The 57,671-nt window shown below is 44.9% G+C and carries 47 protein-coding genes, 1 tRNA gene and 1 other RNA gene (2 of these 49 cut by a window edge); 12 read left to right on the forward strand and 37 right to left on the reverse strand.

Going from position 1 to position 57,671, the window contains the following annotated elements; genetic code table 11:
• The 14 genes from AC1RNB_RS15850 to AC1RNB_RS15915 form a co-directional block, all read right to left on the reverse strand.
• Positions 1–1,293, reverse strand: partial view of a bifunctional YncE family protein/alkaline phosphatase family protein gene (locus tag AC1RNB_RS15850; protein ID WP_493084411.1) — the 5' portion only. It extends 1,143 nt beyond the left edge of the window; the window shows 1,293 of its 2,436 coding nt (coding positions 1–1,293); it begins with the start codon at positions 1,291–1,293; the stop codon falls past the left edge of the window.
• A 27-nt stretch (positions 1,294–1,320) separates the two neighbouring features.
• On the reverse strand, positions 1,321–2,448 hold the full coding sequence (locus tag AC1RNB_RS15855) for a TIGR03364 family FAD-dependent oxidoreductase (RefSeq protein WP_493084413.1): 1,128 nt from the start codon (positions 2,446–2,448) through the stop codon (positions 1,321–1,323).
• A 6-nt stretch (positions 2,449–2,454) separates the two neighbouring features.
• Positions 2,455–3,738 carry a DUF5690 family protein gene (locus tag AC1RNB_RS15860; RefSeq protein ID WP_493084415.1) on the reverse strand — a complete coding sequence of 428 codons (1,284 nt, stop codon included), beginning with the start codon at positions 3,736–3,738 and terminating at the stop codon, positions 2,455–2,457.
• Between the two features lie 2 nt (positions 3,739–3,740).
• Positions 3,741–4,427 (reverse strand): HAD-IA family hydrolase, encoded by a 687-nt coding sequence (locus AC1RNB_RS15865; protein ID WP_493084416.1) that lies wholly within the window; start codon positions 4,425–4,427, stop codon positions 3,741–3,743.
• Entirely contained in the window at positions 4,428–5,093 is a 666-nt protein-coding gene (locus AC1RNB_RS15870) for a phosphonate degradation HD-domain oxygenase (protein ID WP_493084418.1), read from the reverse strand.
• Positions 5,032–7,071, reverse strand: coding sequence for a TonB-dependent receptor plug domain-containing protein (locus AC1RNB_RS15875; protein WP_493084420.1), 2,040 nt, complete (start codon positions 7,069–7,071; stop codon positions 5,032–5,034). Before AC1RNB_RS15875 ends, AC1RNB_RS15870 begins: the two co-directional genes overlap by 62 nt.
• Before the next feature lie 10 nt (positions 7,072–7,081).
• Positions 7,082–8,173, reverse strand: a complete 1,092-nt coding sequence (locus tag AC1RNB_RS15880; protein WP_493084422.1) for an alkaline phosphatase family protein — start codon at positions 8,171–8,173, stop codon at positions 7,082–7,084.
• Positions 8,174–8,257: 84 nt separating this feature from the next.
• Positions 8,258–9,820: a SusD/RagB family nutrient-binding outer membrane lipoprotein gene (locus AC1RNB_RS15885; RefSeq protein ID WP_493084423.1), complete on the reverse strand. Its 1,563-nt coding sequence runs from the start codon at positions 9,818–9,820 to the stop codon at positions 8,258–8,260.
• Between the two features lie 20 nt (positions 9,821–9,840).
• Positions 9,841–13,059: a SusC/RagA family TonB-linked outer membrane protein gene (locus tag AC1RNB_RS15890; RefSeq protein WP_493084424.1), complete on the reverse strand. Its 3,219-nt coding sequence runs from the start codon at positions 13,057–13,059 to the stop codon at positions 9,841–9,843.
• Positions 13,060–13,227: 168 nt separating this feature from the next.
• Entirely contained in the window at positions 13,228–13,809 is a 582-nt protein-coding gene (locus AC1RNB_RS15895) for a helix-turn-helix domain-containing protein (protein ID WP_493084425.1), read from the reverse strand.
• 143 nt (positions 13,810–13,952) lie between these two features.
• Positions 13,953–15,023, reverse strand: a complete 1,071-nt coding sequence (locus AC1RNB_RS15900) for an efflux RND transporter periplasmic adaptor subunit (protein WP_493084427.1) — start codon at positions 15,021–15,023, stop codon at positions 13,953–13,955.
• Positions 15,024–15,033: 10 nt separating this feature from the next.
• On the reverse strand, positions 15,034–18,246 hold the full coding sequence (locus AC1RNB_RS15905; protein WP_493084428.1) for an efflux RND transporter permease subunit: 3,213 nt from the start codon (positions 18,244–18,246) through the stop codon (positions 15,034–15,036).
• Positions 18,247–18,252: 6 nt separating this feature from the next.
• Positions 18,253–19,641: a TolC family protein gene (locus AC1RNB_RS15910; RefSeq protein ID WP_493084430.1), complete on the reverse strand. Its 1,389-nt coding sequence runs from the start codon at positions 19,639–19,641 to the stop codon at positions 18,253–18,255.
• Positions 19,642–19,683: 42 nt separating this feature from the next.
• Positions 19,684–20,142, reverse strand: coding sequence for a hypothetical protein (locus AC1RNB_RS15915; protein WP_493084431.1), 459 nt, complete (start codon positions 20,140–20,142; stop codon positions 19,684–19,686).
• An 80-nt stretch (positions 20,143–20,222) separates the two neighbouring features.
• On the opposite strand from AC1RNB_RS15915, the gene AC1RNB_RS15920 reads away from it, so the two are divergent.
• Positions 20,223–20,942 carry a hypothetical protein gene (locus AC1RNB_RS15920; RefSeq protein ID WP_493084432.1) on the forward strand — a complete coding sequence of 240 codons (720 nt, stop codon included), beginning with the start codon at positions 20,223–20,225 and terminating at the stop codon, positions 20,940–20,942.
• Between the two features lie 107 nt (positions 20,943–21,049).
• Here the strand turns inward: AC1RNB_RS15920 and prfB are convergent.
• The 5 genes from prfB to AC1RNB_RS15945 all read right to left on the reverse strand — a co-directional run bounded on the left by prfB (position 21,050) and on the right by AC1RNB_RS15945 (position 26,764).
• Positions 21,050–22,145, reverse strand: a protein-coding gene (gene prfB / locus AC1RNB_RS15925; RefSeq protein WP_493084434.1) for a peptide chain release factor 2 whose coding sequence is annotated in 2 segments (ribosomal slippage) — positions 21,050–22,084 and positions 22,086–22,145 — 1,095 coding nt in all. Because the reading frame shifts where the segments join, the coding sequence is not laid out codon by codon here.
• Positions 22,146–22,304: 159 nt separating this feature from the next.
• Positions 22,305–22,677, reverse strand: an RNA gene (rnpB, locus tag AC1RNB_RS15930) — RNase P RNA component class A.
• A 163-nt stretch (positions 22,678–22,840) separates the two neighbouring features.
• Complete coding sequence (locus AC1RNB_RS15935) at positions 22,841–23,869, reverse strand: Smr/MutS family protein (RefSeq protein ID WP_493084436.1); 1,029 nt, start codon at positions 23,867–23,869, stop codon at positions 22,841–22,843.
• A 183-nt stretch (positions 23,870–24,052) separates the two neighbouring features.
• Positions 24,053–25,753, reverse strand: coding sequence for an amino acid permease (locus AC1RNB_RS15940; RefSeq protein WP_493084437.1), 1,701 nt, complete (start codon positions 25,751–25,753; stop codon positions 24,053–24,055).
• A gap of 45 nt (positions 25,754–25,798) precedes the next feature.
• Positions 25,799–26,764: a polyprenyl synthetase family protein gene (locus AC1RNB_RS15945; RefSeq protein WP_493084439.1), complete on the reverse strand. Its 966-nt coding sequence runs from the start codon at positions 26,762–26,764 to the stop codon at positions 25,799–25,801.
• A gap of 114 nt (positions 26,765–26,878) precedes the next feature.
• Here AC1RNB_RS15945 and AC1RNB_RS15950 point away from each other — a divergent pair, with 114 nt between their 5' ends.
• Positions 26,879–27,355 (forward strand): hypothetical protein, encoded by a 477-nt coding sequence (locus AC1RNB_RS15950; protein WP_493084441.1) that lies wholly within the window; start codon positions 26,879–26,881, stop codon positions 27,353–27,355.
• A gap of 87 nt (positions 27,356–27,442) precedes the next feature.
• Here AC1RNB_RS15950 and ftsY read toward each other — a convergent pair whose 3' ends face one another.
• From ftsY to AC1RNB_RS15980, 6 genes are all read right to left on the reverse strand, one after another.
• Positions 27,443–28,405 (reverse strand): signal recognition particle-docking protein FtsY, encoded by a 963-nt coding sequence (gene ftsY, locus AC1RNB_RS15955; protein WP_493084443.1) that lies wholly within the window; start codon positions 28,403–28,405, stop codon positions 27,443–27,445.
• Positions 28,406–28,582: 177 nt separating this feature from the next.
• Positions 28,583–28,756 (reverse strand): DUF4295 family protein, encoded by a 174-nt coding sequence (locus tag AC1RNB_RS15960; protein WP_493084445.1) that lies wholly within the window; start codon positions 28,754–28,756, stop codon positions 28,583–28,585.
• Between the two features lie 2 nt (positions 28,757–28,758).
• Complete coding sequence (gene rpmG / locus AC1RNB_RS15965; RefSeq protein WP_493084447.1) at positions 28,759–28,941, reverse strand: 50S ribosomal protein L33; 183 nt, start codon at positions 28,939–28,941, stop codon at positions 28,759–28,761.
• Between the two features lie 29 nt (positions 28,942–28,970).
• Positions 28,971–29,207, reverse strand: a complete 237-nt coding sequence (gene rpmB, locus AC1RNB_RS15970; protein ID WP_493084449.1) for a 50S ribosomal protein L28 — start codon at positions 29,205–29,207, stop codon at positions 28,971–28,973.
• A 190-nt stretch (positions 29,208–29,397) separates the two neighbouring features.
• A complete protein-coding gene (locus AC1RNB_RS15975; protein WP_493084451.1) occupies positions 29,398–29,775 on the reverse strand; it encodes a retropepsin-like aspartic protease in 378 nt (125 codons plus the stop codon).
• Between the two features lie 149 nt (positions 29,776–29,924).
• Positions 29,925–31,550, reverse strand: a complete 1,626-nt coding sequence (locus AC1RNB_RS15980; protein WP_493084453.1) for an ABC-F family ATP-binding cassette domain-containing protein — start codon at positions 31,548–31,550, stop codon at positions 29,925–29,927.
• 400 nt (positions 31,551–31,950) lie between these two features.
• On the opposite strand from AC1RNB_RS15980, the gene AC1RNB_RS15985 reads away from it, so the two are divergent.
• Both AC1RNB_RS15985 and AC1RNB_RS15990 read left to right on the forward strand, forming a co-directional pair.
• Positions 31,951–32,568, forward strand: a complete 618-nt coding sequence (locus tag AC1RNB_RS15985) for a DsrE family protein (protein WP_493084455.1) — start codon at positions 31,951–31,953, stop codon at positions 32,566–32,568.
• Positions 32,569–32,654: 86 nt separating this feature from the next.
• A complete protein-coding gene (locus tag AC1RNB_RS15990) occupies positions 32,655–33,497 on the forward strand; it encodes a metallophosphoesterase family protein (protein ID WP_493084457.1) in 843 nt (280 codons plus the stop codon).
• 88 nt (positions 33,498–33,585) lie between these two features.
• Here the strand turns inward: AC1RNB_RS15990 and tsaD are convergent, their stop codons facing one another.
• Positions 33,586–34,605, reverse strand: a complete 1,020-nt coding sequence (tsaD, locus tag AC1RNB_RS15995) for a tRNA (adenosine(37)-N6)-threonylcarbamoyltransferase complex transferase subunit TsaD (RefSeq protein WP_493084459.1) — start codon at positions 34,603–34,605, stop codon at positions 33,586–33,588.
• Positions 34,606–34,790: 185 nt separating this feature from the next.
• On the reverse strand, positions 34,791–36,038 hold the full coding sequence (locus tag AC1RNB_RS16000) for an ABC transporter permease (protein ID WP_493084460.1): 1,248 nt from the start codon (positions 36,036–36,038) through the stop codon (positions 34,791–34,793).
• A 267-nt stretch (positions 36,039–36,305) separates the two neighbouring features.
• Here AC1RNB_RS16000 and AC1RNB_RS16005 point away from each other — a divergent pair, with 267 nt between their 5' ends.
• From AC1RNB_RS16005 to AC1RNB_RS16020, 4 genes are all read left to right on the forward strand, one after another.
• The gene (locus AC1RNB_RS16005) at positions 36,306–36,971 is read left to right on the forward strand and encodes a succinate dehydrogenase cytochrome b subunit (protein ID WP_493084462.1); all 666 of its coding nucleotides are present in this window, start codon (positions 36,306–36,308) and stop codon (positions 36,969–36,971) included.
• Between the two features lie 128 nt (positions 36,972–37,099).
• The gene (locus tag AC1RNB_RS16010) at positions 37,100–39,073 is read left to right on the forward strand and encodes a fumarate reductase/succinate dehydrogenase flavoprotein subunit (RefSeq protein WP_493084464.1); all 1,974 of its coding nucleotides are present in this window, start codon (positions 37,100–37,102) and stop codon (positions 39,071–39,073) included.
• A gap of 84 nt (positions 39,074–39,157) precedes the next feature.
• Positions 39,158–39,505, forward strand: coding sequence for a four helix bundle protein (locus AC1RNB_RS16015; protein ID WP_493084466.1), 348 nt, complete (start codon positions 39,158–39,160; stop codon positions 39,503–39,505).
• 49 nt (positions 39,506–39,554) lie between these two features.
• Positions 39,555–40,316: a succinate dehydrogenase/fumarate reductase iron-sulfur subunit gene (locus AC1RNB_RS16020; RefSeq protein ID WP_493084468.1), complete on the forward strand. Its 762-nt coding sequence runs from the start codon at positions 39,555–39,557 to the stop codon at positions 40,314–40,316.
• 118 nt (positions 40,317–40,434) lie between these two features.
• Here the strand turns inward: AC1RNB_RS16020 and AC1RNB_RS16025 are convergent, their stop codons facing one another.
• Together AC1RNB_RS16025 and AC1RNB_RS16030 are read right to left on the reverse strand one after the other, a co-directional pair.
• Positions 40,435–40,959, reverse strand: a complete 525-nt coding sequence (locus tag AC1RNB_RS16025) for a DUF4199 domain-containing protein (protein ID WP_493084470.1) — start codon at positions 40,957–40,959, stop codon at positions 40,435–40,437.
• Positions 40,960–41,073: 114 nt separating this feature from the next.
• Positions 41,074–41,541, reverse strand: coding sequence for a response regulator transcription factor (locus AC1RNB_RS16030; RefSeq protein ID WP_493084472.1), 468 nt, complete (start codon positions 41,539–41,541; stop codon positions 41,074–41,076).
• A gap of 83 nt (positions 41,542–41,624) precedes the next feature.
• Between AC1RNB_RS16030 and AC1RNB_RS16035 the strand changes: the two genes are divergently transcribed.
• The gene (locus tag AC1RNB_RS16035) at positions 41,625–42,344 is read left to right on the forward strand and encodes a tRNA1(Val) (adenine(37)-N6)-methyltransferase (protein ID WP_493084474.1); all 720 of its coding nucleotides are present in this window, start codon (positions 41,625–41,627) and stop codon (positions 42,342–42,344) included.
• Between the two features lie 128 nt (positions 42,345–42,472).
• On the opposite strand, the gene AC1RNB_RS16040 is transcribed toward AC1RNB_RS16035, so the two are convergent.
• Entirely contained in the window at positions 42,473–43,672 is a 1,200-nt protein-coding gene (locus tag AC1RNB_RS16040) for an NAD(P)-dependent oxidoreductase (protein WP_493084476.1), read from the reverse strand.
• Positions 43,673–43,848: 176 nt separating this feature from the next.
• On the opposite strand from AC1RNB_RS16040, the gene hscB reads away from it, so the two are divergent.
• Together hscB and AC1RNB_RS16050 are read left to right on the forward strand one after the other, a co-directional pair.
• Entirely contained in the window at positions 43,849–44,439 is a 591-nt protein-coding gene (gene hscB / locus AC1RNB_RS16045; protein WP_493084478.1) for a Fe-S protein assembly co-chaperone HscB, read from the forward strand.
• A 225-nt stretch (positions 44,440–44,664) separates the two neighbouring features.
• Positions 44,665–44,748, forward strand: a tRNA-Leu gene (locus AC1RNB_RS16050).
• A gap of 164 nt (positions 44,749–44,912) precedes the next feature.
• On the opposite strand, the gene AC1RNB_RS16055 is transcribed toward AC1RNB_RS16050, so the two are convergent.
• Positions 44,913–45,920 carry a BT4734/BF3469 family protein gene (locus AC1RNB_RS16055; protein WP_493084479.1) on the reverse strand — a complete coding sequence of 336 codons (1,008 nt, stop codon included), beginning with the start codon at positions 45,918–45,920 and terminating at the stop codon, positions 44,913–44,915.
• A 157-nt stretch (positions 45,921–46,077) separates the two neighbouring features.
• Between AC1RNB_RS16055 and AC1RNB_RS16060 the strand changes: the two genes are divergently transcribed.
• On the forward strand, positions 46,078–47,895 hold the full coding sequence (locus AC1RNB_RS16060; protein WP_493084480.1) for a reverse transcriptase/maturase family protein: 1,818 nt from the start codon (positions 46,078–46,080) through the stop codon (positions 47,893–47,895).
• Between the two features lie 430 nt (positions 47,896–48,325).
• On the opposite strand, the gene AC1RNB_RS16065 is transcribed toward AC1RNB_RS16060, so the two are convergent.
• The 6 genes from AC1RNB_RS16065 to AC1RNB_RS16090 all read right to left on the reverse strand — a co-directional run.
• Positions 48,326–49,123, reverse strand: a complete 798-nt coding sequence (locus tag AC1RNB_RS16065) for a glycerophosphodiester phosphodiesterase (RefSeq protein ID WP_493084481.1) — start codon at positions 49,121–49,123, stop codon at positions 48,326–48,328.
• Between the two features lie 12 nt (positions 49,124–49,135).
• Positions 49,136–50,479 carry a glucoamylase family protein gene (locus AC1RNB_RS16070; protein ID WP_493084482.1) on the reverse strand — a complete coding sequence of 448 codons (1,344 nt, stop codon included), beginning with the start codon at positions 50,477–50,479 and terminating at the stop codon, positions 49,136–49,138.
• A 78-nt stretch (positions 50,480–50,557) separates the two neighbouring features.
• The gene (locus AC1RNB_RS16075) at positions 50,558–51,451 is read right to left on the reverse strand and encodes a LamG-like jellyroll fold domain-containing protein (RefSeq protein WP_493084483.1); all 894 of its coding nucleotides are present in this window, start codon (positions 51,449–51,451) and stop codon (positions 50,558–50,560) included.
• Positions 51,452–51,474: 23 nt separating this feature from the next.
• A complete protein-coding gene (locus AC1RNB_RS16080) occupies positions 51,475–53,022 on the reverse strand; it encodes a RagB/SusD family nutrient uptake outer membrane protein (RefSeq protein ID WP_493084484.1) in 1,548 nt (515 codons plus the stop codon).
• 21 nt (positions 53,023–53,043) lie between these two features.
• Positions 53,044–56,325 carry a TonB-dependent receptor gene (locus AC1RNB_RS16085; RefSeq protein ID WP_493084485.1) on the reverse strand — a complete coding sequence of 1,094 codons (3,282 nt, stop codon included), beginning with the start codon at positions 56,323–56,325 and terminating at the stop codon, positions 53,044–53,046.
• 262 nt (positions 56,326–56,587) lie between these two features.
• Positions 56,588–57,671, reverse strand: partial view of a FecR family protein gene (locus tag AC1RNB_RS16090; RefSeq protein WP_493084486.1) — the 3' portion only. The gene runs 107 nt beyond the window's last position; only the last 1,084 of its 1,191 coding nucleotides appear in the window; its start codon lies off the right edge, out of view — the gene reads right to left on this strand; the stop codon is at positions 56,588–56,590.

Consider the following 57,671-nt stretch of genomic DNA (forward strand, 5'->3'; position numbering starts at 1 on the left):
ATCGCCTACCTTACGCGGTATGGGATTACCTGCTTCGGTATGTGATACCAGTTCTTTTGCTTTGCTATAGGGAGAGTTCCGGTATACAGCCTGCGAGTACACACCCAATTGTTTATCGGCAGGTGCCGTAATGATGCTCAGTGTTCCTTTGAAAAGTCCACCGATATACTGTACTTCCTGTGGTTTATTCATATCACCTTTCTGGTAACCCAGTTGTACTTTTTTATTGATGGGATTAGGCCCATAGGGATTGGCCTGCGAGGTAAATCCTTTTCCGTTGGTTACATAAATTTTGGAACCAATCGTTTTAACAGCAGTTGGATACCAGCCCACAGGGATAAATCCTTTTGCCTTACTGCTTCCTTTGATACTCACATCAAATACTGATAAGCAATTATTATCTGCATTGGCTATGTACACGGTTTTTTCGTCCAAACTTAATGCTACCCCATTGGTGGTAGAGCCGGCGGGTGCATCAGGATAAAGAGCGGCATTCAGGGTTTCCACTACTTTCCGCTGTCTGGTATCGATCACTGATACCGAATTATCATTGGCGTTGGCAACATATAACCAGCGACCGTTGGCCGTAAGACAGAAATCATTCGGGTTACTGCCTACGGCTATCTCGGCCAGTAACGCATGTTCTTTTACACCGTATACCAGTAAGCGGGCAGCACCCCAGCAGGAGATATACAATTCTTTCTGATCGGGTGAAAGACGGCAGGTATACGCTTCACCCGGCAATGCCAATTCCTTTTTGATCTGTTTGGTAATAAGATCAATTATATATAAACGGTTGTTATCCTTGGTAACCACGTACAAGAGCTGTTTGTTGTGATCAATGGCCAGTCCGGCAGGCGATATTTTATTGGGCCATGGTTTGCCCAACAGAATACTATCTGCCAATGTCAGTTTCTGGTTCTTAACTGCATATTTCAAGATGCGGTTATCATTTCCACCCGATACATAGAGGTATTGATCGTCTGCGCTAAAAGCAAGTCCCAACCAGGCTTTGGGTACTTCGATATGATCCAGCATCTTTTCAGTTACCACATCAATCAGCTGCAGGCTGTGCTTGCTTTGTCCGTTATTGGTGATTGCCATCCATTTTTTTGAATGGGCAACAGCGATATTCAGCGGCAGGTCGCCCAGCGGCAATGACTTACCCACGGGAGTTAAACTCCAGCCATTGGGCAGGCCGATTCTTTTGGCTTCGAGTGCAGTCAATGTTTGTGCAGACAGATCAGACAAAGCCAGTGCACAAACCATTATGAGTAAACTAATCTTTTTCATATAGCGTGTTTGTATAAAACTCAGTGATCAAATACCCGCAGCAAACTCTTCTGCCAGTCCGAAAGAAAGTGTCATTCCGGCGCCACCCAATCCGTTCAGGATATATACACCCGGTTCAGGGTTCAATATTACTTCTGTTTCGCCATTTTTCATCTTTGGATAAATGCCGTTCCATGATTGCACCAGTTGCCAGTCTTTGGTTACCATGAACCGTTCAAGGTAACCAGTGATCAGTTGGTTGATATATGCCCGGTCGAATGGATCAAACGTATGACCATATTCATGCGAATCGCCTACCGTTAATTCTCCGCTGTTATTCTGCGAAACCATCACGTGGATTCCCCACTGGAGGTATTCGGCCATTTCAGCTTCATACCGTTTTTTCAGGTCCGGTAAAGAAGGAGCCGCTTTAAAACTGTGATAGTGGATCAGCGACAAACCACCACATACCGAAGTGCCGATCCGCCAATCCTTATTGCCGGTTGTATACCGCAGCATCTGCAGTTTACAGCGTGTGATCCCGGCTGCTGTAAACTGTTCAGGGTATAATGTTTCAAAATCAGCGCCACTGCAGATACAGATCAGATCCGCCTGCATTATCCGGTTACCGATATATACCTGCCCTGCTTCTACGCTGTTTACCTGCGTTTGCCAGAGAAAGCTGATATCTAAATATTCTGTCAGGTAAGAAGGAATGGCAGCAATCGCTTCACGCGGGTCAACGATCAGTTCCGTATCACTGTACAATCCGCCCAGCAGAGATGGCGTATTTACACCAGAGAACTGCCGGCCGATCTGCGCTGCTGACAAAAGTTTTGTATTCCTGCCATTGGCAGAGAACTTATCATGCAGCTCCTGTAGCACCTGCCATTCATCTGGCTCGTTAGCTACATGTAAACTACCCGCTTCATGGTACCACAGGCCAATACTATCTGCGATCTCTTTCCAGATCTCCCTGCTTCTTACAGCACGGTTATAGAGTTTCCCATCGGGCTGTCCTATTGGCCATACCATCCCGAAATTGCGGATGGAAGCACCTACTGCTTTTTCACTTCTTTCAATCACCGTAACCTGGTAACCTTTTAAGGAAAGCGCCCTGGCAGTGGCCAGTCCAACAATACCCGCACCAATAACAATAGCTGATGGCTTATTCATATAGGATCAATTAAATAAGAGATTATATTTTTTATGGAAGTATCCCAGCGCAAAAACCGTTGCAGCGATTCCCGCTACTGAAAGAAGAATCACACCATTGCTGTAAACGGTTGTCCAGGATAGACTGGGATTAAAAATAGTTTTGGAAACGATTACTGCCACGCTGGCGAGATAACCGAAAGAATCAGCGAGATACATCAGGAAACCCACATTACCGGTTTGCCGGAAAGTTGCGATCATCCGGTCGAAAAGAATACAGTTAAAGGGAATATACCCGATATACAATCCCAAACCCACGCATGTCATCCACTGAAAGGGCGGCAGCAGATGCAAAACAAATAACAAAGAACTGATACCCGCAATCAGAAACCCTGCTACAATGATCCAGTGGGTGATCATAAATGCCTGCCGGTTATTTTTAATCAGCATCATACAACTGATCAGGGCAAGCACCAATATGGTAATGGGTATTTCAGTAGCGGTAAATACAGAAGGTTGACTGCCAAAACCGAGTTCCTGCCAGATATCTGCCGCATAATTATCGCGGATATCCCGGAAAAGGGTGAGAAAAACATAAATCACGATCAGTAACACAATACCCGTGCTGAACTGCCGGAAAAACTGTCTCCTTTCCTGCCGGTTCATGGGTTCGCGTGGTACCCGTGACTGTATATCTGATGCGGAAGGAGGTGGTATGCGTTCCAGTAAAAAAACAAAGAGAAGTAATGGGAAGAGGAATACCAGTCCGGTAGCAAAAGGCAGCCATTGGTCGGTAACCTGAAAATCGATCACGAGCCATTTAGCCACCGATTTAACAAAACCGGATGAAAAGATAAAACTGACAGCGAGTGCGGCGCCGATAAAATCAGTGGCTTTTCTCCCTTCTACATAAGAAAAGATCACCCCCCAGATCATACCCAATGGGAAGCCGTTCACAAAAAGAAACAGCACATTCCAGGGTGCGGGCACCCAGGCAAACAAAAGCAGGGCCACCCATGAAATGGATACCAGCGTAAGGATCACCCTGCCCCTGCCCATTTTTTTTAATTCTGAAATAAAACGGATTCCATAAAACTTGCTCATCATATAGCCTAATACCTGACTGATGACCAGCGCATCTTTATAGTGGATCCCCAACACAAGCGGTTCCTGTTCAAAACTCCCAACGGTAAAAGGTTTACGGAAAGCGTATACCGTTGCATAAGTAAGAAAAGTTACCACCGCGGCATATATGGCCACACGGGTATCCCTGTATTTTCCAGCATCGGCCCTTAGGGAAAAAAAATGCATGTTTACAGAATGAATGCAGGTAATTCCTGCAATGAATCAATGATCGCATCGGGATGATAGTCCGATAACTGCTCACGGGTATAAGCGCCGGTGGTAACAGCAGCCACAAAACCGCATCCGGCGTTTCTGCCTTCGTTCACGTCCACTTCCGTATCTCCTACTTTTACTACTTCTTTGGCATCTGCAATGCCGAGCTTCTGCATGATGGATTGGATCATATAAGGATGGGGTCTTCCTTCCGGTACTTCATCACTGCAAATGACGGCGTTAATGAGCGGAGACTGATCCCAACCCAGTTTTTGCAGGATGGCATCTGTGATTACCCTGGTAAAACCGGTGTTCAGTGCTACTTTAATACCCTTGTTCTGCAACATCCCGAAAATTTCTTCTGCAAAAGGCAAAGGTTGCAGATCCGTATCTGTATGATAGAATTCAACCATGATGCTGTTAAACCGGTCGTGAATCTTTTCAATCAGTGCAGTTTGTTCCGGGGGTGCAATTGCCGGAGCCTGTTTTACTACCATACGGGTAATCGCTTCTATTTTCCGGTACCCCATCAGTGTATTCACTTCTTCGATACCTACTGTTATATTTTCTTCGGCCAATGCATCCCGGAAAGCCTTGTTTACATTGCCTTTATCAGATACAGTAGTTCCTGCCATATCAAATACCACCAGTGCTGTTTTCATCTATGCGTTTGTTTTACTTTGTTCGGTTAAATGTTCTTGCATCAATACCCTGTAATGATCGAGCGACGGCAGCGGAACCTGTTCTTCTTTGGCCTGCTCATCCCAACGGCGTAAACGGATATACAGATCGGCCAGGGGATCTGTTTCGAAGTTTTTCGCTTCTTCTTCTGTCATCACCCCGCCCTGGAAAACCAGCGTCTCTTTACTCGCAGGAGATAACTGTTCGTAATAATCCGGATAACGACAGGTAAGATATCGTTTGGCATCTACATGCGAGGTCACCAGTTTGGCTATCTTTTCAGAAAATCCTTTTTGCCGCAGATAATCGGCTCCCAGTTTTTCATGATCCACTACCCCATACCCATCCATCAGTTTTACTTCGGTGATATGTTCACACAAATGGCCGATGTCGTGAAAAAAAGCTGCCAGGATCACTTCTGTATCATATCCTTCTTTTTCTGCCAACTGTGCACACTGGCACATATGTTCGATCTGCGAAACGGGTTCGCCAATATAATCTTCGCCGCCAAACTGCTCGTATAACGAAATCACTTCGTTTACCACCAGGTTGATCCGGTAAGCATCTGTATTCATGACTTTATTTTTATAAGCTATACTGTAAAGAGAGCCATACATTTCTGCCAGCTCCATTGATACCGCTTCCATGTGTTCGGTAATCGATGTTTCCGATATTCTGCATACCCCCGCGAATGGAAAGGAATTTTCCGGTATGTCCGGCATGCATATTCACAAGATACCATCCGGGAGTACCTCCCGTGGGAATCCTGTTATCATCCTTATCACCCTGCGCCAACCGGTTCTGCGTAGCTGCAGCCATATTCTCAATGGCAACATACCATTGCTGATGCTGGTATTTTATCTGCGCTCTGCCATTCAATGGCGGAATCCGGCGCATGGGCTCATGGGCAGACAAATTCTGTCCAAACAAATAAGTAGCACTCAAATCAAAACTGAAGCTGGCAGATACCCGATGTTTCCATTCGAACTCTGCCCCCCGCAGGTAAGATTCCTGGCTATTCTGCTTGGTATATACATTGTACCCGTTTACCTGCTGTCCGGGCACTTGTACCCGTGTAATGAGATTGGATAAATGCATATAAAAAACAGCTACCGATGTACTTACCTGCTGGTTCCGGAAGCGATACCCTAACTCTGTATGATAACTCTTCTCCGGTTTCAATCCATAAGCAGGCACTTCATACCGGAAATCAACCAAACCCAGACTTCCCATATCATCAATATTGGGCGCACGGTAACCCGTGCTGAATGAAATAAACAATCCAGACCGTTGATTCAGCTGGTATCCGAGGGCCGCGTTGGTTACGAGTGAAGAAGGTCTGACGTTGACTTTCCCCAGGCTTCCGGGTGCTTTGCTGGTGTCGGTGATCTGAATATCCAGCAGGTTATATCGAACACCTCCTTCTATGTTGAACTTACCGGCCTGCAGGTGATGAAGTGTATACAAGGAAAAATTCTGATTGGAAGCCCCGTCGGGATATAATCCTCTGAGCGATTGCATAGCCGTTCCATTTACGGGGTATTGGTACTTGGCACTGTTTACTTTATCGTAATAATATTCAATACCCGAATTACTGTTCCAGTTTTTACCCCAACTTGAATAAATATCTACCGTAGCACCGGCGGTCTTTACCCGATCCTTTTCCTCGAAACGGTTGGCATTTCCATTGCGGAGGTAATCTCTCCTTTCAAAACTCTGTTGCAGTGAGAGAATGAGACTGACCGATTGCATCCAGGGTTTACCTGTTTGAGACTCCAGCTTCAGGTAACTCAACGAGCGCTCCTGCGGTGCAAAAAAATAATAGGCATAATTCTCCAGTTTCACTCTGTGATACAGGGGCACATTTTCCTGTCGCGTATATTGGTGAGATAAGGATACAGTTGTGTTACCACCCAGTCTGAATTTCATCTTTGCATCAAAAGACTGTTCCGTATAACCGGAAGGTGATTGACGGCCCGTTGTATCTCCACCTATCAGGTCGCCGAATTTCCGATTGGTATAACCACCCGAAAAAACAAAACCGGATGACTGGTAAGATATTTCTCCCCGTCCGGTATATTCCATATCAGATGAAACAGCTTTAGCAATCGCTTTTGCTTTAAAAGCGCGGGCACCAAAATCAAGATCGCGGCTGAATAAATGGATCACTCCACCCAACGCATCAGAACCATATTGTACCGAACCGGCACCTTTGATTATTTCCACTTTATCGATCGTGTACAGATCAATGGTATTCAGATATTGATTGGGGCCATACCGGAAAGTGGCATTATTGAAACGGATCCCATCCAGCATAATCAGTGCCTGGTTACCGGTAAGCCCGCGCACAAATGCAGACCCGCCGCCATGATTGGTTTTCTGCACAAATATGCCGGCAGAACCCATCAGCAATTCCGGCGTGGTACGTGCACCGGATTGCTGTATTTTTTGTGAGTCAATAGTTGTATACGAATAGGGCAACAAATACCCCTCCGTTGATTTACGCGTTGCTGTTACCACCACCGGATCAAGAAAAGCACTGGTATCTTTTTTGGCTCCGCCAATATCCTGTCCGAAAGACCAAACGGGCAGCAGCAAAAAAGAAAATAATCTCTTGTAACACATACGCTTATTATTATTTTGTATAAATCGATGGTATCGGATCTGCTACAGGATGTTCTGCAGTAAACCGGAAGCCCAGCAAAGAAGCCAGCGTAGCGGCTATCTGTTGCTGATACAATTGCCCTGCTGTTGTTACTTCCCCGATGGCCCTGGTATCCGGACCGATAGCGGCGATCCAGATCTGGCCGGCATCTTCCACTTTCTGGCCATGGTGTCGCCATTCATCTTTCACTTTGTCTCCACGTCCATGATCGGTTGTAATCAGCAATGTGGTTTTGTTGGCATAGTTCGGATCTGATTGCAGATAATGCCACAGATCAGCTATCATTTTATCCTGTGCATGTGCCGCTTTCAGGTACTGGTCATACTCGCCACCATGCGCATAATCATCAGTCTCATCAAAAGCAATATACAAAGCCCGCGGCTTATATTCCTTCAGATACTCCCTCGCGGCAAGATAGGTAATTACATCCGGCCTCACCCCAATAGGCCTCGTGGTGAGGTATTGCAGGTCATTGATCAGTCTCAACTTCTCTGAGGGGAACAATAGGGAGTCAGTATCCGCATTCACATAGATACCGCTACGCTGTTTGTTCAGTATATAGGGGAAAGCATCCCAGGTAGCAAAAGCGGCTACTTTTCCTTTAAAACCCGGCTGTTTCCCGATAAATTCGAGTACATGTGTATTCTTATTGGCAATTTTATCGTTTGAGTTAACCGTTATATCCGGGAAACCCGTAAAAATTTCATTGTAGCCCGGATAAGAAAATTTATAGGGATTCGCATTGTTTACTTTATTGTTGTATTGCCTGTTGCCATATAATTGGCCCTTTACTGCAATCTCAGACCAGAAAAAAGGAAATAGTTTCTTCCTCCGCTGTTCCAGCGTATCATTCCAGAAACGGCTGGAAGTACCAGCACTGTCTTTTGTATATTTCTTATTGTTCAGCAGCTGAATATCGGCACCACCAAAAATTTCCTGCCAGCGCATTCCATCCAGGGTAACAACCACAATATTTTCTGTTTTGGTTTTCTGTGCCATAACAGGAACAACCTTCATACAGATTACTGTAGCCAATATACCTGTCAATAAAATCCTTTTCATTTTTTTATTTTATAAGAGTAAATAGGTAAGCGAAGCCCCGAAGGACTCCGCTTTTGAAAACTGCACCTATGCTATTTTATCCAACTATTTAATGATCCACAGATCGGCATTAATATCATCTACGCCACCAGTGAACTGTCTTTGCAGTGCTTCCTGCAGATTGGTTTTATTGGTAGCGATCTCAGATGTAGGATACAGGAACCGTTTAGCCACCCGCTGGCTATTACCGGTACCCGGGCCTGTGAGAAAAGTAGGCACACCGGTTCTTCTCCAGTTATAATAGGCTTCCCATCCACTGTTCTGGAAATAAGCCAGGTATTTCTGTAACAGAATCTGGTTCAGTCCCGCAGCAGTATTACCGGCATATTTTACAGTTGCCTGGTTGTAATAGGCATTCTCATCGTAATTGATTACGTAGGTATTGTAATCATTCAGGGTTCCACCCGGTTTCTGAAAGTAAACAGTATTATTACCATTTACGATCCCATAGAAGGAGATGGAAGTAGTGATCCCCTTTTTATACCAGCTTTCTGCATCACCTGCCATCCAGCCACGGTTAATGGCTTCGGCGATGTTGAAACACATTTCGGTATACCCGATCTGAACGTTTGGCTCTGCCACGTAGGTACTATAGTATCGTTTGCGGTTGATGAAAGAATATTCACCATTACCCGCTTTTGTACTCATATCCGCCAGGTCCTCGCCACTGCTGGCTCCGAGAAAAGCGTTGAACGATGTGGGTGCTGCACCACCGGCCACTCTTTTGGCAGCGGGCTCAGCCGTTACAAATGTGCGTGGATCCTGCAAAGCAACCAGGTTATTCAGGTAAGTGGCACTCGTGTTATAACGGGTAGCATCAAAACCGAAATTATCCGGGTTGGTTGGATACTTATTGAAAGTGCTGTTGTACACATACTGCAGGTTATCTGCCAAACCGGTAAACAATGGATACTTAACAGGATCTGCCAGCGTTGCGGCAAATTTCTGTTTGATGGCAAGATCGGTATCGGCTTCTTTTTTACTTAACGCAATCAGTACCCGAAGTTTAAAAGCATTTACCGCTTTCTGCCATTTTTTAAGATCATTGCTGTAATAGTAATCACCAGCCAGTGTATTATCTCCTTTGGTAATCAGCTGTGCCAGATCAGTATTGGCATCATCCAGCCATTTCAATACCTGAATAAAGATTTCCTTCTGTGTATTATATTTAGGCGCTCCTACTTCCAGGCCTTTCACGGCATCGGTTAAGGGAAGGTCACCCACACGCATGGTGAGATCATAATAGAAAAATGCACGGAAGAACTTACCCAGCGCCGCATACGGATTCTGTGCAGCAGCACCGATCTTGGTTGCTTCCTGTTCCATTTTCTGGATATTCTTCAGCGTATTATAGGGGTTGAACGAAACGTTGGTCCAGTTGTACTCCTGGTTACCATAATAATTGTAATTACAGTTGCTGAACTGGTTCCAGCGGTGGGCCTGAGACCAGGCTCCCTGTGTAAAATCATTCTCTATGCCACTGAGTACCAGTGAAGGAGGTACACTTTCCGGGCGGTTGGTATCTATTTTCAGTTCATCAAATTTTTTGGTACAGCCCGTAGTAAAAGCTGTTGCCGCCAGTAATGAACAGATCAATATCTTTTTCATACAATGTAAGTTTGGGTTGATCAGAAAGTAAAGTTTAGATTAAAGCCATATCGACGCGTAGTAGGTGTTTGCAGGTTTGAAGATGTCTGCCCGCCTGCATACTGGTCAATGTCCACATCTTTGAAACGGTTACCATCTTTCATGAAATAAAGCAGGTTACGTCCCACAACCGATACGGTGGCTGATTTGAAAAAGCCTTTCTTACCAAAAATATCAGCAGGGATATTATAGGTCAGCACTACTTCGCGCAGTTTCAGGTAGGTTTTGCTGATCATATTTCCTTCTGAAGTATTGTAATAGCGACTGATATAATCCTGCAGGAAGGTCTTGGTAGTGTTGGCACCAAATTTCAGATCACCATAATTCGTAACAGCTCCTGTAACCGGATCATATTTAATCGCCACACCGTTTGATACCGTGGCTCCTTCACCTACATAAGATTTTACGCCAAGGTAATCCTGGTAACGGGCTTCACCCATGGCTCCTTCAGTAGTTTCAATATGTCGTCCACCACGGAAAGTCTGTTTACGTACATAATCTTCCATCACACCACCAATACGGCCATCAAACTGGAAAGAGAAGGTGAAATTCTTGTAGTTAAAACGGTTGTTCAAGCCCCATACCAGGTCCGGATCGGCATATCCACGAAACTGTGCTACCGGTGCTACAATCGGTCTTCCACCTGCATCGTTGATGATTTGTCCATCCGGTGTTCTTACAAATGAACTTCCGTACACTTTATCCAGCCTGTCGCCCTTACGATAGAATGTATTCAGCACATCTACCCCTTCAGGTAATTCAGCCAGAGTTCTGCGGTATTTACTCAGGTTCAGCAATACATCCCATGAGAAATCTTTGTTCTTGATTGCCTGCCCGCTGATAGAAATTTCAATACCGGTTGTTTTATTCTTCACCGCATTGGTGATAAAAGAATTATACCCGGTTGTCTGAGACAAAGGTTTATTATAGATCTGCGGTCCGTCGATATTGGTATAATAAGCAATATCCAGTCCAATACGGTTCTTCAGAAACTTCATATCCAGCCCCAGTTCCAGGGTGGTACGGCTATCCGGACTGATAGCAGGATCGATCAGGTTATTAGGATAAGTGGCATAAGGCTGGTTATTATAACCCAAAGCAGTGTTATATGGCGTAGCCAGACCATACGTAGGTCCGTCATAGGAAGAGCTATACTCACTGCCATAACCCAGCGGGTAACTGGCGTTAGGGGTAGCACCGATATAAGATGTTACACTGGATCCGCCACTTTTTACATTGGCATAAGAAGCCCTTGCTTTCAGGAAAGAAACTGCTTTTGGCAGCACCAGGTAATCAGACAGGATCGTGTTACCTGAAACAGATGGATAGAAATAAGACTCATTCAGTGTAGACAGCCTATCTACCCTGCCGGTTGTATTCAGATTGAAGTATTTACTCAGTGCTACATCGAAAGAGTAGTAAGCACTCATTACCCGCATATCACTTCCAAAATTATACGCCTTTACAGGGTTACGACTGTTGGCAAATGAATATACACCGGGCACATTCAGGTAATCGGTGGTAACAAAACTTGATTTATACGCAAAATTCCGAACGTTACCACCCACAAATCCATTTACGCTGATAGCACCAAAGCGGTTATTGTATTTGGCCATCAACTCTGTATTGTTTTCAAAGAGATTACGTTTGTCTTCGCGGTAATCGCCCCTGCCCTCTTCTCTTCCGTAAGGGTGAGCCGAGAAAGGCATTTTTTCGGTACGCAGAATATCATAAGTAGTAACGGCAGTTCTTGCAAGCAGTTCTGTATGATTACCGATTTTCTGTGTAAGAGAAACATACCCGTATACATCTGTTTTGTAATGACCACGCAGCCACTCATACGCCATGAAATAAGGATTGTGGTAGCGCTGGTACTCGGCATACACACTCTGAACACCCTCTTTACCAGGTTGCCAGTAATTGCGCATATCATCAATATTCCAGTCGGCACCACCCCAGATAGTGATATTATAAATCATACTGTTAGGGCCATAGTTCACATCCGGGAAATTGGGTGTGTACTGGCGGTTGTAATTCAACTGTGCATCCAGTTTCAGTTTATCATTAAAACGGTAACCGGTATTGATATTAAAATTGGTAATGTTCAGCTGTGTGTTAGGTACAATTCCTTTCTGGTACGAATGCGACAAGGAAAAACGGATATCATATTTATCGTTACTGGACGACACTGACAGGTTATTGGTAGTCAGTAATCCAGCCTGGATATATCTTTTCAGGTTGTCTTTTCCTCTTGCCGTCCAGGGAGTCCCTTTGCGTACGCCGGTAACAGGATCTACCGGACTATCGTACTGAGCAATCAACTGACCTTCAAATTTAGGTCCCCATATATCATAATCTCCATCATTCAATCCACCTCCTTTACCATCTACAAAAGAATATTTACCATGATCACCGGGGCCATACAGGTCCTGTGTTTTGGGCAGGGCAATAAATCCTTTATCAATCATGGTGCTGCTGTTGAACTCAATCGCATATCCACGTTTGTCTTTGGAACCTTTTTTGGTGGTGATGATGATGGCACCGCGCTGACCGCGGTAACCGTACAAGGCAGAAGCCACGGGTCCTTTTAAAACGGTAATGTTCTCGATATCATCCGGAGACACGTTCCATGTATCTGAGTTAATAGGGATCCCGTCAATTACATACAGGTCGATATTGGAACCGCGGAGTAATACCTGCGGACGGCCCAGCATTTCGGCAGAAGCACCAACAGACAAGCCTGCCACTTTACCCACCAGTGAATTGATGGGATTGGGCTCTCTTGCTTTAATCAGATCAGCACCTTTTACCTCCTGGGTAGCATAACTTACCAGTTTTTTCTCTTTTTTAATGCCCAAAGCGGTGATCACCACTTCGTCTAATTGTTTTACAGATGCTTCCAGGCTGATGGTAAGGTTATCGCCTGATACCGTTACCTGTTTTGTCTGAAAACCAACTGAACTGATCAGCAATTGACTGTTTCTCGCTGCAGCGATGGTGAACTGCCCATCGGCATCCGTACTGGTGTTGGTTTTGGCATTTTTTACGCTGATGCTCACACCTTCAATAGGTTTTTTGCTAAGCGCATCGGTTACTCTCCCTTTTATCTGGAGAGATTGGGCATGCAGCATGCCGGAAAGAAACAATATCACCACAAGCGGCAATACACGTTTCAGGTAATGGATTTGTTTCAACTTCATAAACAAGGTTTTAGTTGTTTGGTGAAGGCAAAACTATCCGGACAGTGTTAAGGGAAAATGTTGTTAATGTTAAGTAAAAGTAAAGTCACACTAAACTTTCCAGAATTAAAACAGGATTATATTAACCAATATTAAACATTTGTGATCAAATTGTTAATGCAGGTCTGGCTATAAAGCACGCTCTTTAAATAGATAAATCACCAGCAGTACCGCTTCGGTATCTCCTGTATTCACGGGGTTGTGGAGTTCTGTGGCATCGAAAAAAAGGGAGTCGCCTTCGTCCATATCAAAAAATTCTTCCCCGATCTGGTACCTGACTTTCCCTTGTAACAGGTATTTGAATTCAAAAGCATCGGTACTTACCGGTGGACGTTGTGCGTTTTGAGCGAGGTGTAATAACACAAAATCCACATGATAATCATGTACAGTGGTTGAAAACAAACGGCGATAGGAAAAACCCTCGGCGTTTTCTTTTTCAAAGAACTGGTATTGCTCTTTTTTACGGAAAATCACTTTACTATCGGGCGTAAGCAGGTTAATATCCTTGAAAAAATCATTGAAATCCACTTGTAAAGAACTGATCAGGTTCAGTAACACCGGTAAAGAAGGAATGGCACGGCTGTTCTCAACCTGGCTAAGCATCCCTTTGGAAACACCCGCCGCTTCTGATAACTCCTGCAGGGTGATATTTTTTTCTTTCCGAAGATCGCGGAGCCGGTTGCTGATCTGTATGATAATATCCTCTTTCATATAAAATGGACCTGTTACGTTAGTTCAATCATATAACAATTTAGCAGAAATAAAAAGATGTTTGACCAAAATATGCCGGTATTAAGAAGCAAAACAATTCCTTAATACTGAAATATTGATCAAACATCTTTCATGAGTTAAGCTTATAATGTCTCCCGGATCTCATCCGTGGCTTTTAACACCACTTTTTCGCCAGCTTTCAGGTTGCCGAATATTTCCGTTTTACTGGCGGTCTGGTTGCCGGTACTTACATCTACTTTACTGATTTTCCCATCTCTGATCACCAATATATATTTTCTTTCGGTAGAAGTAACTACGGCAGTAGCTGGTACCAGTAATGCAGCCGCATTCCCTTTGGAATGCAATACTACATCTGCATACATTCCCGGAGCCAGTTTGCCTTTGGGGTTCGGTACATCAATCTCCATCCTTTCGCTACGGTATTGTGCATTGATATTTTTGGATCGTCTGCTGATAAGCCCTGATAACCGCTCTCCCTGCAAGGCACTTACATAAAAAGAAACCGTATCCTGTTTCTGAATAGCCGCAGCTACTGCTTCCGGTACATCTACCTGTAAACGTAAGTGATCTACCTGTTTCAGTTCCAGCATGGGTTTATCTTTCCCGGCTGTACTTACCAACGCTCCCGGATGCACATTGCGTTCTGTAATAACGCCGGCAAAAGGAGCCGTTACCCGTAAATAACCCAGCATGGTTTGCTGCATCTGCCAGTTGGCTTTCTCTGCATTGCTTACAGCACTGTCTGCTTCCATCTTGGCTTTATAGGTAGAAATATCCAATGTAGAAACAGCTCCGGCTGTTTTGGCCGCTTCCAGTAAACGCTGGTAGTGCTCCCGATCAATGGCATAATCTGCTTTGGTCCTGGCATATTTTTCCTTCGCCTGTGTGGCTGCCTGTTCCAGTTCGGGTGCTTCGAGGCTCATCAGATTTTGTCCCGCCCCTACCAGCGAACCCACATCCACTGATACCGTTTTTACATACCCGTTCACTTTGGGGAAAATACTGACTTCCTGCCAGGCCGCCAGCTGGGCAGGTAATTTGATCTGGGTAGCTACCCCCCCGGTTTCTACAACAGCCGTTTCGTAAGCTGTGTGAGTAGTTTTTTCTGCTGCTTTTGCAGTTGTTTCTTTTTTCTTTTCTGCACACCCCAACAGGATGGATGCACTAACTATCGTTACAAAATAATATTTCATAATCATTGGTTTATTGATGAGCTTCTTCAGGTAATAAGGAAACTGATTGATACGATGCACGCTGTCTGATCCAACCGTACACCAATGGAACGATGAACAAAGCTGCCAGGGTTGAGGCAATCAAACCTCCTATCACTGCGCGACCCAATGGTGCCGACTGATCGCCCGCTTCACCCAGACCACTGGCCATGGGCAACATGCCTGCTATCATGGCAAGACTCGTCATCAGGATGGGGCGTAAACGGATACTGGCTGCCACTGTAGCTGCTTTGAACGGATCTTTATACTCCAATCGCAAAGCTTCTGCATTGGTCACAATCAGAATAGCATTGGCTACAGATACACCGGTACTCATAATGATGCCCATATACGATTGCAGGTTCAGCGTGGAGCCTGTAGCCAGCAAAAGAATCATCGCACCCAGTAATACGGCCGGTACGGTAGAGAGTACCGCGAGTGATACACCAAACGATTGATAATTGGCGGCCAGTAATAATAAAATTACCACAATGGCCATGATCAAACCGGTTTGCAGAGAGCTGAGGGTTTCGGTAAGCAGTGATGACATACCCTTTACTTCGGGTATCAATCCACGCGGAGCTTCACCAAGAGATGTAATGGCTTTCTGCACAGCTGTGGTGGCCGTACCCAGATCTTTTTTATAGATATTGGCACTCACAGTTAAAAATCTTCTCGGCCCGGCCCGGTCATACTCACCCGGTACTGTATCGATACGGATTTGTGATATATCAGCCAATATCGGCCTTACTTTCCCTTTCACCAGTGGAATAGAACGAAGTTGTTCAACAGAGTTCATCAGGTACTCCGGAACCTGTACCTGTACCTGGTAGGTGTACGATACTTTCGGATCCAGCCACTGTATTTTCTCAGTAAAACGGCTCGAAGAAGTGGCATCGGTAATACTCCGGGCCACTTCCGTCAGGTTCAGACCCATCTGTGCCAACCGGAATCTGTCGAGTGTGATCTGTACCGTAGGAAAATGCAGGGGTTGCGCAATCTGAACATCCCGCAGATAGGGAATCTTCCGTAAACTATCTGTCAGCTTTTCTGCATACATTTTGATCTCGTCATAGTTTTTACCGGCTACTCTTACCTCAATCGGTGTGGCAGCGCCCTGTGCCATGATCTTCTCGGTAAGTTCAATCGGTTCAAATGAGATCCTTGTTGTTGGATAGGCCCGGGTAATATTGGCCCGTATCCTGTCTTTCAGTTCATCCAGATTCTCCTTATACCCTTCGGCCAGGTTCACCTGAATAATGGCTTCATGGGTACCACTGTTGAAAATGTACAGATTACTCGAGCCATAACTACTGGGAATCAGGCCCACATAAGCAGAACTGATAGACAGGTTGCCATGCACCGTACTATCTATCAATGTCAGTATCCCTTTCACTGTCCGCTCTGTATTCTCCAGCCTGGTACCATCCGGTTGTTTAACCCGGATCTGCAACTGCCCATTATTGGTTTTAGGAAGCAGGTCTTTCCCGATCGTAACAAAACAGATGCCCGCAGCCGCAAGCGCAGTTAACAGGTAAACGATAACGATGGTTTTGCGGTGTGGCATCCACTTCTCTAACCTGGTTGCCAGCTGCATTTTCATTCGTTGAAATAAATTATTCTCTTCCGGATGTTTCCGGTCTTCTTCGGTATGCAGGTTTATTTCATCCACTTCATTCGCATCCAGTGCCAATCCTGCATGTGCATGATCTTTGTTATGATGGTACCGGAACATTTCTTCCTTCAATAACCAGTTCGAGATTACCGGTACCAGTGTTTGTGCCGCCAGAAAAGAAATGATCATCGCAAAACCGATGGATAAAGAAAGCGGCAGAAACATCGCCCTCGGCACACCTGTCATCACAAAAGAGGGTGCAAATACCGCCAGGATACACAGAAGAATCAGCAATAAAGGGAAGGAAATCTCTTCACAGGCATCCAGAATGGCCTGCCGTTTATTCTTTCCCATTTCCAGGTGCTGGTGTATATTTTCTATCGTTACCGTTGCCTGGTCTACCAGCACACCAATGGCGAGCGCCAGTCCACTCAGCGTCATGATATTGATCGTTTGCCCGAATAGTTGCAGAAACAATACACAACTGATCACCGATACCGGTATGGTTATCACAACCACCAGACTGCTGCGCCAATCCTTCAGAAACAACAATACCATCAGTCCGGTAAGTATCGCACCCAGGATACCTTCTGTCATCAGGCTTTTTACCGCGTTGATCACAAATACGGACTGGTCAAACTCATAACTAAGGTTAACATCTTCCGGTAACAGGTTCTGCATCTCCGGAATTTTGGCTTTCAGCGATTGCACCACTCCCCAGGTAGAAGCATCTGCTGTTTTTACAACAGGAATATACACAGATCGTTTGCCGTTAACCAATGCATAATCCACGGTAACATCTGCCGCATCGGCAACAGTGGCAATATCATGAATGAATACAGATGCAGATCCATTGGTGGTAATGGGGATGTCTTCAAAATGCTGTACCCTTTCTTCGAGCGAGTTTACCGTGGTTACATACATCAGGCTGTCTACCCGCAGGTTACCCGATGGCGTAATCGCATTATTTTTAGTAATCGACTCCACTACCTGATCAGGGGAAATATTAAAACGCCTGAGTTTTTCCGGATCTACGCTCACCACAATCGATCTTGAGTTGGCACCAAATGGTGGTGGTGCCGACAAACCGGCTACTGTTGAGAACATGGGCCTTACCCTTGTTACTGCCAGGTCATAAATCTCTTTCAGCGATTTTGTCTGGCTGCTGAATACCAGCTGTCCTACCGGTAATGAAGAAGCGTCAAACCTGATCACCTGTGGCGGTAAAGCGCCGGGCGGAAAAAATTTAGATGCCCTGTTCACCTGCAGCGCCACCTGCGCCGAAGCTTCTGCCATATCGGTATTCTCATAAAAGGTAAGTTTGATCAGGGTTAGCCCCTGTATATTCTTACTTTCCATATTCCGGATACCATTCACATACAGGAACTGATCCTGCATACGCGTGGCAAAAAAACCTTCCATCTGCTGCGGCGACATACCACCGTAAGATTCTATCACATAAATCGTGGGAAGATTCAGTTTAGGAAATATATCAATGGGAATCGTTCGGATAGCCATAAAGGAAAACAACAACAACCCTGTAAAAAGTACCAATATGGTAATTGGCCTTTTTAAAGCTGCACGTACCATAATAAATTAGTTTAGGGTTTGAATGAATTGATTCAGGTTACCGTTTAAGGCGGCTTTGTTTAACTGCGCCAGGTACCAGTCGCTCACCGCTTCTATATAATCCGTTTGCGAACGGTATAACACAAAAGAAGCATTGGTAAGATCGATCAGCGATATCAGACCGGCGCGATACTGTGCCAGCTTTTGCCGGTAGGTAGTCAGGGCCGATTGTAACTGCACCGGATACTCCGACAGGTTTGCCTGTATGGTTTGTAAAACAGATTCTGTTTGCCGCGATGCAGACAACAATGAATTTTGCTGTTGCTGTAATTCGTAATTACTGGCTTCTGTATCAAACTTATTAATGGTCAGTTTTGTTTTTCGATACATGCCATTAAACAGGTTATAAGTGAAAGCAACACCCAATGCATAATTAAACCGCTGATAACCCAACCCATTTGAGAGAGCGGTAAATTTATCATTATACTGTATACTCGACCCACGCCCCCATACACTACCCGCCAACATGATTTTAGGTAAGAACGTTTTATGGATCAGCTGGTCTTTAGACATATACAGATTCCGTTTCTGAATGTAAAAATCCAGTAGCGGATTACCGGGCGCCTGCGTAACCGGCATCGGCATAGGGGTATGAATCAGGAACCGGTTGGCCAAACTATCCACTGCCAGCTCTGTGATGGCAATACCGGTATAAAAATGTAATTGCTCTTTTAACTGGTTCACCAATCCCAAAGTCTGGTTATAGATGATTTTGGTTTTGGATAATTCGGCCTTGGCCAAAGAAGAATCAGCACCCGCTTTCAAGCCACTGTTGGTGAGTGCCTGGATAACCGTAAAAATACTATCGTACCGGTTCACATTCTGCCGGTCTGCATCCAGACGGTACTGCGATTTCAGGATGGCGAAATACAGTTTGGCTACCTGCCAGTCTGCCAGAAATTGTTCCCGCTGCTGGTCTGCCATCTGCAAACCCACCAGCGATTCCGCAAAATCTGTCCTGGCACGGTTCAAACCAAAATTAAACAGCTCATACTCACTGTACAGCACGGCTACATTTCCGGTAGCAGCCTGAAGTGTATTTTGCGAACGAACACCCGCCGAAGTAGAAGGGGTCATTCCAAAAGCAAAAAAACTGCCTGCCAGCGAATTATCGGATCCAAGATTCAGCTGCTCGCTGAACCTTACCTGTGGCAGAAAAGACTGTTTGATATCCGTTACAGAAGCCTGTGCACTTTTTACCTGCGCCTGTTTTTGTAATAACAGGGGCAGATATTTATGTGAGGCGTCCACCAGTTCGGCTAATCCATATTTTTTTTGAGCGAATAGTGTACAGGAAAAAAGGGACATACAGATGCCCAATAGCCATACACGCTTTCCCAGATAGAAAGCTGTCATACACAAATAATTTACAATGAAAGAAAATTGTTAACTGAAAAATCAGGCAACAATCGGCGGACCGCGGAGAGAATAATCAGAGAGGAATACTTCCGGATAATACTGGCATATATAATGCCCCATTGTTTTAGGCGATACATGTACCACCGTGATGATGATCGTAGGAACTGCAATACCGGGTATAACAGAAGGTTCAAAACGTTTGTTCAAACGAATCTTGTTCCTGCCAATACTTTTGGAAGAAATGACCCTGGCATGTGCATGGGTTACCCTCGCTGACTGCTGCTTGTGATAAGTAGAGGATACGGAAGGTTGAGCTACTCCGAAATTAAAAAAAAGCTGGACAGCAAAAAAAAGCAGGTACACAAATAGTACCGGCAGCTTACTTAACCATGGCATTTTGTTCTTACGGGGGTGCATGAACATCTTCAGGTGAGAATCAAAAATAATGGTATTCAGTAAAATATCTGATAAAAAAAATGGTGCCAGGGTAAATAACACGGGTTTTTCACATACTGTTAGTAAACAAACGCTGTTTTTTTACCATCCCTATTGTAAATTAATCATCAAAACAGATCAATATGAAAACCTTATCACAGACCTGGTTTGCAGATGGGTACATCGATTTTGAACTGAAAAAGTACACATTACTGGCCTACCTGCAGGAGATCAACCGTTATTTTTGCGAGAACAAACTGTATCCCCAGTTTGCCGATCTTATCTTTCATTACAATAACCTGGTAGCCTTTAAAGAAAACAAAAAATACCTGCAGGAACAGTTTCCCAAACGCCTTACCGGCATACAGATCGAAAAATTACAGTTACTCTACCAATCACTGGTAGAAGATGATGAACTGATGCAGGAACTGGAAGATATTATCAACTTCGCCTCTTCCACCATGAAAAGAACTATCACCAGTGGCTCTGAGATCTATGAATTTGTAGAGAATAAGATTACCATCGAACCGGTTGGACTGGTGCCACTCGATCACACAGAGGGTTATTTCATGCTTTGTGAGGGCCAGTGCCGCAATACCTGGGTATACCAGTACCGGCTCAGTATTTTCGAAAAACACGATGAAAAATACCGCAGTATTAAAACCGAGTTTGTAGACGTATGGCAGCGTAACATCGTCAACTCTTATCAGAACATCAAATCCGAACTCATCAAAAACCGCTCAGACCTGCCCAACCCCGCAGTATACTCACTGGAGACAGAATTGAGTTTACCCATGGAAGAAACCTTATTGCCGATTGCGAAGCGGAGTCTGGTGAGATATATCAGTACTAAAGCGAATTAGCAATTAAAAATTAACAATTAGCAATTGAATGCAGTATAAAAAACCCGCGGATTCGTAGGATAACTCATCTCCTGCAAATCCGCGGCTCAATTTTTAATTTTTAATTCCTAATTATTGGTATTCTCTTTCTCCATCATCAGATACGCCTTAATAAATCCATCCAACTCCCCATCCATTACCGGGCCTACATTACCTACTTCATAATCGGTGCGGTGGTCTTTGATCATTTTGTAGGGATGGAACACATAACTGCGGATCTGGCTGCCCCACTCAATTTTCTTTTTGTTGGCATTGGTGGCATTCATCGCTTCCTGTCGTTTGCGCAGTTCTTCTTCGTACAAACGGCTCTTCAGCATTTTTAATGCCAGCTCCCGGTTCTCGCCCTGGGTTCTTGCCTGCTGGCATTCTACAATAAAACCACTGGGTATATGTTTCAGGCGTACAGCTGTTTCTACTTTGTTTACGTTTTGTCCGCCACTACCACCACTGCGGTAAAAGGCCCATTCCAGATCGCTGGGGTTCACATTAATCTCTATGCTGTCATCGATCAGCGGATACACATACACCGATGCAAAAGAAGTATGCCGGCGTGCATTGCTGTCGAAGGGAGAAATTCTCACCAAACGGTGTACCCCACTCTCCGCTTTTAAAAAGCCATAAGCAAAATCACCATCAAACTGTATGGTTGCACTTTTAATGCCGGCGCCATCCCCTTCCTGGTAATCGATCTCCGTCACTTTCCAGCCCTGTTTTTCTCCGTACATGCGGTACATGCGTAACAGCATTTCGGCCCAGTCCTGGCTCTCGGTACCACCGGCGCCGGGATTGATCTGCAATACAGCGGGTAATTCGTCTTCGGGTTTGTTAAGGGTGCTCTTGAACTCAGCATCTTCGATATGCTGCAAAGCCAGTTCATAAGCGGCTTTCACTTCCTCTTCCGTGGCATCACCTCCCTTCCAGAAATCAAATAATACGGCAAAGTCTTCCACAGCCGTATCCAGCTGTTTGTACAACTTCAACCAGTACTCATTTACCTTGATCTCTTTCATGATGGCCGTGGCCCGGACATTATCGTCCCAGAAGCCCGGCGAGAGCGAGAGTTGTCTGTCGGTTTCTACTTTGTATGTGCGGTTCTCAACGTCAAAGAAACCTCCTCAGAACCAAAACGCGGTCCCTCATAATCTTGATCTGTTCCTGTGTCATAGCTGCAAATGTAAGGGAAAGATGGAGATGTGCCCAGCGGCAGTGCAGGTGGCGGCATCCTTGCGTCGCACACTTGTACGCCTTCACGCGCTTGGGCTATTTGTGAATGGTGAATGGGCAATGGTGAATATTGATTATTCACCATTGCCCATTCATAAAAGAGCTACAAACCTCATAAGCCGGATTCTGTTTCTAAACTATCATTTATCTGGCCCCGGCATTACTGCCGTGATCTTGCTGCCTACCCTGGATGCCTCCCGCTGAAAGCAGGATCGGGCGAGCCACCCTCAAAGCATCCTATACGTGGCATTACAGCACCCAAGGTTTACCCGTGTTCCGTGTTACCACGGAAGACCGTGAGCTTTTACCTCACATTTTCACCTTTTCTCCCGATTGCTCGGGGGTAGTTATTTTCTGTGGCACTTTCTCTTTCCCGCGTTTCCGCGGGAAGCCGGCGCTTAACCGGTGGGTTGCTCTGCGCTGTCCGGACTTTCCTTGGCGCCAAAGGCGCCACGATAGCTCGGGTTTGTAGCAAATACAAATATACGATTCTCCCGCTTTGCGGGAATTGGCGGATTAGCGGATTTCTTCTACATAAAACCTCTGTGTTACTCCGTACCTCCGTAGCTCTGTGTTGAAAAAATGGAATCAATAAAAAAATCTCACCCAAATCCGCTAATCCGTCATCCGCTAATTCAATATTGAAAGAAGATCTCGGTAGCCCCATACCCAAAACGGGGATCGTACTGGTTGATAAAGGTTTTTACCTCGCGTTTGGTTTTGAGAATGTCGTGGATCTCGTCTTTTAGCTTGCCTGTACCCACACCGTGTATCACGATCAGGGAGGGCTGATGGTGGGCGATGGCGAGATCGAACCATTTTTGAAATTCATCCAACTGCAGGGTGAGCATTTCAAAATTCGTCATCCGCTCCCAGTTATCCGAGAGCTTTTCGATATGAAGGTCCACTACCGAACGGGCCGGGGGCAGGTGCTGTCGGGCTTTGGAAGCCTCATAGATCTTAAACCCTTTGGCTGCCAGCGAACCCAGTTCAAAATAAGGTTCTTCAGTTTTATCGGGATATTCGGTAAACAACTGGTAAGAGAGTGTGGGTTCATTGTTGTCCTTCATCTCCTCAATTCGCTTAAACACCTGTTTGGGTTTTAGTTTCAGCGAGGCTTCAAAATGAGGGGCCTTCTTTTTATCGGGTACAGAGAGAGAGAAATCAAAGGCAAAAGATGGACTGTCATTCACTTTTTCAAAAGCGATATCATGCAGGTAAAAATCGTGGAAAGGGGCAATATCGGCCTGCAGTTCAAAATCGGTTTCGCCCAGGAATTGCTGGGTATATACAAAATGATAAGCCGTAGCGGTCTTGTTTACCAGGTGAATCTTCAGTAAATCCACTATTTCATCATTAAAATCGTCGAGGGAAAATTTGGGAATAAAGGATAGCCAAACCCCATCTGCTACTTTAATCTGGTTGGGTTGTGGTTTTTCCTTGGGTAACTGATCAATATACAGTTTGGGCTCCGGTTTCTTTGCTGCAGCCTGTTTCTTATCCGTAAACCGTTTAAAATAGGGAAAATCGATCTGGTCCATATAAGCCGGGAACTTCACGCCCCTTACTTCAATCATGACCATCTGATCGTTCATGATCTCCACCACCCTGCCCTCTTCATTACTCAGCAGCACCAAAATTTCATCACCCACCTGGTATTTCATGTGGCAAAATTACGGAGAAGCGGGGATATTGAATATCGAATATCGAACACCGAACAGAGAATGTCGAAGTTTCCTTCTATCAATTTACTCGGTTTTTTATAATCAAACACCAGACAGGCAACGCAGGAATACCTTATTTCGAAATTCGACATTCCTTGTTCGATATTCGATATTCCCAACTCCCTACTCCGCCAGCTTACTCCGCTTCCTTCCATACAAAAAGTAAATCAGCAGCCCCAATCCCATCCAGGCAAAAAACCAGAGCCAGCTGATGGCGGGGATCTCGATCATGAGGTATAAACAGCTAAGGGCGCCCACAACGGGTATTACGGAATAACTTCCTATAAAACTCTTGATGGCCGTAACAAGGGCAATCAGCATAAAAACCAGGAACAGGATCTCCTGATAACCTTCAGAACCCATATTGACAAACGCATCGCTGATGCGGCCGCGAAACAATACGGCTATCAGTGCCACCAGTAAAGGAATCAGGTACTTACCATTGATATAAGGTAAACGGAAAGCGCCTGCTGCTTTTGTGTCTGTCAGTTTGGGCAAAACCAGTACCCCGAAACACACCAGTACAAAGGCAAACAGGGTACCAATGCTCGTAAGATCGGTTACAGTGCTGCTGGAGAGGAACATGGCCGGAATCCCCACCATAAAACCGGTTACAATGGTGGCAAAAGAGGGGGTATGAAACCGGGGATGCACTTTGGCAAAACGTTTGGGTAATAATCCATCGCGACTCATACTCATCCAGATCCTTGGCTGTCCAAGTTGAAATACCAGTAATACGCTGGTGGTAGCCACTACCGCACTAACAGAAATGAGGTAGCCTATTTTATTGAGGTGTAATTTTTCAAATACATACGCCAGCGGATCATCTACTTTCAATTCGCTGTAATGCACCATACCGGTTAATACCAGCGCAATGAGAATGTACAGCACCGTACAGATCAATAAGGAATAGATCATACCACGAGGCAGATCACGCTGCGGGTTCTTACACTCTTCTGCGGTAGTAGAAATAGCATCAAAACCAATATAAGCATAGAACACAGCAGACACACCTGCCAATACCCCGCCAAATCCATTGGGCAGAAAGGGATCCCAGTTACTCGTATCCACATAAAAGAATCCCACTACTATCACAAAAATGATCACACACACTTTGAAGATCACCATCAGGTTGGTGCTCTTCTTACTTTCTTTAATACCTATGTAAGCTAATATGGTGATCAGGAACACGATGATCAGTGCAGGCAGATTAATAATGAATTTCCAGCCCGCGATCACCGGCGCGTGCATGATGGCGTCATAACCCATTTTTGCATTTTTACTCAGGCTTTCCAGTGCCTGTCCGCTGGCCAATCCCTTCATCGCTTCTTCATACCCTACCTGGGCATTGCCGGCATTGGTAGCCAGCCAGCCGGGTAACCCGATATGAAATCCTTCGAGCAGATTATTAAAATAGCCGCTCCAGCTGATGGCCACTACAATATTACCGATCGCATATTCCAGTATCAGTGCCCAGCCAATGATCCAGGCAACCAGTTCTCCAAACGAAACATAGGCATAGGTATACGCACTTCCCGCAATAGGCACCCTGCTCGCAAACTCTGCATAACACAGGGCACTGAATCCGCAGGTAACGGCCGTGATCATAAAGAGGAAAACGATACCCGGACCACCATTAAATGCGGCAGAACCAATGGTGGAGAAAATGCCTGCACCAATGACGGCAGCAATACCCATAAAAGTCAGGTCTTTTACCCCCAGCACTTTGCGCAAACCACCCCCACCATGACCATCACTTAATCCGGCAGCAGAATCAGCTACAATTTTATCGATCGATTTTTTTCTGAAAAGAGAATCAGCCATGTAGTTGGTTTTGTTTTGGTTGGTTAAGATAGGTAAACTACTGCACTAATATTCGCGCTGAATTAAAAAAGCAGCCAGCTCTTCCAGTGGCTTTTTTCGTGAAGAAACCACAGCAATATCTTCGAGGTGCTGTAAGGCGGTCTGCAGATATTTTTCTTTGAGTTCCATCGCCCAGGCATCTACTCCGCATTGGCGGAAGATGGCCAGCACCTGCTCTACTTTATCAGCCGGGTTTTGCTGCATGAGGGTTTCCAACGCCCGGCGTTGCTCAGCAGTAGCTACTTCCAGCGCATGTATCAATAAAAAAGTCTTTTTATTCTGGCGGATATCCCCCCCCACTTCCTTACCAAATTTTTCCGGGTCACCAAACGCATCCAGGTAATCATCCTGCACCTGAAAAGCAATGCCGAGGTTTTTGCCGAACTCATAGATATGACGGCAGTTACCTTCGCTGGCACCGCCCAGTATGGCGCCCATCTCAAGCGTAGCGGCCAGTAATACGGAAGTTTTCAAACTGATCATGTGGATATACGCATCCAGCGATACATCGCCCATTTTCTCAAAATCAATATCCAGTTGTTGTCCTTCGCAAACCTCCCTCGCCGTGCGGTTAAACAGTTCCATGATCCGGGGCAGGTATTGCGGACTGATCCGGTTCAGGTATTCATAGGCGCGGATCATCATTACATCGCCCGTCAGCAATGCCGTATTTACGCCATATTTCATGTGTACGGTTTCCATACCCCTGCGTAAAGGGGCTTCATCCATGATATCATCGTGTATGAGGGTAAAATTGTGAAACAGCTCAACAGCAGTAGCAACCTGCCAGGTGTCTTTACTGATCTCGGCAAAGAGTTCATTACCCATCAGACACATCACCGGACGGATCCGCTTTCCACCCCATGATAAAAAGTATTCGCCCGGTTCGTAGAGGCTGGCGGGTGTTTGCGGAAAATGACGCACCCCAAAACGCTCTCCAAAATCGGCTACCAGTTCTTTGAATGTATGCATGTTACAAACCTAATTATAAAAGTAAAAGCAGCCGCATCCCAACCTTAACTATTCTTTGAACCGGGCCGGAGCGGTTTGGCACGGTTTTGTATTATAGGGTAGAAAAATACGCTTATGAAACGATTATTAGTACTTGGATTAATCTTAACCGCTTTTGTACAGGCGCAGGCACAACAGAACATGGGCAGCGATTACAAAACCGCTTTGGGTGTAAAAGTGTACCCGGGCGCCATCAGTGTGAAACATTTTATCGGAAAGGATGCCGTAGAAGGATTGGGATATATCTCTTCAGATGGTTTCCGTGTAACCGGCTTATACGAGATCCACAACCAGTTGGGTAATGTAGAAGGATTGAAATGGTATGTAGGTGGTGGCGGTCACGTAGGTATCTGGAGCGATTCCTGGAAAAACCGTTATCCCACACGTGAGGGTGGACTCGCTATCGGCGTAGATGGTGTGTTGGGACTGGATTACAAGATCAAAGGCGCCCCGCTGAACCTTAGTTTCGACTGGCAGCCATCCTTCAACATCATCGGCTACAATTACTTTGAAGGCGGTTGGGGCGGATTGGCAGTGCGATACACTTTTTAAACAGAAGAACAGATGAACAAGGAACCGATGAACAGACGAACGGAGTTATTCCATAAACCATTCGTCTGTTCCTTGTTCATCTGTTCCTTATTTTTTGAGGCTAAACAAGCTGTCTACAAACTCTGATTTATCAAAAATAATAAGATCCTCAATCTTCTCGCCTACGCCAATGTATTTTACGGGAATCTTAAACTGATTGGCAATGGCCAGTACCACACCACCTTTGGCGGTGCCATCCAGTTTGGTGATGGAGATGGCCGATACTTCTGTGGTGGCAGTGAACTGTTTGGCCTGTTCCAGCGCGTTTTGCCCGGTAGATCCGTCCAGCACCAGCATTACTTCGTGCGGGGCACCGGGAACAATTTTCTGGATCGCTCTTTTGATCTTACCCAGCTCTTCCATCAGGTGGGTTTTGTTATGCAAACGCCCGGCTGTATCAATAATGGCCACGTCTGCCCCTTTGGCTACGGCACTGGCCACCGTATCATAAGCAACGGCACTGGGGTCTGAGCCCATGGCCTGTTTTACAATGGGTACACCTACCCTTTCGCTCCAGATGGTTAACTGGTCAACGGCTGCAGCGCGGAAGGTATCTGCCGCACCCAGCACCACTGATTTACCTGCTTTTTTATAGTTATGCGCGAGTTTACCAATGGTGGTGGTTTTACCTACACCATTTACGCCCACTACCAATATCACATATGGCTTTTTCCCTTCGGGGATGCCAAAGTTTTTGTAGGATTGTTCCGCCGCATCTACCAGCATGGCGGCGATCTCTTCCTGCAGAATTTTGTTCAACTCGTCCGTACTCACATATTTATCCTGCTTCACCCGCTTTTCGATCTGTTCAATGATACGGATCGTGGTTTCGATGCCCACATCAGCGCTTACCAGGGCCTCCTCCAGGTTGTCCAGCACTTCTTCATCCACCGTGCTTTTACCTGCAATGGCTTTGGTGATCTTTGCAAAAAAGCCTTCTTTCGTCTTTTCCAGTCCCTGATCAAGACTTTCTTTCTCCTGCTTACCGAATAATTTTCCGAGAAAACTCATAGGTGAATTTGAAAATTTGAATAGCTGACAATTTGGAAATGCAACCCATTTAAAAACCTGAAATCCATTTTCAAATTTTCAAATTGAGTCATTTTCAAATTATTCTTCCTGCCTAAATACAAAAAGCCTTCCGCACAAAGGGGAAAGCTTTCTGAATATCTTATACAATAGGGTCAATTATTTCTCTGTCAGGAAATCCTTGATCTTATCCTTGTGGATGATTTGCTCTTTGAAAGTATAGGCACCGGATTTAGGGCTGCGTACAGCTTTGATCACTTTGGTCCAGTTTTTTGCCTCGGCCGCTGCCTTCAAATCTTTTACTTTCGCGTTTTTAGAAGCTACTTTAGCCATGATTATTTGATTTCTTTATGAACAGTTACTTTTTTCAGAATCGGATTGTACTTCTTTAACTCCACACGCTCAGGTGTGTTTTTCTTGTTTTTGGTAGTGATATAACGGCTTGTACCGGCCTGACCACTGGTCTTATGCTCTGTACATTCCAAAATCACCTGCACCCTGTTACCTTTCCTTGCCATTGTATTGCGTGGTTTGCTTAGTGAATCAATTAGATTTTAACGCCTTCTGCTCTCATTCCTTTGATAACAGATGCCAATCCGTTTTTGTTAATAGTTCTTAATGCATCAGTAGATACTTTGATGGAAACCCAACGGTCTTCCTCAGCAAAAAAGAAACGCTTCTTCTGTAAATTAGGTAAGAAACGACGTTTGGTTTTGATGTTTGAGTGAGAAACACTGTTTCCTACAATGGGTTTTTTACCTGTAACCTGACATACTCTTGCCATGACGCTTAATTTTTTTCCGATTTTTTTCGGGAGGCAAAGGTAAGGAAATGCAACAAAAAACCAAGTTCCCAATCCCTTTTTTTAATTATTTTCTTCACAATCTGGTAGAAAATCGGCCTTCGAATCCCGATTTGGCCGGTTTTATCCACATTTTCAGGAACCCATCTCCCGTTTCCGGTTATCAGGCAGACTAAATCAACTGCATTTTCGCCACTTTCGGGTCCACATGCACCGTATCATGTTCAAAATCAAGCTTTATCCGCCATTTCTGCATAGTGGCCGCCCCAATAATCGCTTCTTCGCTTAATCCGGGCACTACCAGAAACTCATCACTCAATAAAACATCGTTGATGTAAAAATCCAGCCGCATTACCTGATTAATTTCAATATAATGACCTTCACTGGCTGTTGCGATTCTTCTCGTTATGCCCAAACCTTCCGCATTGCCCAGTTTCTCTACAAACTCAGGATTAATACAAGACAGATTGGCTCCCGTATCAAAAAGACTGTACAATCTTTGTTCTCCCCTGGAGCCTACATACAAAAGCGGAAGTTTGATAACTGACATATTCCTCATTTGAACCCAAATTACAAAACAAAGCCGGTCAAAAACCGGCCTGCGTTAAATACGGGTAGAAAGTACTTGTTGTGAGTAGTCAGTAGTGAGTAGGTAGGTATTAAATCAGCAATTTTTAATTGTTAATTTCTAATTGCTAATTACTTATACATTTCCTCGCGTAATTCCTTAACCCTACTGTCTTCCATGTATTCATCAAAAGTCATTAACCTGTCAATGATGCCCTTCGGCGTTAGTTCAATAATGCGGTTGGCCACGGTCTGCATAAAGGTATGGTCATGCGAAGTAATCAGTACCACACCCGGGAAGGTCTGACAGCCTTCATTGAAGCTCTGGATACTTTCCAGGTCAAGGTGGTTGGTGGGCTGATCCAGTATCACCAGGTTCGGGTTCTGTAACATCATACGGCTTACCATACAACGTACTTTCTCTCCCCCGCTTAATACATTTGTTTTTTTCTGAATATCATCGCCACTGAACAGCATTTTTCCCAGGAATCCGCGGATAAAGGGCTCATCCGCATCGGTTACATGCGGCGGCACATACTGGCGCAGCCAATCCATCAGGCTCAATCCTTCGGTAAAGAATTCATGGTTCTCCTGCGGCAGGTAAGCTTTGGTAATGGTGGTTCCCCACTCAAACTTACCGGTATCGGCCTGCATTTTATCATTGATGATCTCGAAGAAATCAGTCACGGCCAACGGATCACGGCTCAGGAATGCGATCTTTTCGCCTTTATTGATCGAAAAAGATACTTTATCAAAGAGTTTCCTGCCATCCACGCTCTTGCTCAGGTTCTCTACATTCAGGATCTGGTTACCCACTTCGCGCAGGGGCTGGAAAATAATGCCGGGATATTTACGGTTAGAGGGTTCGATCTCCTCAATCACCAGTTTCTCCAGGGCTTTCTTACGCGAAGTAGCCTGCTTACTCTTAGAGGCATTGGCCGAGAAACGGGCAATGAAGTCGAGCAGGTCTTTCCGCTTCTCTTCATTCTTTTTATTCTTATCAGTGATCTGGCGTGCAATCAACTGCGAAGATTCATACCAGAAAGTATAGTTACCGGTAAATACTTTGATCTTGGAACGATCCACATCGGCCACATGGGTACAGATGGTATCGAGGAAGTGCCGGTCGTGACTCACCACCAAAACAATATTCTCATAATCGGCCAGGAAGTTCTCCAGCCAGCCAATGGTTTCTATATCCAGACCGTTGGTAGGCTCATCCAGTAATAAGATATCAGGGTTACCAAACAAGGCCTGTGCCAGCAATACCCGCACTTTAAACGTGCTCGGAAGATCACGCATCAGGGTCTGGTGCATTTCTTCTTTTACACCGAGGCTGCTCAGCAGACTACCGGCGTTACTCTCAGCTTCATATCCGCCCATTTCTCCAAACTCGCCTTCCAATTCTCCGGCTTTCATTCCGTCTTCTTCGGTAAAATCGGCTTTGGCATAAATCGCATCCCGCTCGTGCATCACATCCCAGAGGCGTTTGTGGCCCATTAATACGGTATTCAGCACAGTGGCATTATCGAATTCGAACTGGTTCTGTTTCAGAACGGCCATGCGCTCGCCGGGGGTGATTTCGATGGTGCCTTTATTGGGTTCAATCTCACCGCTGAGAATCTTTAGAAAAGTGGATTTACCGGCACCATTGGCACCGATTACTCCATAACAATTTCCTTTGGTAAAATTGATATTTACCTCATCAAACAATACTCTTTTGCCGTAGGCGAGGGTGATATTTCTTGCACTGATCATGTTGCTAACGCTGTTTTCGGCGGCAAAAGTAAGGCTTAACGAGGATTTTGAATGATATTTCGGTTGAGGAGACCGGAAGCGGGCAGGCTGGAAGCCTGGAGGATAGGCGTCACCCGTCGGAGCCGGGCGACTGCGACTGCGGCGCAATGGTATTTGTAAAGTAGTGGGTAGTGTTATCACTCCTAACTCTTATTCAGGGGCCATGGCTGACTGTAGGTAACGGTGATTTGATGGTAGATGCTATTTCGGTTGACAGGCTGAAAGGGGCTGGCTGGAAGCCTGGAGGATAGGCGTCACCCGTCGGAGCCGGGCGACTGCGACTGCGGCGCAGCATGCGCCATGCACTTGCATAGTACATATATCAAACGCTTTATTTATCTTCTCTGCCTAAAACCATGTTATGAGAAAGATCCTGCTGTTTTGCATTTGTCTGATCACTTTCTTTTCTTCATTCTCCCAATCGCCCAAAGATTCTGCCGCATTGGCCCGAAGAGACAGTTTACGAATGGCCAAAATGTTTGGATCGGCTATTTACCCGTTGATCAAAGAAGCGCCCATGGGCGGGGTAGTCGAGATCCCAAACCCTGATGAAAAGCCCGACCCGAAAATGAAATACAAACTGCTGATGAATTTTGTACAGCCCGCCACTACCCCTGCCAAAGCCAAAACGATCAATGGCGCACTGGCCGAAGTGGCCCGGATCATTAACCTGCATGTGGCAGCGGGGGTTCACAAAAACCATATCGATGTCATGGTGATCGCACATGGATCGGGCTTATTTTCTCTGCTGAATGATGAATATTACCAGAAAAAATTCCATATCAATAATCCCAATGCCAAACTGGTAAAAGAATTGCAGGAGGCAGGTGTTCGTTTTTCGGGCTGCGGACAGGCCATGAAATTTCTGGATATAGAAAAAGAACATCTGTTACCTGGTATCCGACTGGCTTATTCTGCCAAAACCGTGATCTCAACCTATACGCTGAAAGGATTTTTGCTGACGGATGTAAATGACTGACCCTGCCATATGAATTTTATATGAACGATCTGTTTCATCATATCTGTACCATGGAAAATCTATACATTTAATTTTCAATACTGCTTATGTCTGACCAACAATCACATTCCCGTTCGCGCCGGTCCTTTCTCCGGAATATGTCATTCGCTTCTGTTTTTTTACTGGGGGGCGGTATCAGAAATTTGTCTGCCGCCGAAGTGTATGGGCTGCGCAAAAAAGTAACCCTGCGGTTTGTAGTGGCATCCGATTCGCACTACGGACAACCCAAGACCGATTTTGATGGCATGATCGAAAAGATCATTGGCCAGGTAAACAGTTTTCACAACAACAACCCGCTCGATTTCTGCGTCATCAACGGCGATATCATACACAACGAAAAACCACTGATGCCGCTGGCCAAAAAGCAGATCGAAAAACTTACCATGCCCTGGTATGTAACAAGGGGCAACCACGATATGGTTAGCACCGATTACTGGAAAGAAGTATGGGGCACACCCGTTAACCACGATGTGGTGATCAAAAAGAAAGGCATTATTCTCGGAGACACATCCAATGAAGAAGGCAAATACCTCTCCCCCGACCTGGTTTGGCTGAAACAGACATTAGATAAACACCAGCAACACAAACAGGTCTTTCTATTCCTGCATATCCCCCAGGCCAAATGGACGGCCAACGGAATTGATACACCCGCATTTTTTGAGCTGATCAAACAATATCCCAACCTCAAAGCCGTGTTCCACGGTCATGAACACGACCAGGATGGGGTGAAGATGAGCGGTAATATTCCTTTCTTCTTCGACTCCCATATCGGCGGCAGCTGGGGAACAGCTTACAAAGGCTTCCGCGTAGTAGAACTGATGGATGATGGCAGCCTGGTTACGTATATGATGAATCCGGTGGAGAAGATGAATGAGATGGAGTATAGGTAGGAGTTTGGAGTTTGGAGTTTGGAGTTTGGAGTTTGGAGTGAAAACGAAAACCAACAATTTTTAATTGCTAATTTTTAATTTTTAATCCCTAATTACCCCACTCCGCTCTCGCGCTCGGCCCAACATCCAGTGTACTGAATTCGTTAGCAAGATATTTATAGTAGGCCGTAATGGCAATCATGGCGGCATTATCGGTGCAGTATTCGAATGCGGGGATATAGGTTTTCCAGCCATGTCTGGTGCCTGCTTCCTGCAGGGCTTTGCGTAAGCCGCTGTTGGCACTTACTCCGCCGGCAATACAAATTCTTTTCACACCTGTTTGCTGTATCGCTTTTTTCACTTTCTTCAGCAGGATGTTGATGATGGTGTATTGGATGGAAGCACAGAGATCTGCCAGGTGCTGTTCTATAAAACCGGGCTCCTGCTTTTGCAGAAAATACAGAACAGAGGTCTTTAAACCACTGAAAGAAAAGTTCAGTTCCGGGATCTGTGGTTCCGCAAATTTGAATTTGAGCGGATCGCCCTCTTTCGCATATTTATCTATCAAAGGCCCACCGGGATAAGGTAGTCCCAATAATTTCGCACTCTTATCAAACGCTTCTCCGGCAGCATCATCAATGGTTTCACCGATCACTTCCAGATCCAGTGGCGAACGGGCTAATACGATCTGTGTATGTCCACCACTCACCGTTAAACAGAGAAACGGGAAATCGGGCTGCTCTTCCCCTATCAGGTTCGCCAGTACATGGGCCTGCATATGGTGTACCGCAATCAAAGGTTTGTTCAGCGATAAAGCCAGCGATTTGGCAAACTGGGTTCCTACCAGCAGACTTCCGATCAGACCGGGGGCCTGTGTGAAAGCAATGGCGTCTAAAGTCTGGAGTCGGGAGTTAGGAGTCGGGAGTTGGGGAAATGCCTGGGTGAGTGCCGCATCAATTACCGGTACAATATGCTGCATATGCGCCCGGCTGGCCAGTTCGGGTACCACGCCCCCATATTGTTCATGTACGGTCTGGTTAGCAATGAAATTGGATAAGATCTTCCCATCCACACACACAGCAGCGGAAGTTTCGTCGCAGGAAGATTCTATGGCGAGGATGGTGGGCATTTAGTTTATTGATTTACTCGTTTACTGGTTTCTGGTCGATCAGCTTTTGTTGTTCGGGAAGCAGTTCCTTGTCACAAAGCGAGCAAATTTACACATGCCCAACCATAAACCAATTAGAAGACCACATAACAAGCCCAGACTTACCCCAATAAACTAATAAACAAGTAAACGAATAAACCAACAAATTACTTCGTCCTGATAGCTACTACGGGGTCCATCTTAGCGGCGATTGAGGCCGGGATGATACCGGAAATGATGCCGAGAATGATACAGATACTTAAGGCGAGGATAATAATATTAGGCGCAATGAATATCGGGAAAGGCAACACGGTACTTAATACGAGCGATAATACCTCTACCAGCCCCAGTCCTACCAGTCCGCCAATAATACACAGGAAGGCGCTCTCGATCAGGAATTCGGTAAGGATGGTGCTACGTTTGGCGCCCAATGCTTTTTTGAGGCCGATCTGGCTGGTTCTTTCCCTTACGGTTACAAACATGATATTGGCTACACCAAAAGCACCCACAATCAGGCTCAGGCCCGCAATGGCCCATCCGCCGGCACTTACCTGGCCAAAGAAACCACTTACCTGTTCGCTGAACATGGCCACATCATTACAGGAAAAATTGTCTTCATCTGTGGGACTCAAACGCCTTGTCTGGCGCATAATACCGGTTAACTCATCCTGTAAGGCTTTGGAGGCAATATTGGGTTTACCCTGCACCATAATGAAGGGGCTGCTGTTATCTGGATTATAGACGCTTGCAAAATACCGGTAAGAAACGATCAGGCTCTCGTCGTAATCAAAACCACCTACAAAACTCTGTCCCTGTTTTTTGATGACTCCAACAACCGTTACTCGCCGTCCGTTATAAGAAACTTCTTTGCCCACCGCTTTTTGTGGCCCGCCAAACAATTCATCGGCAACGGTATACCCAATAATGCCGGTAGTGGTTCCCCGCAGAAATTCGGATTCATTGAGGTAACGGCCATTTTCTATATCAATGGTCTGGATGATATTAAACTCTTCCGATACACCGTAAATATTGATATTGCTGAGAATATTGTCTTTGTAACTGAGATTCACCCTGCTGGATACAAACATGGCCGAATTGGCCGCCAGCTGGCTTTTGGTTTTGATGAATTTCATCTCCTCAATGCGCATCGGCGGACGTTTCATGTATTTCCACCAGGGATAATCGTTACCGCCGCCGTAATTCCACTTGTCAACATAAATGGTGTTATTACCAAACGATTTGATATCGTTCTGCACTTTCCGCTCCAGGCTGTCAACCGTAGCCAGTACACCGATGATACAGAAGATACCGATAGTGATTCCGAAAAGAGAGAGGAAGGTACGCAGCTTGTTAACCCGTAATTCCTGCAGGGCCATCCGGAAACTATTCCATAAAATGCTCAGTAACTTTAACATATACCAAATGTAAGTGAGGAAAGGCTTTGTGAGAAGTATTTTTATGTGAGCGGTGTTTAGTGGTATTCCGGAATCGGACAGGCCTGGCTGAACAATCTTCCCGGCCTGATTTGCGGCAGACCTTATACAGCCTCTGTTCCATGGTAAATTCAGGAATATCAGCCGGTTAACTTATGAACCATCGGTGCAAAAAAGTTGTTACTACACAACGGATAGCATTGTATACTATCCTATTTTTGCAGCGATTTACAAACCTAAACTTGCAATATGACCTGGAAACAAGTCTTCACTTCGTCGGTAGGAAAGAAATTGGTTATGGGCTTTACCGGCATTTTCCTCATCCTTTTCCTGATCGTTCATGCTGGACTCAACGCCTGTATCTGGGCCGGTGATAATGGAGAGATGTTTACCAAAGGCGCCCACTTCATGGGTTCCAACTGGGTTCCCCGTATCCTGGAGCTGGGTTTGTTTGCCGGATTGATCCTGCACATTGTACAGGGCCTTATGCTGGAACTGGCCAACCGCAGCAAACGTTCTGTAGGTTATGCCGTAAGCTACAGCGAAGGAAGCAAATGGTACAGCAGAAGTATGGGCCTGCTCGGTACCCTGATCTTGTTATTCCTGATCCTTCACCTCTACCATTTCTGGTTACCCAACCGTTCCAACCAGGGTTTTTTACTGGGCGAGGAAATTAATCTTTTCGAAAAAATGAGACTGGAGTTCAGCGAACTCTGGGTAGTGATCGTATATGTACTGGGCTGTATCTCGCTGGGATACCACCTCGCACACGGTTTTCAGAGCGCATTCAGAACCATTGGCGTACATAACAAACGTTACAATACCATGCTGATCAGTCTCGGATACGCGTTCTCCATCATCATTGCACTGATTTTTGCCATGATGCCGGTGAGCTTTTATATGGGCTGGGTGTAGGGAAACAATGAGTGAATGAGTGGATGATAGAATGAGTGAATGTTAATCCGCTAATTCGCAATCCGAAATCCGCCAATCAAAAAAACAAAAACCTGTCTGCCGAATGGCAGGCTTCAAACCATCGAAATATGTTAGATGCAAAAATTCCTGCCGGGCTTTTAGATGATAAGTGGACCGATTATAAGGGGCATTGCAAACTGGTGAACCCGGCCAACAAACGTAAGCTGGAAGTCATCATCGTGGGTACTGGTCTGGCCGGTGCTTCGGCGGCTGCTTCGCTGGGTGAGTTGGGGTATAAAGTAAAAGCTTTCTGCTTCCAGGATTCTCCGCGCCGGGCACACTCCATTGCCGCGCAGGGTGGTATCAATGCCGCCAAAAACTACCAGAACGATGGCGACAGCGTATTCCGTTTATTTTACGACACCATCAAAGGTGGCGATTACCGCGCACGCGAAGCCAATGTTCACCGCCTGGCAGAAGTGAGTGCCAATATCATAGACCAGTGTGTGGCACAGGGTGTACCCTTTGCCCGCGAATATGGTGGATTACTGAGTAACCGCTCTTTCGGTGGTACACAGGTACAAAGAACTTTTTATGCTGCCGGACAAACCGGCCAGCAATTATTGATAGGCGCTTACCAGGCACTGGAGCGCCAGGTGGCATTGGGTAATGTAAAAATGTATAGTCGCCACGAAATGCTCGAAGTGGTAAAGATTGAAGGCAAGGCACGCGGTATTATTGCCCGTGACTTAGTGAGTGGTAAATTGGAAAGACATTTTGGTCATGCAGTTCTGTTATGTTCCGGTGGTTATGGAAATGTATTCTATTTATCAACCAATGCCATGGGAAGTAATGTTACCGCGGCATGGAAAGCGCATAAGAAAGGGGCCGCATTTGCGAACCCTTGTTTTACACAGATCCACCCTACCTGTATCCCGGTAAGTGGCGATCACCAGTCGAAACTGACCCTGATGTCAGAATCACTGCGTAACGACGGGCGTATCTGGGTGCCCAAGGCCAAAGGCGATAACCGCAAAGCGAGTGAGATCCCCGAAGAAGAAAGAGACTATTACCTCGAAAGAAGATACCCAGCTTTTGGTAACCTGGTACCACGCGATGTGGCATCAAGAGCTGCCAAAGAAAGATGTGATGAAGGCTATGGTGTGGGAACGAGCAAACAGGCAGTTTACCTTGATTTTGGAGCAGCCATTATCCGTTACGGAAAAATTGAAGCCGGTAAAGAAGGCAGAGATAATGTAGCGGAAGCTGAGATCATTGCCATGGGTAAAGAAGTGGTGAAAGAGAAATACGGCAACCTTTTCGATATGTATGAAAAGATCACCGGCGAGAACCCGTATGAAGTGCCAATGCGCATCTACCCTGCCGTACACTATACCATGGGCGGTTTATGGGTGGATTATGAATTGCAGACCAATGTTCCAGGCTTATATGCTTTGGGAGAAGCTAACTTCTCTGACCATGGTGCCAACCGTTTGGGTGCGTCGGCCTTAATGCAGGGATTAGCGGATGGATATTTTGTGATTCCTTATACATTAGGTAACAGTCTGGCGGATGAGATCTATGCTAAAGCAATAGAAACCACTCACCCTGCTTTTGAAGAAGCCGAAAAAGAAGTGAGCGACAGGATTAACACCCTGATGAACATTAAAGGAAAGCAATCCGTGGAAAGTTTCCACAAGCGTTTAGGAAAGATCATGTGGGAAAAATGCGGTATGGCCCGTAATGCAAAAGGATTACAGGAAGCCATCACTGAGATACAGGCGCTGAAAAAAGAATTCTGGAGTGATGTAAAAATACCGGGTGAGATCAACGAAATGAATCCGGAACTGGACAAAGCCAATCGCGTAGCAGATTTTATTGAGTTAGGTGAACTGATGTGTAAAGATGCCTTGGACAGAAATGAAAGCTGCGGCGGACATTTCCGTGAAGAATATCAAACACCCGATGGTGAAGCTTTGCGTGATGATGCCAACTATATGTATGTATCAGCATGGGAATATGCCGGAGAACACAAATGGAACCTGCATAAGGAACCATTGAATTACGAAGTGATTAAACCGACACAGCGTAATTATAAGTAGTAGTACTAGGTATTATCCGCAGGTCAATTTGAAAATTTGAGAGTGTGCTAATTTGAAAATCAGATTAGTGTACAAATTCAAATTATGCGCGATGATAGGCGGAATGTGATTGTGGAGAAATCGGTTGCGTTTTCTCTGGCGATCATACGGTTTACAGAAGTTCTTGAACATAACAGAAAATTTGTCATTGCCAACCAGCTCCTCCGTTCCGGAACCTCAATAGGTGCAACCATATTTGAGGCCCAGAATGCAGAAAGCAGGGCAGACTTTATTCACAAGATGAAAGTAGCGGCCAAAGAAGCAAGTGAAACCGTTTACTGGCTGATGCTCTGTGAAAAAAGCGAGTCCTATCCCTTTGACCCGGCTTTACCGGATAATCTCGCAGAGATCATCCGAATCCTCTCCAGGATCATCGCCACCTCAAAAGGATAAACCGTTAGCATTTTCAAATTCTCAAATTTTCAAATTCTCAAATTTCTATATGGAACATTATAACATGAATCTGAACCTGAAAGTCTGGAGACAAAAGAACTGCAAATCCAAAGGTGAGTTCAAACTGTACCGGGTAGAGAACATTTCTTCCGAAATGAGTTTTCTGGAAATGTTTGATGTGCTGAACGAGCAACTGATCCGCGATGGTGACGATCCGATCACTTTTGACCATGACTGCCGTGAAGGAATTTGTGGTGCCTGTTCCATGTATATCAATGGTAAACCACACGGACCCTGGCAGGCCAATACTACCTGTCAGTTACACATGCGCGCCTTCCAGGATGGAGATACCATTGTTGTAGAACCCTGGAGAGCCGATGCCTTCCCGGTGATCAAAGATCTGATGGTAGACCGTACTGCTTTTGACCGCATCATTCAGGCCGGAGGTTATATCAGCGTAAATACCGGTAACGCGGTAGATGGTAACGCCATTCCTATCCCGAAAGACGATGCAGATGCGTCTTTTGCAGCAGCCATGTGTATCGGTTGTGGTGCCTGCGTGGCCGCCTGTAAAAACAGCAGCGCCATGTTATTCCTCAGTGCCAAGGTTTCACACCTGGCTCTCTTACCACAAGGTGCCCCTGAAAGAAAAAGCCGCGTAATGAATATGGTGGCGCAGATGGACAAAGAAGGTTTTGGTGCCTGTACCAATACCGGTGCCTGCGAAGCTACCTGTCCGAAAGAAATATCTATCACCAATATTGCCCGCCTCAACAAAGAATACCTCGCGGCTGGTATTACAGCAGAATAATCATCGCCCTGCAAAGGGATTGGATATAGATAAAAGCCTGTTTCAACCAAGAAACAGGCTTTTCTTTTGCTCTAAATCTTGCCCATTGACAATTGACAATTGCCCATTGCCCATTCACCTAAACAGTGCGTTTATTTCTTTTGAGTAAAAGTGCACAGATCAGACTAACAACCAACCCAACGGGTACGATCTCGAAGTAGGTGAACAGGATATTGACAATTGGATTTTTGTACATCTCTGCAAATTCTTTCATCTCAGCGGTTTGTTTGGCTATTTCGGCAGCACTGGCACCACTGGCTTTTGCTTTTTCGAGCATGGCAGCACTGTACCTGTCAGCAAAATCCGGAAATACAAAGTGTCCTTCGATCTGCCAGGTAACTACATAAAAAGTAGCAGCGATCAGGGTAATCAGCAGACCAATGGTAAATGCTTTTCCGAAACTGATCAGTCCCTCGTTGTACTTATCACGGTAGGTTTTGATACCTACGAATACAAAAGAGAATGCGAGAAGCATGGAAGCGTATCCATAGATCATCCCGTTGTCAAAATCCCCTTTGTTGATGAAATAAAGGGTTGAACAGACCATCAGTGCACTTACGATGAGGCCACTGATGACCCCGTTTACAATCACGACTTTTTTCATGTGTGTGGTTTTAGGTAAAGAATAGAACGAAAATCGGGCATCGCCTGCTTTTCCGGTTCATACTTTCGGGTGATTTTAAACAACCACCTTCCTTTTCATCCGAAAGAATGACTATCAGGGAATCAATCCCGCCTGTTTTCCTCTCTCCACCGCCTGCGTACGTCTTTGCACATCCAGTTTTTCGAATAAGCGGGCCGCATGTGTTTTTACAGTGTTGAGCGATACAAATAACCTGTCTGCAATTTCCTGGTTACTGAGTCCCTCGGCCATTAACTGCAGTACCTCCCTTTCGCGTTGGCTGATACCGAGCCTCGTCAGTTCTTTTTCATTCATCACAAAAGGAAGAGAAGGATCACGGAACACCGTTTTTTCCACCACCAGTTTTTCTATCTGTGGTTTGCTTAGTTTTTTCGACAGCCAGATACCGAGGCCGGTGAACAGGACGGCGATGGAACCGGCATAGAGTTCAAAAGCATGGTCGTAGATCACAAATTTCAGCTCCAGCCATTTCAGCAATAAGAGCAAGATGGCCAGCGAAGCCCCGTAAAGCCATACTGTTTTATACTTTCTGAAAAGGTCCATGCAGCGGTGGTAAGTTGCTTACTAAGATAAACGTCTGCCGCCAAATGACCATCAAACGAGGCAAACATGATTAACTTTGTGGTATGTCCAACAGCTATTTCCGGTTCAAACAGTTTACCGTACACCAGGAGCGATGTGCCATGAAAGTATGCACAGACGCCTGCCTGTTTGGTGCCTGGGCAGGCCGGAAAGCCGCTCAGCCGCCCTTAACGGATGGCAGCGTACTGGATATTGGAACCGGCACCGGTTTACTAAGCCTGATGCTGGCCCAGCAGGGAAACCATCGGATAGATGCGGTGGAGCTGGACGAAAAAGCCGCCGAACAGGCAGCAGAAAATTTTGAGGCTTCGCCCTGGCGCATCAGATTGCAGGTAATTACCGGCAATATTACCAAACTACACCTCGGCAAAAAATATGATTGTATTATTACCAATCCGCCATTTTTTGAGAACGACCTGAAAAGTCCGGATAACCAGCGCAACCTCGCATTACATAGTGAGGCACTTTCTTTTGCGGAATTATTAGCGGCCTGTGTACAACATCTCCTGGAGGATGGAAAACTGGCGGTGCTGCTACCCTATCACCGCAAAGAAGCTTTTGTGCAGCAGGCTTTGCAGGCGGGATTTTTTCTGGAAGAAGAATTAGCGGTGAGACAAACGCCCAAACATGCTTATTTCAGGGCAATGTTATGGTTGGGGAGAACAGCCGTTACGCCGTTACAAAGATCACTCACGATCCGGGAAGGAGAAATATACAGTGCGGATTTTAGCGATCTGTTGAGGGAGTATTATCTGAATGATTAGTAACTATTACCCTGGTAAAAAACTCTCTGCGAAACCTCTAAAAACTCTGCGGCTCTGCGGTTGGATGTAGCTTGCACCAACCGCAGAGCCGCAGAGAACAGGGAGTTTTCGCAGAGAGAGATTCTTAGTTAGTGAGCCGCATAGTCTGAGAGATAGTCAAATGCAGCAGTCAGTTTCCCCTCCTCCAGTATTTTGGCTCTTTCAATGGCATCGCTGCTGCCTTTATAGAGGTCTTCGAGTACGTATTTGATCAGTTGTTCCCCAAAATACCGGCTGGCATCGCGGGGTAATTCGTTGGGCAGGTTGCCAACGGCCATGATATCGATACTGCCGGGCAGATAAGGTTCCGTTTTTTCACCCGTAAGTTTATTCACGCCATATATCGGCACATCGATCGTGGCATCGCCGAGGTTACAGGGCACACTTCCATTTTTATCATCGGTAATATCGGCAATACTCTGTATGCGGAAATCCTGCCGCCGCAAGGTTTCCATCGAAAACAGGCGGGGCATACTGGGCTCCCAGTAAATGCCATTCATTAAAATATCAGTGTGGGCACAGTATTGCTCAAACAAACAATCGTATTCAGCCGCATGGGTATGAAAATGCTCGCGGTTGTAAGTACCGTTTTCTTTGTGACGGTATAGATCCGCCCCTTTGAGATGCACGTACACAGGGTAGTCAAAATTGCGGGAAAGGTATTCGCCCGGTTCTACATCCTGCACATCCATCAAAGTCATGATCTCCAGTATGCCATGCGCCACACGGCCGCTGCCGGTGATCGCGATCTTTACCCTGGGTAATTTTAAGCCGAAATAGGTATGGATCAGTTCGCGGTAATCCTTCACTTCTCCCACCCTGCCGAGATGAAATGCACCTGTGCGGTTACCATAGGCCATAATGCCATTATGCGCGCCCACAATGCCTGCAAAAAAACCAAAACCAATGATGCGTTGTCCATCTGAATGCTCCAGACATTCATAATCAATGAGCGTGATGTTTTTATCCATCATAGCATGCATCAATCCCTGGTTATAGGCCTGTTTTTTCTTGGTGTGAGAGAAAAACAGGTAGGTTTTATTCGCCAGCAGCTGATTCACAGGCACTTCCTTGATACCGAGTAAGAGGTTACAGGCCGAGAGGTCTTCTACCACTTCTATCCCCGCATGAGCATATTCTGCATCGGTAAAACAACGGTTGGGCGAGCTTTGTACGAGGATCCTTACTTCCGGATAGTGTTTCAGCAGCCATTTACACTGCGCCGGCGTAAGCGCTACCCGGTTATCTGCCGGAACTTTTCCCTCTCTAATAAGCCCGATGACAAGCATTGTAGTAATTTTGTGCAAGATAAGGCATAGTCGTGAGTCGTGAGTCGTGAGTCGTGAGTCGTGAGTCGTGAGTCGTGAGTCGTGAGTCGTGAGTCGTGAGGCGTGAGTCGTGAGTCGTGAGGCGTGAGTCGTGAGTCGTGAGTCGTGAGTCGTGAGGCGTCAATTGGCAATGGGCAATGCAACGAAAACAAACTCACACACGCTATCACTTATTCTATAAAAATTATCTTAACTCATTCACCATTGCCCATTCACCATTCACCATCATGAATTATTTCGAACTCTACAACCTCCCCCTCTCCCTCCAACCAGATCCTGCTGCGGTGAAGGCGAAATTTTATGAGCTGAGCCGCTTATATCATCCGGATTTTCATGGACAGGGAACGGAGGAAGAACAGGCCGAAGCGCTGGAGAAAGCCTCGCAGGTGAATATGGCCTGGAAAGTTTTTCAGCACCCGGATGAAACCCTGAAATATGTATTACAACTGAAGGGTTTGCTGGAAGAAGAGGAAAAATACCAACTATCGCCCGAGTTCCTGATGGAAGTGATGGACCTGAACGAACAGGCTCTCGATGTATCGGAACAGGTGGATATAGACAGGCTTACCCAAACCATTCACCAATTTCAACAAGCAATTTATGAACCTGTGGCAAAAATTATGGCAGATTATCAGGAAGGTGTTACTACCAAAGAAGAACTGCTGCAAGTAAAAGAGTACTATTTCCGCAAAAAATACCTTGACCGGCTTTTGGCGGGCCTCAAATAACCCCTCCCCACCGCGCCTTTGCGCCTTTGCGTGAAAATGGGCTCGCCAAGGCGCAAAGGCGCGGTTTAGATACTGTTGGGGGAGCACCCTAAATATTTGGCCAATATTCTCCGATACAGTAATATTGCACCTCGCTTATTGCAGAACGCAGAACGCAGAACGCAGAACGCAGAACGCAGAACGCAGAACGCAGAACGCAGAACGCAGAACGCAGAACGCAGAAAAGCCCAGATGGCGGAACTGGTAGACGCGCTAGACTCAAAATCTGGTTATCGCAAGGTAGTGCAGGTTCGATTCCTGTTCTGGGCACAAAAGCAACAAAAAAGCTTTTATAAACCGTTTAAACTCAATGTTTAAGCGGTTTTTTGTTTTTGAGAGGTGTCAAAAGTGGTGTCAGTTATAAAGAAATGTTACTATAACAATATTTTTACAGTGTCAAAATAAATAAAAATTTAATAAAGAATTATCTAATGTCACTTTACAGAGGTTAGATAATTAATTTGATATCCTTTTTCTTGTGCGAAATGTACAATTGTAGCAAATGTTATTGCATTAATTCTCCGATGTAAATAACAGTAATACAATATATTAATACTAGCTTCTTCATTGTGATTATCTAAATCGAGACGACATAACTCTAAATAATATTTTTTGCCTAAGTCAAAAGTAAATGTATTAGCAATAGCTAAGGCAATTTTATACCATTGTTCATAAGTAGTAGTAATAGAAATCTTTCGAAACTTTAAATATTTAATAATAGATTGAATTGTATTTCGATTTTCTTGTTGATTTCTCCCCTCAGGTGAAAACAATAAAAACTTATTTGATTTATTAAGTTGAATTAAATCAATTTTTTTTTGCTGAGAATTAGAGGATGAAAAAATAGGCATCGCTTCATTATCTTCTATGATTTGAGTTTCAGAAAAACCAATAAAAGAATCTTTAAGTAACAACTCAGGATCGAATGAAGAAAAGCACAAGCGAGTTATATCAGACCCGCTAATATCAATATCAATATTGAATTTTTTTTTAAAAAATAATACTAAAGAGTGAAACGCTAACGTATGATATTCTTGTAAAGTATCAAGCTTGATTAAAACTTTTAACCCTATACCTGACGGAGAAATCCAAATGGCTATAACAAAATCTTTTAAAAAAATGTCATTCTTCAAATTATTCAAGGCTTGTTTGTCAGAAACCTTGTCTATATCCAGAATAAGATAGCCTGAATATCTTTCTAAATCATCTAATATCCTTTTTCGGTTAAATAAACCACTAAAAGTCACCGCTGGAAGCTGCTTTTTTAAAATTTGATATTTATGATTATCCTTATGGTAATAAAACCGTGCAGCATTTATCTTATCAGAATAAGTTCCGTCTTTAATAAGCATAAGCTCTTCAAATATAGACGTCCTGGAAGAAGGGTGAGCAAAGTCAGTAAATCTACTTATTACTATTTCTTTCAAATTATTTTTTTTCATAAGTGATAATTATAATATATTCACAATGAGTGGCGAAGGCTTTGTGTTGAAATACATAAAGTAAGTTTAAGCGGATTATGATGGTTGCGGCAGCCTCCGCAAAGTATATGCTGTACACTGTTTATTTGGTATTTTCAATTCCGCCACTCGCTTTTTTATGAGTACAAAAAATTTGAATTCATATTTTTCATCTTCGGCAATTATTAATCTTTTATGTAAGTATAGAATTAAATGTGCAACTAAAGGTAGAAAAAAACAAGTTTTAAGGGATATTACTTCTATACCTGAAATAAAAGAAAAATTACACTATACTGACCCATTTTTTGAAAATATAAAAACCCTTCTCCCTACTAGATCTCAATGGTTAAGACCGAGGTTTATAGATCGAAAAGATAAAGATTCAAATCAAATAGCCATAGAGTCGATCCGACGACGGATTAAAGTAACGCATTATAATGTCGCTATCAAAGGAGAAGAAGCTCCAGAATGGTATAATAAACTACAAGATTATATACTCAAAATTCAAAATAAAGTTCAGAATATTGAAAGTTTATCATTCGAAACTCCAAGTATTATTCCTGAAGTTAAAAAAAGAATTTACAGCAAGGATAAAAAAGGTATAAAAGAAACTATCTGTCGACCAATTTCTGTATTCAATTTAGATGATAGAATTATTATTGGCATAACCACTAAATATCTAATAGCCCTTTTTGACAAAATTTTTCTTCCATACTCATATGCATTTAAGCCAATAAAATTTACTAGTACTGGTGTAGATGTGATAAAACATCATCATGCTATAAAAGATATTTTACGATATCGAATAGCTCACTACAATAAAAAGATTTGGGTATCCGAATGTGATATTAACAAATTTTTTGATACTGTAAATCATAAGCTAACATTCTCAATTTTCGAGAATGGCTTAATGATGCTGCAAAATCAGGGATATCAAGTTGATGATCGAGTTAGAAAAATATTAAAAGAATATCTAAAATGCTATTCATTTAAATCAACAATAATGCCGTTGAATTCAAATCAAAAGTATTTTGACGATTTCTATATTCAAAAAGGAAAGTTTGAAATTCCTTTGAAAAGAATGGTTAATAAGTTTTATCCACGCCATAAAAGGTTAAAAGATTTTATTGGCATCCCACAAGGAGGTGCTATATCATGCTTTATCGCTAATCTCCTATTGCATGAGGCTGATAAAGAAATTCAAAAAATACAAAAAAAGAATGAAGATTTATTCTATTGTCGATACTGTGACGATATGATGATAATATCTCCCTTTAAACATGAATGCGATTATGCCCTTTTAAAATATAGACAGACATTACGAAAAATGCAATTACTTGTACATGCACCAGCAAAAATAACAGATTACACGACTCATGATAAAAACAATCGAAGTGCAACATTATTTTGGGATTTCAAATCGAAAGAATCATATTGCTGGGATTCTAATGTTCAAAATAAATCAAATATTCCATGGATTGGTTTTGTCGGTTATCAAATAAAATTCAATGGAAACATTCGAGTACGGAAAAGCTCGCTTGAAAAAGAATTGAAAAAACAAAAAAAGGTTTATTCTCAGACCTTACGAATAATTAACGCAAATGAACCATCAAGGTTAAATACAAATTGTAACAAGAGCAAGTTTGAATTGATTTATTCATTTAACGGGCGCTTAAATGCTATGAGTGTTGGTAAATGTTCATTATATGACGCTTATGATAAAAAGAATCAGAATTTCTGTTGGCTAAATGGATTTAGCGAGTTAACTAAGAATTCATCATCAATTTGCCAACTAAAAAAATTAGACAGAAGTCGAAATAGATTTTTAAATAAGCTTGGGAAAAAACTATCTGGATTGACGAAAAAAAGTAAACCAAGTAAAGATGATAGTAAAAAAAATAAAATCAAGTATTATGGTCATCCTTTTTCTTATGCGAAAGCATTTGATGTAAAATAAGTACGCAAGCATATATATTATAACTACCTTTTAGTCAATTGACCTCCTCCCATATTTCGTAGCACTCTAAACTATAATAACGAGGCGGTTTAAGAACTTTCAGACCTGTCCCGTGAGAATGATTTTTTTGATACAGCTGATGGGTGATTTTCAGGTGTAAAAAATCATTTGATTTGGGACAGAGGCCTCCGGTAAAAGAATGGGTTGGAAATACAAAATAACTAAAAGAGTTCAGAAAATATTAAAAATGAAATTTCGCCCCTTCTCAATAGACTAATTCAGAATTTGGCTATTTTACATTTTGTGTTGGCTCCCCTTATTTTAGTGCAAGGGTCAATTAGCGTTTTCTAATCATAACTTATTCCATATACAAAAAAGACGCCCCTTTCGGGGCGCCTGGCGAATGTCCTTAGGTCTGCTTTTCAGATTGCTATACCTTTTCAAACAACCCTTCCGGTTCATTCGTTGTGATATAATGAAAACCGGCGCTTAATAACCAGTCCATTATGGCTTTGTCGTTTACGGTCCAGGCATTCAGCAGTATGCCATTGTCTTTGGCTAACTGTATCCAGTCAGGATTTTTCTGAAACACGGAGTAATGATAGTCGGCACCATTAATGCCATCCTGTTTCAACTGCAGCGGCGATTTGTCGCCGTTCAGGTATTGGGTATGTGCACCAGCGTCCAGCTGGTGAATATGTTTCAACATCTCATAATCAAAACTGATATAGATCACTTTCTTCCGCATGTGTAAGGCACTTACCAGGTCCAGTACTTTTTCAGCGATCCGTTTACCTCTTTCCTTGCTTGTTTCAGAAGGTTTGATCTCTACAACCAGCGTAGTGGTTTTGTTATTTGTTTTACCGGCCAGCAGGTACTCGCGCAGCGTAGGTATTTTTTCGTCGTTGGCGAGGGGGAATGCCAATAACTCCGCGTAGTTATGTTTTTCTATCGGCAATTGGTGATAGTTGGGATCATGGTTGATGACGAGAGAATCATCTGCCGTCATTCGTACATCAAACTCAGAACCGGCGCATCCCAGCCGGATGGCTTCGCGCAGGGATGCGATGGAATTTTCGGGCAAATTATTTTTCTTGAATGCCCCTCTGTGCGCCACTACCGGGTTGGCCGGGTGAGCGATCTTTTGCTGGTAAGCGGTGTGTGTATTACAGGCAGCAGTAAGCAATACAACTACTACGACAGAAAAAAAGGATAGTTTGGTAAACATAAAAACGAAATATTATTTAGAAAGGTAAGGACTGCTAAATCCTAATCTTGTTAATCCGCTTTTTACTTCCGGGCAGCTCATGAATAATTTCCAGAGCAGGCCGGTCCGGTAATTTTCCATCATCACTACAATCGGCCCCTGGTCAATGGCGAGATAACGGGGCGTGTACCAATTTTCTGTTTCGCTGAAGGCATCGTAGAACCCGTAAACACCAAAGAGTTTGTCTTTTCGATCCTTGTACCAATGTTTCATGGCCTGCATGGATTCTTTGGGTGTGTAGGGGAAAGATGATAGTGCCGCAGTAGGTGAGATTACACCGATATCGTTTTTGGCCGAAGGTGCATGTCCCGCATAGCCTTTTACAGAATAACTCGAAGTGAGTCCCCAGCTATCGGGTCCATATCCTTTGAAATGATTGGGATTCTCTACGCACCACCTGTAGTTACGCAGGGCGTGATTCGTATTTTCTTTCCAGTAATCGGCATACCTGTCTTTCAAACCCCGCGGATCCAGCCCCAGATAGGAATAATGCGACCAGAACAAAGGTCCACCATTCACCGTATCGCCATGGTGCCTTAATTGCAAAGCATCGGCAGCAGTACCCTTGCTCAAACGGATCTTACCGTTCTGCGCCCATCCCTCATGATACACTTTCGCATCTACCGCATGCGTAGGCGAAGAAGCGGCCAGTACATACATGATCAGGCATTCATTGTAACCGGTAACGGCAAAATTCATGTCCCAGTTATAGTTGGGGCTCCAATGCCAGTACAATACATTTTTCCCCTGTGTGTACCAGTTAAAATCAACTTGTTTCCATAGTGTATCAATCCTGGCGGCCAGTGCTTTTTCCGTGGCGTTTCCGTTTTGCAGGTACTGGCGAACGCAGAGTAATCCCTGTAACATAAAAGAAGTTTCTACCAGGTCGCCCCCATTGTCTTTTTTACTGAAGGGTTTTACTCTACCGGTTTCGCCGTTCCACCAATGCGGCCAGGCACCATGAAAACGATCGGCTGTTTCGAGAAAACGGACAATTTTCTCGAGTCGCTCCACGCCTTCTTTACGGGTAATGAATTTGCGTTCTATGCCTACCAGTATGGCCATCACCCCAAAACCTCCGCCGCCACTGGTAACGGTGTTTTTATCGTTTTGCGGATACAGGTTATCTGTATGAAACCTTTCTCTTGCCAATCCACTCGTAGGTTCGGCTCCCTCCCAGAAATACTGGAAAGTGGCGCGTTGTACATCGGTAAAGATCTTATCATCGGCAGCGGGCAATGCTATTTTTTGTGCATAGGAATGAAAGGATGCACAGCATAGAGCCAACGCTACCAGTACACAGGATTTGAATCGCATAAATACTACTGTTAACATGATCTGAAATGGAAGTAAAAGAGAGGGGCAGGCCTTTTTCAGGTATGCCCCTCCCTGTGTTTATTTATTGGCCAGGCCCAGGTTATACAATGCTTTGATATAGGCATCGCCGAGGCTTTTGTTATAGATCCTTATTTCATCGATCTGTCCGGTCATGGGTGCAAAATTCACGTCCGAGTTAACCGATTTACCGGGGATCCCGTTATAGTTGGATCCGATAATGATCTCGCTGGGCTCATAGGATTTGAACAGGTTATTACCTGTACCCCGGTTAGGGAAAGCACCCACTTTTACACCATCGCCCCAGATATTGAATACACCGCTGCTGCCATCATAGGTAAGCAATACATGCGTCCATTTAGCGGTGCCGATGGTAGGATACAGTGCGGTATTCAGGTTATCCTGCGTACCACCACCTACCGTTGTAAAGGTAGGTTGAATAACCAGGTTGGTATTACTCGGCTGGTTGGCATTGGTGTTCAGAACAAAGTTGATATTACCTGTAAAAATACCCGGACGAGCCAGTTGAAACAGCATCGTCCTTTTAGAACCATTATTCTGCATTTTGATCCAGGCACTGATGGTAAAACTTTTCAGCGAATCGGTTTTGAAACGTTGGAACTGTGTTGGAAAATACAGGTAACCTGCTGCCAGGCTCAGGGCTTTCCCTCTTACACCGCCGGCTACGTAGCTGTCGTTGGCCGATGTACCGGGAGCTGTTCCACTCACCAGTTCATTTTTGGTATCATCAAAACTCCAGTAAGCGATGAGGCTTTCCGGGAACACATCGTTGGAACTGCTGTAGCCATCTATCTTGCCTTCGTAAGCAGCGGTGCTGACAGAGGGCAGGTTATTGGGATTGCCATCCTTGGTGCAGGAGGCAGCCAGTACTACCAGGAAAAACAGGGCTATGCCGCTTTTCCGGAGTTGTATATTAGTAGGAACGTATTTCATGTTGGTAGATTAAAGGTCAGAAATTAATACCCTGGATTTTGTTTCAGCACACCTGCACTCAGATCTATCTGAGGTTGCGGTATAGGCAGTAACACATCCCTGCTGTTGATGAAATTGTTTTTACCGGCTGCATTCAGCACGGTTTGTGCAATACCCCAGCGAACAATATCAAAAAAGCGTTCATGCTCCATGGCCAGTTCTGCCCGGCGTTCGCGGCGGATGGCATCGCGCAGTGTAGCCTGGTCGGTTGTGGTCACATCAGGCAGTATACCTGCCACTCCGCCCCTGGCACGCTGCCTTACGCTATTGAGCGCTGTTCTGGCAGCAGTGATATTAGCCGCACCTCCTACCTCATTCGCCGCTTCGGCAAACATGAGTACCACATCCGCATAACGCAGTACACGAACATTCATCCAGTAACCAAAACGGTTGCCGATAGTGGCACGCTGTGCAGGGTTGGTATACACTTTGTTATTGTAACGCGGATTGGGTAAACCCACCGGCAGCACTTCATTATATAAAGTCTGGTAAGTGGTAGTGGCTGTACTCGTGTACAGGATAGTACGGTTCTTACGCGGATCATTGGCTTCGAAAGAGGCTTCCAGCTGTGTGCTGGGCGAATTCCATCCCCAGCCCAGATCAAACACACCCGATCCTCTTATACCCTGGATCTGCGCATACTGTACACCATTACTGGTAGGAAAAGAAGCATTGGCCGTTGCCTGTACTTCAAATACAGATTCAGCACTGTTCTCTCCTTCTTCGCGGAAGATCTTATCAAATGGGGTTGACAGGTTATACTGACCCGAACTGATCACCAGGTTAGCCGTACTCATGGCCAATGCCCATTTCTGCTGGTACAGATACACTTTGGTTAGTAATCCATTGGCGGCACCACTGGTGGCACGACCAACAAATTTACTGTCCCACACCAGTGGCAAACTACCTGCAGCATATATCAGGTCTTTCTCTACAAAAGCATATACCTGTGCGGCACTGCTCTGCGGAATATTGTTCTGCAAAGCCGGGTTATCAAATACGGTATCAATGAGGGGCACACTACCAAACAAACGCACCATCATAAAATAGGCATAACCTCTCAGAAAACGTGCCTCGCCAATGGTTTGTACTTTGATGGCGTCAGTTGCGGTAATAGTGGTATTGGTATTCACTTCTTTGATAGTGGTATTACACTTGTTAATCAGGCTGTAATAACCTAACCACAAAGCATTACCGAAACCGTTGCTGGGGGTAACAGGAAAATTATCCATGTCAATGGCATTGGCACCACCATCAGCAGGCGTACTTCCCTTATCGGCATCATCGCTGCGGATACTCGTGGCCGTGATGAATGCCTGGCTATGTACGTTAAAACTTCTGAGTTCATTATAGGCACCAAAGATGAACTGGTCGTACGGACCCGAACCACCCGGATAAGGATAGTTATCCGCATCGTATGCTCCCTGGCGTTGTGTATCCAAGAAGTCTTTTTTACAACCTGTCAGCGTGAACAGCACAGACACAAAGGCCAGCAGCATCACCGCAGGTAAGGATATATTTATCTTTTTCATTGTATACATGTTTTGACAGGTTTAAAAAGTCAGGTTAAGACCGAATGAATACACGGCAGGAACTGGGTACGCGCCATTGTCGGCACCGCCACCCAGGATACTGCTAATGATGGGCTCCGGAGAATAACCGGTAACCTTACTCCATGTTTTCAGGTTCTGTCCGTTCACAAATACCCTTGCTTTTTTGATACCAGCTTTGGCCAGGAAACCCTGGTTGAATGTGTACCCGATCTGGAAATTGCGGATCCGGAAATAATCGCCGGGTTCGAGATAATGGGTACTCATTAAAAAGTTATTACCTCTTGTGTTATCCAGAATAGGTTCTACATTGGAAGAACCCGGTGTAGTATACGCATTCAAACGGTTCACTTCATAATTCAACACAGCAAAAGTGGAAGTACGGCGCTGTACATAAATTTTATGTCCGGCCATACCCTGCAGATCCAGTTCCACATCAAAGCCTTTATAACCAAGGGTGAAATTTCCGCCAAAGCTGTATGGAGGGAATGGCGTACCGATATAACCGCGGTCGGCAGGTGAGATCACCCCATCTCCGTTCACATCCGCATAAGCGATATCGCCTGGTAATGAGTTGGAGAAAGTGGCCATTTTAGCCATGTCTGCAGATGACTGATAAATACCGGTTTGCGTGTACCCGTAGAAATAACCAATGGATTGTCCGGTAGTGGTAAGGTTAGTACCGCCATTACCAATGATGGAGAAATTGAAATTATTACCGATGGAGTTCACTACATTTTTATTGTAGCTGAAGTTGAGCGATGCACCATATACCAGGTCTCTTCCTACTTTGTCGTTCCAGCCCAGTGATACCTCAATTCCTTTGTTGGTGATCTGTCCGAGATTGGTGAAATAACTTCTGCTATCATTGGGCAGGGCCACTGCCGTAAGGATATCGGAAGTGGTTCTGTTATACCAGGTAAACTCCAGGTTCATTTTGTTGTTGAATGTACGCAGGTCAAATCCGAGATCGATCCCTTTTACGGTTTCCCAATGCAGGTTAGGATCTGGGATATAAGCTGCCTGTATAGAGCTGTACACATTATCGCCGAAAACAGCTGTTGACGCATTGGATATGCCTGGCTTGTAGAGATTATCTCCAAAACCATTGGCATTACCGGTGAAACCCCAGGCGCCACGGAATTTGAGGAAATCGATGCCTTTGATCTTACGGAAGAAATTTTCTTCGCTGGCGATCCAGCCCAGTCCCACACTACCAAAAGTACCCCAGCGGTTCTGCGGCGCAAATTTGGAACTTCCATCTCTTCTGATGGTAGCATTGAGCAGGTATTTACCGAGGTAAGAATAACTCACCCTTCCGAAATAACCTTCAATGGCACTTTCGCCGCCGCCGCCATCATAATTGCCTGGGTTGTTGGCGTTAGACACACCGATATACCAGAATTCAGGACTGTTGTTGATATTCACAGAAGTATCTCTCCTGTTTGCGTTCAGGTAAGAACTGTAACTGTAGATAGAAGTAAAACCAGCCAATGCGGTTACCGCATGTTTACCACCGAAGTTCCTGGTGAAATTCAGGGTATGATCCTGCTGGTAGCGTTTGGATTCGCTCTGGCTTTGAGATACAGACGTTCTTACTGAATTATCAAAAGTAGTGGTAGTAGGTGCGGCCCCTTCGCCCAGGTTGATGAAAGTGTAAGGCAGCCGGCTGAAGCCCCTGTTGGTATTAAACGCCAGGTCGGTATAAAACGTAGAGCGCCAGGTAAAGTATTTGGCAAATTTGATCTCACCATAAATACTTCCTACCAAACGGAAACCTTTATCCAGGCTGGTACCATCTCCCTTGTTCAGTGCGGCTACCGGGTTACCTACCTGTGCACGCTGGAAAGAAGGCATACTATAATAAGTATTCGCATCCTGCTGTATGCCTACAATAGGTGCGGCCCAAAGGGCATTGGAGATAGAAGCTGCGGGTGGATTACTGATCCAGTGGTATCCGGTTACTTCGGCCCCTACTTTGATTTTATCTGAAAAACGGATCTCCTCGTTTAAACGCGCGAGATAACGTTTGTAATTATCATTACGTACCACACCATCCTGGTTGGTATAACCCACATTCAGGTAGGTGGTGCTTTTTTCGCCGCTGTTGGCAATGCTGAGGTTATTGGAAGTGATCACCGCATCGCGCAGCACCAGGCTTTGCCAGTCGGTATTGGCGGTATAGTTGGTATAATCAAACGGAGTGGCGCGCAGGTTGGCCAGCTGTGCATCGTATAATTTTTTAAAGCCGGCGGCGTCTGCCACTTTGATCCGGTCGTTCACTTTCTGGATCCCTACGGAACTCTGGAAATTGATACGGGTTTCGCCCTTACCTGCTTTTTTAGAAGTGATAGCGATCACCCCGTTGGCACCGCGCAAACCATAAATGGCAATCGATGAAGGATCACGCAATACATCGATGGTTTCGATATCGGAAGGATTCAGGAAATCGATATTGTCGTGCAGAATTCCATCCACTACATACACCGGGTTGGCACTGTTGGTACTGTTGACACCCCGGATCCGAACCACGGGACTGGCTCCTGCCCTTCCCGTATTGGCAACGGTTAGACCGGCCACTTTACCCTGTAAAGAAGAAACAGGATTGGTACCGGGCATTTTGGCAACAGATTCTCCTTTGATAGTAGAAATGGTTCCGGTAAGATCTTTTTTACGCTGGGTACCATATCCGATCACCACCACGGCCTGGTCGATCAGCAATACGGCCTGTTTTAAACGTACCGTGATATTCTGCTGGCTGCCCACCAATACTTCAGTGGTTTCATAACCTATATAAGAGATAACGAGTCTGGCATCCGGATTTACCTCAATGGAAAAACTTCCGTCATTATCTGCTTTCACCCCGGTATTGGTTCCTTTAATCAGGATACTCGCACCGGCCAGTGGTTGCCCGTTTTCATCCACTACTTTTCCTTTTACCAGATTGGCCAATACAGCCACAACAGGTTTTTCTACCGGCACCGGCTGTGCGGGCTTGGGTGTAATGGTAATGGTTTTATTGACAATGCTCCATGACAATGGCTGATCGCTGAATACCTGCTGCAGTACTTCTACCAGTGGTTGGTTCTTCACTTTCAGGTTCACCGGTTTTCCCTGCTGAAGTAAAACCGCATCATAGAAAAACACAAAACCTGTTTGCGATTTAATCGTTTCAAACACTTTTACCAAAGGCATTTCCTTTCCGGAAATAGAAACCTTTTGGGCATTTGTGTTAGCCGAAACCTGCAGAAAAGCTGCGAAGAGCAGCAGGGTTGTCAGTTTCATGGCGAGTAACATTTTAGATGGTTTGCTGGCCGGGGAATCAGGAACTCCCTGCCGGGCAGATACAAAGGCGCCTGAGGCCCTTGTTACCGGTTCTAAGCACCGGTTTTCCGCGTTAATTTTCATACATTAGCAATGTTTGGGTTATTGAAAAATTTACCTGGAGGTGAATTGGCCGGTAATCTCATTCTGCCGTTCCGATTGCAGTCGGGGCGGCTTTTTTTTACCATTGTTTGTTCTTATGTCATATCATAGATTTAGTTCGTTACGGTCTTACCAAAAGCTGGTTATTTTCTATCTGGAAATGCACTTTGTTTTTCTCAAGTAATTTCAATACTTCAGACAGGTTCAGGTCTCGCTGCATTTCTCCCCCGAAAGTCCTTGCCGGTATTTTACCTTCATATTTCACTTCTATATTGTACCATCTCGCTAATTGGCGCATCACCGCATACAAATCTGCCTGGTCGAAATGGAAAAAACCATTTTTCCAGGCCATCACCGCTTCCGTATTTACCCCGTTCTTTACCGTAACAGTACCGGATAGCTGTGCATTATTATATACCGCTTGCTGACCGGATTGAATCACGGTTGGGCTACCGGCCAGAACTGCTACACGCACACTACCTTCCAGCAGGGTGATGCAGGTATTGGATTCATCCGGATAACTGTTCACATTAAAATGGGTACCGAGTACTTCCACCGTGCCCTTGCCTGCGATAGATACCCGGAAAGGCATGGCGGGTTTTTTGGTTACTTCAAAATAGGCTTCGCCGGTAATCTCTACCAACCGTTGTTTGCCACTGAAAGCAACCGGATACCGGAGCGAACTTTCGCTGTTCAGCCATACCCGGCTGCCATCGCTGAGTGTAAGCGATACCGGTTTGCTGCCCCGGGGATTAAATAAGGTATTATATACTGTTTCCGAAACTGCCCCTTTATAGGTAATGGCGCCATCAGCAGCACGTTCAATGCTTACGGCACCTTCGCTGGCCAGTAAACCATTGCGGTTACTGTCTAGTATGATCTGTTCGCCGTTTGCGAGTGTAATAGTGGCACGGCTATCGGCCGGAGCAGCAACATCCGTTGCTGGAGGCTTGCCTTTTGCCAGGGGTTGTTCTGGAGATTTTGCCGGATAGTACCACCAGAATGCAGCAGATATTATCATCAGTATAATAGCCGCAGCAGCTATCCTGGTAAAAGCAGTGGAAGGTTTTGTAACAGGTGTTTCAGCGGCACTGGTAGCCTGCCTGATTTCTGCCAGCATTTTTTGAGAGATATCCTGCGGCAGTGTAACCGGGTTGGGGAGTGAAAGCTCATCTGCGAATCTTTCGAGTAATACAGTTCTGAGT

Source organism: Sediminibacterium sp. GW821-FHT12F12, from assembly GCF_058806635.1.

Bases quoted from the DNA above. Each gene is read 5' to 3' on its own strand.
- AC1RNB_RS15855 (WP_493084413.1), bottom strand. From the start codon at position 2,448: ATGAATAAGCCATCAGCTATTGTTATTGGTGCGGGTATTGTTGGACTG.
- AC1RNB_RS15860 (WP_493084415.1), bottom strand. From the start codon at position 3,738: ATGCATTTTTTTTCCCTAAGGGCCGATGCTGGAAAATACAGGGATACC.
- AC1RNB_RS15865 (WP_493084416.1), bottom strand. From the start codon at position 4,427: ATGAAAACAGCACTGGTGGTATTTGATATGGCAGGAACTACTGTATCT.
- AC1RNB_RS15870 (WP_493084418.1), bottom strand. From the start codon at position 5,093: ATGGAAGCGGTATCAATGGAGCTGGCAGAAATGTATGGCTCTCTTTAC.
- AC1RNB_RS15875 (WP_493084420.1), bottom strand. From the start codon at position 7,071: ATGTGTTACAAGAGATTATTTTCTTTTTTGCTGCTGCCCGTTTGGTCT.
- AC1RNB_RS15880 (WP_493084422.1), bottom strand. From the start codon at position 8,173: ATGAAAAGGATTTTATTGACAGGTATATTGGCTACAGTAATCTGTATG.
- AC1RNB_RS15885 (WP_493084423.1), bottom strand. From the start codon at position 9,820: ATGAAAAAGATATTGATCTGTTCATTACTGGCGGCAACAGCTTTTACT.
- AC1RNB_RS15890 (WP_493084424.1), bottom strand. From the start codon at position 13,059: ATGAAGTTGAAACAAATCCATTACCTGAAACGTGTATTGCCGCTTGTG.
- AC1RNB_RS15895 (WP_493084425.1), bottom strand. From the start codon at position 13,809: ATGAAAGAGGATATTATCATACAGATCAGCAACCGGCTCCGCGATCTT.
- AC1RNB_RS15900 (WP_493084427.1), bottom strand. From the start codon at position 15,023: ATGAAATATTATTTTGTAACGATAGTTAGTGCATCCATCCTGTTGGGG.
- AC1RNB_RS15905 (WP_493084428.1), bottom strand. From the start codon at position 18,246: ATGGTACGTGCAGCTTTAAAAAGGCCAATTACCATATTGGTACTTTTT.
- AC1RNB_RS15910 (WP_493084430.1), bottom strand. From the start codon at position 19,641: ATGACAGCTTTCTATCTGGGAAAGCGTGTATGGCTATTGGGCATCTGT.
- AC1RNB_RS15920 (WP_493084432.1), top strand. From the start codon at position 20,223: ATGAAAACCTTATCACAGACCTGGTTTGCAGATGGGTACATCGATTTT.
- AC1RNB_RS15935 (WP_493084436.1), bottom strand. From the start codon at position 23,869: ATGAAATACCAGGTGGGTGATGAAATTTTGGTGCTGCTGAGTAATGAA.
- AC1RNB_RS15940 (WP_493084437.1), bottom strand. From the start codon at position 25,753: ATGGCTGATTCTCTTTTCAGAAAAAAATCGATCGATAAAATTGTAGCT.
- AC1RNB_RS15945 (WP_493084439.1), bottom strand. From the start codon at position 26,764: ATGCATACATTCAAAGAACTGGTAGCCGATTTTGGAGAGCGTTTTGGG.
- AC1RNB_RS15950 (WP_493084441.1), top strand. From the start codon at position 26,879: ATGAAACGATTATTAGTACTTGGATTAATCTTAACCGCTTTTGTACAG.
- ftsY (WP_493084443.1), bottom strand. From the start codon at position 28,405: ATGAGTTTTCTCGGAAAATTATTCGGTAAGCAGGAGAAAGAAAGTCTT.
- AC1RNB_RS15960 (WP_493084445.1), bottom strand. From the start codon at position 28,756: ATGGCTAAAGTAGCTTCTAAAAACGCGAAAGTAAAAGATTTGAAGGCA.
- rpmG (WP_493084447.1), bottom strand. From the start codon at position 28,941: ATGGCAAGGAAAGGTAACAGGGTGCAGGTGATTTTGGAATGTACAGAG.
- rpmB (WP_493084449.1), bottom strand. From the start codon at position 29,207: ATGGCAAGAGTATGTCAGGTTACAGGTAAAAAACCCATTGTAGGAAAC.
- AC1RNB_RS15975 (WP_493084451.1), bottom strand. From the start codon at position 29,775: ATGTCAGTTATCAAACTTCCGCTTTTGTATGTAGGCTCCAGGGGAGAA.
- AC1RNB_RS15980 (WP_493084453.1), bottom strand. From the start codon at position 31,550: ATGATCAGTGCAAGAAATATCACCCTCGCCTACGGCAAAAGAGTATTG.
- AC1RNB_RS15985 (WP_493084455.1), top strand. From the start codon at position 31,951: ATGAGAAAGATCCTGCTGTTTTGCATTTGTCTGATCACTTTCTTTTCT.
- AC1RNB_RS15990 (WP_493084457.1), top strand. From the start codon at position 32,655: ATGTCTGACCAACAATCACATTCCCGTTCGCGCCGGTCCTTTCTCCGG.
- tsaD (WP_493084459.1), bottom strand. From the start codon at position 34,605: ATGCCCACCATCCTCGCCATAGAATCTTCCTGCGACGAAACTTCCGCT.
- AC1RNB_RS16000 (WP_493084460.1), bottom strand. From the start codon at position 36,038: ATGTTAAAGTTACTGAGCATTTTATGGAATAGTTTCCGGATGGCCCTG.
- AC1RNB_RS16005 (WP_493084462.1), top strand. From the start codon at position 36,306: ATGACCTGGAAACAAGTCTTCACTTCGTCGGTAGGAAAGAAATTGGTT.
- AC1RNB_RS16010 (WP_493084464.1), top strand. From the start codon at position 37,100: ATGTTAGATGCAAAAATTCCTGCCGGGCTTTTAGATGATAAGTGGACC.
- AC1RNB_RS16015 (WP_493084466.1), top strand. From the start codon at position 39,158: ATGCGCGATGATAGGCGGAATGTGATTGTGGAGAAATCGGTTGCGTTT.
- AC1RNB_RS16020 (WP_493084468.1), top strand. From the start codon at position 39,555: ATGGAACATTATAACATGAATCTGAACCTGAAAGTCTGGAGACAAAAG.
- AC1RNB_RS16025 (WP_493084470.1), bottom strand. From the start codon at position 40,959: ATGAAAAAAGTCGTGATTGTAAACGGGGTCATCAGTGGCCTCATCGTA.
- AC1RNB_RS16030 (WP_493084472.1), bottom strand. From the start codon at position 41,541: ATGGACCTTTTCAGAAAGTATAAAACAGTATGGCTTTACGGGGCTTCG.
- AC1RNB_RS16035 (WP_493084474.1), top strand. From the start codon at position 41,625: ATGTCCAACAGCTATTTCCGGTTCAAACAGTTTACCGTACACCAGGAG.
- AC1RNB_RS16040 (WP_493084476.1), bottom strand. From the start codon at position 43,672: ATGCTTGTCATCGGGCTTATTAGAGAGGGAAAAGTTCCGGCAGATAAC.
- hscB (WP_493084478.1), top strand. From the start codon at position 43,849: ATGCAACGAAAACAAACTCACACACGCTATCACTTATTCTATAAAAAT.
- AC1RNB_RS16055 (WP_493084479.1), bottom strand. From the start codon at position 45,920: ATGAAAAAAAATAATTTGAAAGAAATAGTAATAAGTAGATTTACTGAC.
- AC1RNB_RS16060 (WP_493084480.1), top strand. From the start codon at position 46,078: ATGAGTACAAAAAATTTGAATTCATATTTTTCATCTTCGGCAATTATT.
- AC1RNB_RS16065 (WP_493084481.1), bottom strand. From the start codon at position 49,123: ATGTTTACCAAACTATCCTTTTTTTCTGTCGTAGTAGTTGTATTGCTT.
- AC1RNB_RS16070 (WP_493084482.1), bottom strand. From the start codon at position 50,479: ATGCGATTCAAATCCTGTGTACTGGTAGCGTTGGCTCTATGCTGTGCA.
- AC1RNB_RS16075 (WP_493084483.1), bottom strand. From the start codon at position 51,451: ATGAAATACGTTCCTACTAATATACAACTCCGGAAAAGCGGCATAGCC.
- AC1RNB_RS16080 (WP_493084484.1), bottom strand. From the start codon at position 53,022: ATGAAAAAGATAAATATATCCTTACCTGCGGTGATGCTGCTGGCCTTT.
- AC1RNB_RS16085 (WP_493084485.1), bottom strand. From the start codon at position 56,325: ATGAAACTGACAACCCTGCTGCTCTTCGCAGCTTTTCTGCAGGTTTCG.